This window comes from Lentibacillus juripiscarius, assembly GCF_042685205.1.
Lineage (GTDB): Bacteria > Bacillota > Bacilli > Bacillales > Amphibacillaceae > Lentibacillus > Lentibacillus juripiscarius.
In genome coordinates this window covers 171,248-228,004 of the sequence record NZ_JBHUNA010000005.1, presented here as the reverse complement: position 1 = coordinate 228,004, position 56,757 = coordinate 171,248, and the positions used below count along the sequence as shown (strand labels likewise).

Sequence of the window (56,757 nt, the reverse complement as noted above, 5' to 3'; positions counted from 1 at the left end):
CACAATGACACTAGATCCTGGGTCTAGCGCGTCTGCCAATTCCGCCACATCCGCATAGAATTGATGGAGCCATGGAGGATTCCGACGCTTTCAGCCATTCCTTGTTTCCTTTGATACTAAATAAGAAACAAGGAGAACCAAAAGGTAAGAATCCGACCACAACTTCTTTGATGAGCCATGGAGGATTCGAACCTCCGACCCTCTGATTAAAAGTCAGATGCTCTGCCAGCTGAGCTAATGGCTCCTATTTGAAATTCTAAAGTTGCAAACATTATCAAAAACATTGTTATAAAGGCAACTGGGCTACCAGGATTCGAACCTGGGAATCACGGGATCAAAACCCGATGCCTTACCGCTTGGCTATAGCCCAATAATGGCGGTCCGGACGGGACTCGAACCCGCGACCTCCTGCGTGACAGGCAGGCATTCTAACCAACTGAACTACCGGACCCAAACCAAGGATAAAATGAATATGACCCGTACGGGATTCGAACCCGTGTTACCGCCGTGAAAGGGCGGTGTCTTAACCACTTGACCAACGGGCCATATAATGGCGGAGAAGGAGGGATTCGAACCCTCGCGCCGTCTGAAACGGCCTACACCCTTAGCAGGGGCGCCTCTTCAGCCACTTGAGTACTTCTCCATATGGCTCCACAGGCAGGATTCGAACCTGCGACCGATCGGTTAACAGCCGATAGCTCTACCACTGAGCTACTGTGGAATGATTTAAATCAGTATTAAGGTAATATAAGCAACTGTTTTCACTCATCATGTTGCATATGTTTTTAATGATAGTCACACTCATTTACTTCAAATGAATCACCGTATCATCGTAGCCGCCATATTAACGCGACGAAGAATATAATACAATAATTATTCCGTCGTGTCAATAAGTTTTGCAGAAGAATTTTTAAAGTGTTTTTCCGAGCTAGCCTTCCATTTCGCAACGGCTTGTATAATTTAACATGGAAATAGAAATTCGTCAATATGCAATCTTCATCCACAAGGATAAACATTTTTCATGGACACGGCCGTGCGGTATTTCCTTCTATGCCAGGCACGGCAATGTAATTATTCTAAAAACCCTTTTCGTATACCAATTCCCCTTTACATCGGCCGCATCTATACTTTTTCAAGTTGATTCTGCGTACACGTTCATACACATGGCCGCATTGTTTGCACCGGTACGTGTGTTTTGGCCGCTTTTCCTCTGAGGGCAATGGCCTGCAGTGTCTGGGGGAGCCTGTCTTCTGTAATAGTTCCTTGAAATCCCTGTCCCCATGTTTATAACCCTTTCCTTCTATATGAAGGTGATAATGGCACAATTCATGTTTCAGAATGCCGTTCAGTTCAGCTTCATCAAATTCCACAGCATATCTAGGATTCACCTCAATGATCCTTTTAGCGGGAATATATCGGCCACCAGTTGTTCGGAGCCGGTGATTGAAAACCGCTTTATCACGGAAGGGTTTATGGAAAAATTGCAGTGATAAAGTGTTTATCCGTTCATTCAGTTCTTTTTCATCCAGTTTCTTCATATATATCACTCTTGGCTGTACATATACTCTCTTTATAGTACCACGTATGTCAATCAGGATACACCAGCAACCATCTATTTAAAATTATTATAATTAAATATTGATTTTAAATAGATTTGTATTATAATAGAAAGTGTACAAAACATATCATTCAAGGAGAGGTGTTTAGATAGTGGGTAACGAAAAGAAACGAATGACGACGGCGTCTGGCGCTCCTGTTGGAGATAACCAGAATTCAATGACGGCCGGCCAAAGAGGTCCTACTCTCATTCAAGATGTTCACTTTCTGGAAAAAATGGCTCACTTTGACAGAGAACGTATTCCTGAACGCGTTGTTCATGCTAAGGGCGCAGGCGCATTCGGGTATTTCGAAGTAACGAACGATGAGATTTCCAAATATACAAAAGCCGATTTCCTTAGTGAAAAAGGAAAACGCACAGAAATGTTCGCCCGCTTTTCAACGGTTGCCGGCGAACTGGGATCTGCTGATACAGAACGAGATCCACGTGGATTTGCTTTGAAATTCTACACTGATGAAGGAAACTATGACCTAGTTGGCAACAACACACCTGTTTTCTTTGTCCGTGATGCTATTAAGTTCCCTGATTTTATTCATACACAGAAACGTAATCCGCGCACAGGGTTAAAAGATAAAGATGCGGTCTGGGATTTCTGGTCATTATCACCAGAGTCACTTCATCAAATCACATATTTGCATGGCGACCGTGGGATTCCTGCAACTTTCCGTCACATGAATGGTTATGGAAGCCATACCTACAAATGGGTAAATGATCAAGGTGAAGCTTTCTGGATAACCTACAGCTTCATCAGTGACCAGGGTGTTAAAGGCCTGGATGTTGATGTGGCCGACGAGCTTGCCGGTAAACAGCCGGATTATCATCGGGAAGATTTGTACAATGCCATTGAAAATGGGGACTATCCTTCCTGGACACTATACGTTCAAATTATTCCTTACGAAGATTACAAAACGTATAAATGGGATATCTTTGATGTAACCAAAACAGTATCCAAAAAAGACTATCCTCGTATCGAAGTTGGGAAAATGGTATTGAACCGTAATCCTGAGAATCATTTTGCTGATGTTGAGCAGTCTGCGCTTTCACCAGCTAATCTGGTCCCGGGAATTGAAACATCACCGGATAAAATGCTGCAGGGCCGTCTATTCAGTTATTCTGATACCCAGCGTTACCGTTTAGGCGTCAACCACCAGCAAATTCCGGTTAATCGTCCAAAAGTAGAAGTAAACCATTATCAGCGTGATGGCTATATGGCTGTTAATGGCAACGGTGGCGGACGGCCAGTTTACGAACCAAACTCCATCGATGGGCCAGTTGAAGATCCGGCATCAAAAAGCACCTCATTTGAATTAGAAGGTGTTGCGGATAGTGTAGCCTATGACAGTGAAGATCATTATACACAGCCGGGTGACCTTTATCGCCTGATGAGCGAAGATGAGAAATCTCGTCTCGTCAAAAACTTTGCTGATCATATGCGGCAGGTTACACGTGATGACATTAAATTGCGTCAAATCGAGCATTTCTATAAAGCTGATCCTGAATGGGGAGAGCGGGTCGCTGAAGAATTAGGATTATCCGTTCCAGAAAGTATTAAAACCGTATAAAATTAATCATTTAAATGAAAAGCTGATGATCTAAAATGATCATCAGCTTTTTTATACCCAGCCATAGTTTGGCTTTCCTTATGCATAACAATGTTAGCCTTCGTTCCCAACCATCGTCAGTGCAATCCGCCCTTTTTCAGTATCAACGTTTTCCACCCAGACAGTCACAACATCACCAACGGACGTGATGTCCATCGGGTGCTTTACGAATTTATTGGCCATTTTGGAAATATGGACGAGTCCATCCTCTTTCACACCGATATCCACAAACACGCCAAAATCGACAACATTGCGCACCGTTCCCTGCATTTCCATCCCTGGTTTCAAATCATCCAGACTCATGACATTTTGCTTCAGCAATGGTTTTGGCAAGTCGTCACGCGGATCCCGCTCCGGTCTTCCAAGTGCGGCTGCTATATCGTCAAGTGTTGGTTTTCCAATGTCAAGTTCGTCCGCCATATCCCCTATGTCTACCGTTTTAAGCTGTTCACGCAATTTACTGCTTCCGATATCATCAGCCGAACAGTCTAGCCTTTTCAGGAGCTCCTCGGCATACGCATAGCTTTCCGGGTGAATGGGGGTCCGATCGAGCGGGTTTTCCCCTTCCAGTATACGCAGAAAGCCAATTGCCTGCTCATATGTTTTCGAACCTAAACGCGGAACGTCTTTTAACTGTTTACGGGTTGTGAATTTTCTCGTTTCATTGCGCTTGGTTACGACATTCGATGCAACAGTTTTACTGAGGCCTGCAACATACTGCAGCAGGGACGGGGATGCGGTATTAACATTCACCCCAACCTGGTTGACGGCAGTTTCAACAACAAAGGTCAAGGAATCATTGAGTGCCTTCTGGCTGACATCATGCTGATATTGTCCGACACCGATTGATTTCGGATCAATTTTCACCAGTTCTGCCAGCGGATCCTGTACTCTGCGTGCAATCGATGCCGCGCTCCGTTCTTCCACCTGCAAATCCGGAAATTCCTCTCGGGCCAGTTTAGACGCTGAGTAGACACTTGCACCTGCTTCGTTGACAATAATATAAGAGATAGCCAGTTTATTCCGGCCAATCACATCAGATATGAACTGCTCCGTTTCCCTTGATGCTGTTCCATTTCCAATCGCAATCAATTCAATACCAAACCGACTGATAAAGTCCAGTACTTTTTTCTCAGCCCCGGCCGTATCATGTTTCGGTGCGGTTGGATAGATGACACCAATATCTTTTACTTTTCCGGTTTCATCCACCGCGGCAAGCTTACACCCAGTCCGATACGCAGGGTCCACACCAAGCACCATTTTCCCTTTTAACGGTGGCTGCAAAAGCAAATTCCTCAGATTCTCGGAAAAAACTTCAATTGCCTGTTCTTCCGCTTTTTCTGTTAGACTATTACGGATTTCCCGGTCAATCGAAGGCTGGAGCAGCCGTTTATAGCTATCTTTCACTGCCTCCTGCAAAATGTTGGACGTATCCTGATTGGCACGATTATGGATGACTTTTTTCTCCAAATATTCCAGGATACGTTCAGCAGGCGGCTCCACTGTGACTTTCAGAACTCCTTCTTTTTCACCACGGTTGAGCGCTAAAATACGGTGTGAAACAATGGACCGTACAGTTTCATCATAATCATAGTACATCTCGTATACGCGTTTTTCATCTTTTTCAGCATTTTTTGCCTCTGAGTGCATCGTTCCACGTTTGAATGTTTCCTCACGTATGTATGTACGGAATTTCGGCTCATCCGAAACCCACTCTGCGATAATATCGTTCACGCCTGCAAGTGCATCGTCCACCGTGTCAACGCCCTGTTCCTCAGACAAGTATGCTTCAGCCTCAGCTGCAATGTTTGGCGTTTCCTGCTCCCAAACGAGGACGGCCAATGGCTCCAGTCCTTTTTCCTTCGCTTTGGTGGCCCTTGTACGTCGTTTTTGCTTATATGGACGGTATAGATCCTCCACCCGCTGCAATTGTGATGCCGCGTTAATTTCTTGTTTCAATTCATCGGTTAGTTTCCCCTGCTCGTCAATAAGACGGATTACTTCTTCTTTGCGTTCGGCAAGGTTGACAGCATACTGCCATTTATCCTGAATCAGTTTGAGCTGCACTTCGTCAAGCCCGCCTGTTTCTTCTTTTCGATAGCGGGCAATAAAAGGGACCGTATTGCCCCCATTCAATAATGTAATTACTTTATGTACGGCAGCCTGACGGACATCTGCTTCCTTCGCCACCCATTGTTCAAGTTCATGAGACACCATTGGTTCCTCCCTATATAGCGGTAATTTAAAAAGCTGCGAAAACGGATAATTTCTGCCATCCAACCGTAACCAGCTTTTCCACTTATCTTTATTTTACCAAAAAAGACATAGAATGAAAAAAGACCGGTGATCGGGTGCCGGTCTTCACTCCTGATAATGGATGGCAATCAGTGTGGTATCATCTTCTCTTTTCTGCCCATTCCTATATGCTTTATAGCATTCCACCACTTGCTCCACATCCCGTCCCAGCAAAAAATATTGGGAGAGATCCTTGTCACGGACGCCATCCGAAAAGAGAATGAAATTCATGACAGGATCGAGTTTATCGGAGACAATCTTGAACGGCCGATGGTAGCCCGCAAGGTAGCCGGGATTCGGTATGTTGCGCTTTTTCCTGCCATTTTCAGAGATGGCTAAAACGCCGATGTTACCAATAGAGGAAAAGGTATAGCGTCGCGCGGAAAAGTCGATCTTTAAAATTCCGATCACCGCACCACGTTTGCCGGAAAGCTGACGGTTACACTGCTCAATCAATTGTTCTACGGTTGTATGGATATTATCCCTAATAATATTTATCACAATTTCCGAGGATTCCTTTGCCTGCTCACCACTTCCAAGACCGTCTGCCAGTACGCAGATAAATTCGTTTTCTGTTTCAGTGTAAAAATAACTGTCCCCGCACTGATACTGCCCAGACTTTGGTTGTTGATAAACGGCCGCCTGCACCTTGTTTTGCCTGCTACTCAATCAAGAACCTCCGTACTCTCAGAATTCAGCGCCTCACGAAGTTTACGCAGTGAACGGCGCTGCAATCGTGACACATGCATCTGGGAAATGCCAAGGTGTTCACCGGTCTCCTTCTGGCTCATGCCTTCAAAATAGGTGCACCGCAAAATCCTCTGCTCCCGTTCCGATAATACCGGCAGAATTTTTTCTAGAAGCATGCGCTGGTCAGCATTTTCAAAGCCATTTTCGTTACTGCCTATTAAATCCAATATGGCAACAGTACTGCCGTCAGAGTCCGCTTCCAGCTTCCGATCCACAGACAGTGCTTTATAACTCTTGCCCATCTCCATTGTCTCCAGTATATCTTCTTCCGGCACATTCAAGTAGTTCGCTATTTCCGTAACGGTCGGTGAAACTTGGTTTTTCGACGTCAGATCATCAATAGCTTTTTTTATTTTCGGTCCCAGTTCCTTAATGCGTCTTGGAACGTGTACACTCCATGTTTTATCACGGATGTACCGTTTTATTTCTCCTACAACAGTGGGTATCGCAAATGATTCAAATGATTTCCCATATGATGGGTCGTATCTTCTTACCGCAGCAATCAGTCCAATCATACCGACTTGCTTCAGATCCTCATGTATGCTGCTGTTCTTGGAGTACTTTCTGGCAATGGATTCGACTAAATCCGTATAGGCCAACACAATTTTTTCCTGGACTTCTTCCTGTTCGGGGTTGCGCTGCAGCTGTTCAATCCATTCATATATTTCATCCTGATTGCTACTGTGTTGTTGAGATCTGGTCGTCATCAAGGCCCACCTCAGTTTCGTGAAGGTACTTCGTCATCAGAACAATAACGCCATGGTTGTTATTGATCTCTACCCGATCCATTAACGCATCAATCAGGAAAAGACCAAATCCGCCTTCGCGCAAATCCTCAACAGATTCCGAGCCCTGGTAGGGACCTATACCCCCTTTTACCTCGTTTAAGTCAAAACTGCCGCCATGATCAGCCACCATAACCTCCAGGCGATCTTCATACACACCAAAACCGACCGAAACCTCACCATCAATTTCCTGATAGGCGTGATCCACTGCATTGGTTATCGCCTCGGAAACAGCAACCTTTAAATCTTCAATATCCTCACATGTAAAGCCGATGCGGTTGGCAATCCCAGATATGCTCAAACGAACAATTCCTACATATTCTGCTCTAGCAGGAACCTTCATTTCAATAAAGTCAAAGTCTTCCATTACTCATTCCCACCTTGGATTACAGTATCAATAGTAAATACTTCATCAAGACCTGTAATGTTAAACACCCTTGAAACACGATCTTGCAAATTTACTAACCGTATACTGCTGTTATTCTCCTTCGTGGACTTTAAGGCACTGATGAAAATGCCCAATCCCGTACTGTCCATGTATCCTACATCTTTTAAATCAACAACCGTCTGATGTCCCTTGGTTTTCGTCAGCGGCAGTAACTTTTCTTTCAGCTGCGGGGCAGTATATGCATCAATTTCCCCTGACAGTCTCACAGTAGATTTTTTATTATCAGCGATCACATCAATCGTTAAATCCATTTAAGATTCCTCCCATGAAATCAGTTAAGGCGCGTGTTCAAAAAGGAGGATAAAAAGGACCGGCAGGCTAGGTTCACTCGCACGCAGGGAAAGTGTTCTTCTTTCCCAAGGAGCGGAGAAACAAGCCAACGAAGAAATTCGATGTGTCATTTTTACCGGACTTTTTGAACAACCTCTAAAGAACTCTTTCCATCTCGGTACAAGGCAAAAAACTATACCCCGGACAGCCTGCTGTTAAACCTATTTCTTCAGAACGATCAATGTAAAGTCATCACGCAGCTGGAAGTCTTGCAGTCGTTCAAAATGTTTATATACCTTGTTGACCATTTCCTGTGCCTCTAAGTGCGAAAACGTTGCAATGACATCTAGCACTTCTTTATTTTCAATAAAACGCTCGCCCTGTCTGCACTCCGTCACACCATCTGTCAGCAGGATAACCATATCTCCCTGATGAAGTATCCGTTCATACTGACGATATTCTGTATCCGGGTTCACCCCGAGCACCAGACCTTTTGCTTTTATTTCTTCAAATGTGTTTTCTTTCGCGTTATAGTAAAAACCGGGTTCATGGCCTGCAGAAGAATAAAGGATTTTACCGCTTTTCGGAAAATATTGTGCATAGAACATCGTAATGAACATACTTGCGTCCACATTTCGTTCAACCACACGATTTAGTTTTTTCAATATGCTTTGCGGGCGCATTGTTCCTTCCGGCAGACTGTCCATGGAATATTTAATCATCGACATGCACAACGCAGCTGGGATGCCCTTTCCAATCACATCTGCAACGGCGATTCCGAGGGAACCATCCTCTCCAGTTACAAAGTGGTGGTAATCGCCACTCATCTGATGAGCAGGTACACTGACCGCACCGATATCCAAGCCATCAATGACAGGTTTTGTCGTTGCCAGCAGCGTATCCTGCATATTGGCTGCCACCGCAATTTCCGACTTAATTTCCGATTGCTGTTCCCGCAGTGTATGATACTCCTGATGTGCAATACCATAGGAAATCATCGTTTCCAGGAGAAATTTCATGGAATGCTGGATATGCTCCGGCAGGTCCGGGTAGAGTGCCGACAGTGCCTGATTGTGCAGATTGACAATTTCTTCGGGCGGCACATTATTTTTAATAAAATGTTTACTGATTTGTTCAGCTCCATACAGTGAATGTTCGTCTTGTTTTGCTATATAATGCCTCAATAAACTTTGATAGTTGGCCGCGTCAGGCTTAAGGGTTCCCATACAGCTTACCTCCCCCTATTTTGAAACAGCAGAAGGGAGGTGTGCCTAACACATGTTCTCCCTCCTGCTGTATTATTTTCTTATCTGGCCCATTTTACAGCCCTGATTTCAGTGCCCTTGCCTTTTTCTGATTGGATATCAAATTGGTCCACGAGCCGCTTCACACCTGGAAGCCCGGCCCCGAGTCCGCCGGATGTGGAATAGCCATCCTCCATCACCTGACTGATGTCCTCTATTCCTGGGCCATCATCAATCGATAGCATGCTAATACCTTTTTGCTCAACATTATCAATGATTTCAAAGCATAATTTCCCACTGTTGGTATACAAATAAATATTGCGAGCAAGCTCGGATATCGCAGTAGCTATTCTCGCCTGGTCGACTGTCCCGAACCCCGCTTCCTGGGCGACTTCACGGCCAAGCTGGCGTGCCTTGACGATATCCCACTCTTTTTCGATTGTAACACAGGATTGGAGGTCCATCGTCATTCCCCCAATTCCTGGCGCAGCTTGAGCAGTCCTTGCTCTAAATCTAAAGCAGTTGGGAAATCCTGTAAATGGATACCCAGATCAATCAATGTCACAGCAACTGCCGGCTGGATTCCTGTCAATACTACCTTTGCCCCCATCAGATCTGACATCTTGACGACATCACCAAGAACCTTTGCAATAAAGGAATCAATGATTTCAACGGATGTTAAATCAATGACTACTCCGGATGCACCGGTTTGGTGAATTTTATCTAACAGATCTTCCTGAAACTGTATTGCTGTATTGTCATCCATCTCGGTTTGGATTGAAATCAACAAATAATTGTGCAGTTTTAAAATAGGTATCCGCATTCTATCACTCTCCACCAAGGGAATCTATCATCTCTTCAATCGCCTCATCTTTCTTCCCGGAGTCAACAATCCGGCGTCCGGTCATTTCAAGCGCTTTGATAAATCCTTTCCGAAGTGAGCTTTTGGTCGGAAATTTACCAAGGTCAATGCCAAGGTTTACAATCGTCTGTGCAATTTCCGGACGGATGCCCACAAGGATGCATGTCGCTCCAATTAGGCGGACCGCTTCAGCTGCCTGAATGATGTGGTGTGCAACCATCGTGTCCACAACAGGTACACCGGTGATATCAATCAGCACCACTTCAGAGTTATGCTTGATAACCCCGTCAAGCAAACCTTCCATAATCAGTTTGGCACGCTCCGTATCAATCGTCCCAATGAGCGGCATAACCGTAATGTTATCGATAACCGGAATCAGCGGGGCCGACAATTCCTGGAGGGCCACCCGCTGCAGTGACACAATATTTTCCCAGTTGCCGGAATACTCATTGACAAGCTGGCGAATAACCGGTTCCACCCAGCCATCAACGCTCTCCAGCAGCTGAGAAATATAGTTCGTGTCAATTTTCTCGGACTGACTGAGAATGAAGTCGATGGTCACACGTCTGAATACCTGCAGACCATCTGTTATGTAACTGACCTTCCAACCAAGATTAATCAGTTTCTCCGCAAACTCTTTTAAATTTTTGGTTTTGCCCTGATCTTTAATACTACTGAAAATAATATTGACAAATTCTCTATTCGTACTTTCAAACAGTTCATTCGATATACTTGCACTGTAGTTGCCACGCTTCTTGGCATCAATTTCATCCAGCCATTTCTGGACAATCGTATCACTGTTCTCCAGCACAATTTTCTTAAATTTTGTATCCATCGTCCGCCCCCCAAACGCCACCAGTTTATTTAATTGTATTTCCTATTATTGCTGCTATTTTATCATGAAATATACGAAGTTTCGATTGTTATCGTCAAAATCCGACTGCTCCACCGGGTGAGGACCCCACAAAAAAAAGCCTCCCTTAACCATGCTTGCCTGTCCGGCAAACACATTCTGAAAGAGGCCTTTCAAGGGGTTGTTCAAAAAGTCCAGTAAAACCCCTGCTTCCTGGAAGGGGGCATCACCTATTGATCATACATTTCTTTTAATCCTAGACTAATCTCCAGTGCTCTATCAATCTTTCCCATCATGTTACTGTCCAATTTGGTTATCTTATCGGTCAGCCGCTGCTTATCCAGTGTTCTGATTTGCTCCAGCAATATGACCGAATTGCGGTCGAAACCATACTTCTTCGCATTGATCTCCACATGTGTCGGGAGTTTGGCCTTCTGAATCTGAGCAGTTATCGCGGCTACAATCACCGTTGGGCTGAACCGGTTACCGATATCATTCTGCAGGATCAATACTGGGCGGATGCCTCCCTGTTCTGATCCCACTACAGGGGATAAGTCGGCGAAATATACTTCGCCTCGTTGAACGATCACGTGCCTTACACCCCGATCACTGAGCGCTGCAAAGTATTTTTTTCGGCTTCTTCTTCAGCCTGAAATGCCTCTGAGGCAATTGTAAGGTTGATATTGGCCATTTCCATATAGCCTTGCTGCATCGATTCACGGAACTGCCGGATATGCTCCTCTTTCTTATGCTCCAAGTAGTTTTTTGTAGCCTGGCATATGAAATCGCTCAAATCGCTATTTTCATACTTCATGAGTCCATCCACCTCGTTCAGCAGGTTTTTTGGTAAACGTACTGAAATTTCCTGTAAGCTCTCTGACAAAACCATGCACCTCCGACAACTTTTGACGGTCATTTTTACATTCTTTTTCATGATATCACTGTAGCAATTCGTTTGCAAAGGCTTATCAGATAAATTTCAGAAAAAGCATAGACTGACCTACCTGTTTAAATGCGTGTTCAAAAAGGAGGATAAAAAGGACCGAGAATTTCAAGGCGGCGTAGTTTCGAGCATAAGTAAAGCTACCCTGAGCTGCATCGCACGAAGGGAAAGTGTTCTTCTTTCCCAAGGAGCAGAATGTATGAATTAGATACATGAGCACAAGTAATGCTTCACCGAATCTGCATCACACGCAGGAAAAGCGGTTTTCTTTTCCAAGGAGCGGAGAAACAAGCCAACGAAGAAATTCGATGTCATTTTTACCGGACTTTTTGAACAACCTCTTTAAACAAAATTTTCCCCTGCCATTATATTTATGGAACAACTGCCATTATTATGCTGACTTAGCGGAAAAATTATAGACAAAGGAACAAGTTTCCCCTTTGTATCTTTCCCGCAAGTCACTTCCCTTTATAAATCCTCGGGACACGGCCGGCTATCATACACGGAATTTCATAATTGATTGTTTCCAGATGTGTGGCAATTTCATCTGTTTCCACCTCTTCATTGCCCTGTCTCCCAATCAATGTAACTTTTGTCCCAACAGAATATTCCTTGTCAAGCTGGATCATTGTCTGATCCATGCATATTCTTCCGACAATAGGCACTCTTTTGCCGTCAATAAGCACGTCCGCTCCCTGCAGTTTGCGAACCCACCCGTCGGCATATCCGATAGGGATGGTCCCAATCCATTCGCTATCTGCCGTCGTATATGTTGCACCATAACTGATGGACTCGCCGGGATCCAGCTTTTTGACATGAATAAGCCGGCTGTGCAGCGAAAAAGCAGGTTGCAAATCGATTTCGTGCTCTTCCTTTAAGACGTCCGACGGGTAAAGGCCATACATCGAAATTCCAAACCGGATGTAATCATATATTTTTTCGGGATAGCGGATGGATGTGGCACTATTTGCGATGTGAACGGCGACAGGTGCATCCCAGTGTAACCGGAATACTTCCAGCATGCTTTTAAATCTGTCCCATTGCTTCTCCAAATAAGCGAATTCTTCATCATCAGCCGTAGCAAAATGAGTATACACGCCCGTCATTATAATTGTCTCACTGCCGCGCAATTCATCCAGAAGCCCAGTAAGTTCATCAGTTGTGCGGATGCCGATACGGCCCATTCCGGTGTCCCATTTCATATGCACCTTCAGTGGGGATGGCAAAGAATATTTTTTCACTTCCTGCAGCCATTCTTTTTGAAAGAAAGTCAGTGTAATATCATTTTCGGCAGCAACCCAAACATCTTCCGGTGCAACCCGGCCAAACACCAATACCGGGGCTGTAATATTCGCCTCACGTAATGTCAGCGCTTCTTCCAGCAATGCTACAGCAAGCATTTCCACCCCGGATTCCAGTGCTTTATTGGCAACTTCCACTACCCCGTGCCCGTACGCATCAGCTTTCACCACTGCGATAACAGCACTGCTGTCCGGCAGTTTTCCCCTCATTTGCTTGATATTATGCCCAATAGCCGCTAAATCAACTTCAGCCCATGTGTCACGATACATGCTGCTCCCCATTGCAAAAACCCCTTCCCCTTATCCTTTGGACCCTATTTTATCTGAAAATGAGAAAAATAAAAAGCAGACCCCCTCTCATATGAGTCTGCTTGCAATACATCATTTACTTCACTTCTTTGCCTTGAACGGATTTTGCAACGTTAATCAGTTCTTCCTTGGTCAGCTCTTCACTTGCCAGCATGAAGTTCATGCCGTTATCAGTCCACTCAATCGTATTATCCGACAAAACGCCAACTGAATGGCCAAGGTTCACAATGTCTCCATCTACCATCTGTGGTGACGTAGTGGCAGGGATTTCATCGAGCTTCTCTTCAACTAGTGTGAATTCCTTCTCACCGGAAAACGACATAATCACACGCTTCCCGTTGTCCGTGTTAACTTCCTTTTCTTCTACCAGTTCAGAACCGACCATTTCAAGCGGATAAACAATCTTGAATGGATCTTCTTCTCCTTTGCCTGATAGGGTCTCTTGTGCAGCGTTACTCTTCATATTCTTTTCCATCGCAAAGTCATCGTCTTTAAAAGTGGGGTCTGTATTAAAATCTGAAAAGTTCACCTGCACCAGCGCATTCTGATCCTTATCAAGCACTTTCACTTTCACTGGTGTGTAGGTATCTTTATCAAAGTAAATTTCCTGGGTCGGCAAATTGTTGTTGCTTTGATAATTGGTTTCCGTTTCAAAAATATAATGCTTATCACTGACCGTGAACGTTGCCTCGTTGTCTTTCACAATGTCGTTCACCAGCGATTGATAGAGGTATGGCTGGCTGCCATTTTCCGGCCATTCTTTCTGGAATTTGAAACTTTTATTCAATGCCGGTGAAAGAACGAACACCCCTTCTTCATTCTTCAGGATGATCTGGCTCCCTTTTTCATCCTGTTCGTTTGTCAATTCAACGCGGTAAAAATCTTTCTTTTTATGCCAGACGTCTATATTATACTTCTGATCTTCCTGTCCCGTATTCATCGTCATAACGGCCTTTGCTTTATAGCCATCCATTGACTCCAGGTTCGACTCCAGCTTGCCGATCACATCTTCCTTGGACTGCTCTCCACAGGCAGCAAGCAAAGTGACAAAGCCTAAGACAATGACGACCCAGATGCTAAACATTTTTTTCATGGACATGTCTCCCCTGTCTCGTATCACACATATTGCGAGTGTTTCACCCAAGGGAAATAGGCTATTGTCACGAATGTTTCATACATGTACGAAAGACCTTTGGAATGCCATACAAAAGATCAGATGCCATTAAATCATAGACAGAATGCGTATTCGCCACAAGCATGTCGGCAGCTTGACCGTGGACAAAACTAGCATTGCTCAGTGCCTCCATAATGGACTGCTCCTGCATCATCATGGCCAGAATGACCCCTGACAGCACATCACCGCTTCCACCCTTTGCAAGTCCTTTATTCCCGGTTTGCGTTACCGTCTGCTGGCCATGCGGACTCGTAATGATGGTAAATGGCCCCTTCAGCACGACATAGACGCCATATTCTTCGGCAAACATTTTGGCGCATGCAAATGGCTTTTGCAGCAGTTCCGGCACGCTTATATCCAATAGCATGGCCATTTCGCCGGGATGAGGGGTCACAACAACAGGTGCTGTCCGCTTTTTCAGTAAAGCAGGCAGTGCTTTCAAATGATAGAGGCCATCCGCATCCACAATTAGCGGACATGCTGCGCTCTCCAACGCATTCCGGATGAGATGCTGGGCCGCATGATGGCGTCCCATGCCCATCCCCATCACCACTGCATCATAATCAGCAAACGAAATTGGCTGATCACTGCTGATAAAGCCATCTGTTTCCTCAAGTACCAGATACGTTGCTTCCATGCATTGGGAGGCGACCACCGGGATAGCACTTTTCGCGGTTGCAGCTGTAACCAGTCCAGCTCCCGTCCGCAATGCTGCACTGACAGTCATTGCTATCGACCCGGGCATCTCCAAGCTTCCGCCTATAGCAAGCCCTTTTCCATGGCTTCCTTTATGGGAATACCTCGACCTTTCCGGCATGCTCTTCTTGAACTCTTCTTCCGTCCACATTTGGCGTTTGGCACCATTTGCTGTCAGGACAGACGGCAGGCCGAAAGAAACGACTTGCCATTCGCCATAATAAGGCGCTGTGTGCTCCAGAAAAACGCTCTGCTTCGGAAAACCAGTAAACACGGTTTCATTTGCCCGTATGGCATAAAAATCATCTATACCTTCATTTGCCGGCAGTCCTGAAGGTATGTCAACAGAGATGACATAGGAAGCTTCCTTGTTTACTGCAGCAACAATGGAAGCTAGTGGCTCACGAAGCCTTCCTTTCAAACCAATGCCTGCGATTGCATCAACAACGGTATCCGCACCCCGCACCGTCAACCCGACTTCATCAGCTGATGACATCACTGGAACTTCCCCACCGCAGCGCACAAACAGCTGCTTATGGTACAGTGCGTCACCGGTGATCTTTTCATCAGGCACAACCTGTACAACTTTTGTATCGTAGCCGTCGTTTATCAATGTCCTGCCAATGACAAAGCCATCACCGCCATTGTTTCCGCCGCCTGCAAGAATCCGGATGCGGGCTGTTTTTCCCACGCGCTCCTTTATGACAGCGGCAATAGCCCGTCCTGCGTTTTCCATCAAAAGCTTTCCGTCCATTCCAACCTTGTTCATGGCACCATGATCCATATCGTACATTTCTTCTGCGGTGACAATATACACGCTATTTCCTCCTACCCGCACTAGAATATATGAGACAACCCTGTCGGATATGCAAAAACTGCTTGTCAGTTCCTCACTTCTATTACAACCTGTGCTGCTGCATAATCCCGGCTGTGTGTAATCGATACAAATAAGTTCGCATGTTCGTAGCCGTTCACGCGGAGCTCAGGCGCCCCGTTCTGGTTTCGTATGACTTCAATATCCTGAAAACTTATCGAACCGATGCCCTGACCGCATGCTTTAGCAAACGCCTCCTTGGCGGCAAACCTTCCAGCAAGAAACTCTGTCCGCCGATGGTCATTTCCCAGCGTCAAAAACTGTTCTTTTTCCCCGCTTGTCAGGATCCGGTCAGGAAAACGGCTGTTTCGTTTGATGCTGCCAGCAATCCGCTCCAATTCAATTATGTCCATCCCAATGCCTGTTATCATCTTTTCCCAAACCTTTCTGCAGGCCAATGCATATTGTTATCATTGTTGAAAGTATTTTTAGTAAGCTAATAGTAATCGCAAATCAAAAATAAAGCGTTTGACGATAGGATACCTGATTCTATATGTACTGGTAAAGGAGAAGTGCCCATGTTTGTGCGGAATGAACGAAGTATAAAGGAATTCATGCATCTTTATCCGGTTGTTTCCTGGCTGATTATTATCCATCTTGGACTCTGGCTATTGACTGGTTTTTTACAGACACCGTTAGGTAGTTTTATTGAAAACTGGGGAAAAGGGGTGAACTTCTACATTAGCCAGGGCGAGTATTGGCGCTTGCTGACATCTATTTTCTTGCATGCCGGCCTTATGCATGCCTTGTTCAATTCGTTTGCCCTTGTGCTATTCGGACCTGCTCTGGAACAGATGCTTGGTAAATGGAAATTCATCTTCGCCTATGTGGGCGCTGGACTCGTCGGCAATATCGCCACCTTTTTACTCGGGCCGGCTATTTATGCGCACGTTGGTGCATCAGGAGCCATTTACGGCTTATTCGGCATTTATGTTTTCATGGTCGCTTTCCGAAAACAGCTGATTGATCAGTCCAGCTCCCAGATTATTATGACCATTTTCATTATCGGCCTTGTCATGACCTTCCTCAGGCCTGGAATCAACATATATGCGCACGTTTTTGGCTTTCTTGGCGGCTTCCTGCTGGCACCTGCCGTACTGACCAACGCCCGTCCGTATATGCCATGGCTCCGGAGTCACCATCATGACAACCGTTCTATCCAGTTCGACCCCAACCGCTGGCAGAAAAAACAGCGGAACAAAAACATGTTTAAATACAGCCTTTGGATCATCCTCGGTATACTCGTGGTGCTTGGACTATTTGGTCGGATATTTTAAAGTAAAGAAGCTGGAAAAAATATTAGGCAACGAAAAATCCGAACGATGATTTCACATCTTTCCGTAAGATATGAAATCAGTTCGGATTTTTCTTGTTGGCCCTTTTCGTAAACTTTATTGCACAGTTGATATAAATTGCGACACTTCGGTAAGGGGATTTCCGCTCCGGGCAGTCGCTTTTACCCCAGGGCATAAGCGCGACATCTACTCAAGCTCTCTTCGTTCGCTTTCGTAGTGTCTTCTTTTCCGCGGACAACGCTTCAGCTTCCTCGGAAGCAAAAAACGCTTCCTGCGGGATCTTCAGCTGTTGCTTTTCCCGCAGGAGTCGACTGCTCTCCGCTCCAATCAACCAGTGCGTTAGCAGCAACAATGGTAAGAAGTCGAATAGCACAAAACCAGCGGAGGAAATACACGGAGACTCCTGCGGGAACAGTGGCCTATGTGAGACCCCGCAGAACGGAGTTCGAGGAGGCTCACGGGTCACCCGCGGAAAGCGGAGTGTATTTCCGGAGCGGTGTCATGGGAACTAAACCATTTCTTCAAGTTGTGTCGCAGTTTCTTTCTCTGAAGTGACGCAAAAGGCAGCTTTAAAAAAACAGCCTTTGTACTATAATTGGCTTTCACCTAAACCAACGAAATATTTTCCCGCAGCGGTATTTACGGCTTACCCAACATCATACGAAAATGTTCCAGTCATCATTCGGCTTCCATGTGGATGATTTTCGTTATATTTCAACCCTTTCCATCTTTAATCTCGGTACGAATACCAGTCTGCCAGTTCATCTGTATGCGATTCTTCCAAGTCCTTGATGGCAAAGTGTGTACCGGTTCCCATCCTCCCAATAATGGACAGTCGCATCGTTGCCAGCTGTTGTTGTACCTGCAGTTTGTGTTGTTTCTTCTCAAAGGCCTGGATTCGTTTATGATACATCATAATTGTATTCCGGCTGAACGAACGATGCCTTATCGTTAACTGTTCACCATTCCGGTAAAAACCACCATCTCGATGACGCATAATCCCAAGCACAATACTTCCCGCCAGTAATACGAGCGGTATCCAAATAAACTGAGGAATCAAGAACCCACTTGCAACTGTCAATGCCAGGAAAAGGATGGACGTCCGAAAGATATAAAACTTACGGGCCCGTTTTGGTAAGGGGGTCAATTCATGCTGGATCCCGGCATAATCCGGCAAAAATGTTTCCAAAAAAACCTCCACCTCATCCCGTTTCATAATCGGGAAAAGAATCGATGAAAAATCTTCCCCTTTATCCATGGACCCTCCTGCTATTTCCGCAAACACGGTCACATGACCAAGCGGCTGACGGATGATATTTTCCTGAATGCCAACTGCCTGGATCCTTTTTAACGGGATCGTTAATTGTTTTTTCTCCAGAAGGCCGCGGGTAATAAATAATTCATCATCGCTCTTTGTAATGGTGAAATTGCCGTATTTGATCATCGTACCGGCAATCCCGAGTAGCCAGAGCAATAAAAGCGCAACAATACCCATCACAATTAAAATAACGATTCCTAATCCGATAGCCCATTCCAGCGTATTATCATAAAAGGAATCCGGAATAAATTGCTCCAGTTCAGAAAAGCCAGCCGCTGCCAATGCAAAAATCACTCCAACACTGCCTGATGTGGTTCCTGCGATAAACAACCGCTTAAAACTTATAGTGGTGGATGGCTTTGTCTGTTCGGCCGGTTCATCCGTTGTGTTTTCATCGTACGTCTGCTTCGTTCCGCCCGTTTTCAATTCTTCTCTTAGTGCTTCCCCTTCTGCCAATGTGACTGCACTGAGCGATGCTTCCGCACTTGTCCCTGTCCCAGCTGTTTCAATCTGTACCTTCGTTAAACCAAAGATCCGGTGAATCACACCTGATGTTAAATCAATCGACTGAATGCGGTTCTTGGAAATATAGCGTTTTTTTCGAATAAACACGCCATATTCAATGCGCAGTTCGTCATCCTCAATCCGGTATGAATACCGATACCATGTCAAAATACTTGCTGCTATAAAAATAATCAGAAAACCTGACGTAATCAAGACAAAATAAAGCAGTGAATCATCCCGAAACGTAATGAAGCCAATGATAATGGCAAACAGGAATTCACGGACCGTTTTAATCAGATTAAAAAGAATCGCTGCCGGGTGTAAACGTTTCGCCTCAAACATCATCCTCATCCACCCTTGCCAGTGCTGAAATTCTGTCCCTGAGTTCCGACGCATCCTCTTCAAGCAATGCAGGAATTTCATGCGTTGTTGCTGCAGTAGAAATCTGAACACTCGCCAGCTTATAATTTTTTAAGATTGGTCCCTGTTTGGTATCCACATGCTGCACGCGGATCATCGGGACGAGTGTCCGGGATACAATTAATATCCCGTGCTGGATATAAATCTCCTGTTCAAATACTTCGTAGCGCCACCTTCTCCAGCGCAACTTCGGCAGCAAAAAAACAAACAAATAAGTGCATAACGCACTTATCAAGATCCCTGCTGCGCCAATCCAATAAGTAAAATCAAGCAAATATGCAAATACAAAGAGTGCGATGGTTATGAACCAGAGCACTCCGGCGGCAATCGCAGCCGTTATCTTCCATGCCTTAATGGCATCATCTGCAATTCGATTAACCGGTGGCTGTCGCACCATACTTCCCCCTTTTTAAGAAAACTTGGCTTATCGCTATGCCTTAGGCGTGAGCTTAGTTGCACTTATACAGTATGCTGTCTCCCCTCTCCCTTATACGAACTCATCATACCAAAGTTTCAGCAATGATTACATGTACTTAGGGAAACGACTTTTGAAGAAAACTAAAAAAGCTCCTTTCCACAAGGAGCCTTTTCTCAGCTGTTTGGTTTACGATTATTACGCCGTTTCTGATAGTTTCCTTTGCGGTTGCGTCCACCTTGGTTGCGGCCGCCTTGTTTCGGTCCACCTTGCCCGCGATTGCCATAAAACTTCTTGTTGCCTGAACGTCCTTTATTATCTCTGGAGCGCTGTGCTTTTTTCACACTGATCGGCTGTGCAGATGAAATATTCACAGGTGCATTGCGCCGCTCTTTGGTCAGCATTTTCAGTGCAGCAGCAACCGCTGTAACCGAATCATAATCCTGCAGCAGTTCACTTGCGGTTTCATGGTATTCCTGCAAGTCTTTTTTGTCGATCGTTTTACGCAGTTTATCGGCAGCTGCCTGCTGCTGTCCTCGTCTTGCTTCCTGATATGTCGGTGGCACCATGCGTTTCATCTTGCTTTTCGTCACTTTTTCAATCAAGTGCAAATGAGCCATCTCTCTTGGTGTAATGAACGAGATAGCTTCGCCGGCGCGCCCAGCTCTTCCTGTCCGGCCAATCCGGTGCACATAACTTTCCGGGTCCTGAGGGATATCAAAGTTATACACATGAGTCACACCGGAAATGTCCAGTCCGCGTGCAGCTACATCGGTCGCGACCAGCACATCGACACGGTTATTTTTGAATTTGTTCAATACAGACATACGCTTTCCTTGCGTTAAGTCCCCATGAATCCCTTCTGCACGGAAACCTCTCGTCTGCAGTCCGTCCGTTATTTCGTCCACGCGTTTTTTCGTTCGGGCGAACACGATAGCCAATGTCGGTGCATAAATATCGAGATGGTTTGTCAGTGTATCAAACTTATGCTTTTCCGGAATCTCAATAAAGTGCTGATCGATATTCTCGACCGTCATTTCCTTTGCTTTCACTTTAACTTCTTTCGGAGTGTTCATCAGGTTTGTTGCGATATCGCGGATTTCCTTTGGCATTGTGGCTGAAAACAAGAGTGTCTGCTTGTCCGCCGGAATGTTCTTCAGGATATCACGAATGTCGTCGATGAAGCCCATGTTCAGCATTTCATCAGCTTCATCCAGCACGGTTGTCTCGATATTCCCGGTATTTATCGTCTTTCTGCGCATGTGGTCGAGCAATCGCCCCGGCGTTGCCACCACGATTTGTGGGCCATCTTTCAGGGCTTTAATCTGCCGTTCCATATGCTGGCCGCCAAACACCGAAATCGTACGGATACCTTTGCCTTTCCCAAGACGGTTGATTTCTTCAGCAACCTGAATAGCCAGCTCCCTCGTCGGCGCAACGACCAATCCTTGAATTTTCTTTTGGCTGGCGTCGACTTTTTCCAGCATCGGAATGCCGAATGCAGCGGTCTTTCCAGTACCTGTCTGTGCCTGGCCGATGACATCGTTGCCTTCCATAGCGAGTGGTATTGTTTCCGCCTGGATTGGCGTCGCTTCCTCAAATCCCATATTCTCCAATGCCTTCATGATGGGTTGTGATATGTTCAGTTCATTAAATGTTGTCACCTTGTTACTCTACTCCTTCTTCAAAATCCTTTATTATTCGTGCCGTATTTATAAAAATGCCGTTTCCCTTGATCGGATGGCAGGTACCCGGTCATGTGGAATCAGCTGCCGGCTTCATCCAGCTTAGAAATTCCATCAAATTTTTCATTGTTTCTTTTTTAAAAAAAGGCTTCCCAAATGATTGGAAAAGGCCCCTTATCATGAAATCTCATCCATAAAATAACAGCTATTTTATCTTAACACATTCATTTGCGGAATATCCACTACTTCTCATATGATTTTTCAAATTAAGCATGATAGAATGAACAAGATTGCATAAAAACGTGGCAAAGGAGGATGTGTGATGCGAATCCCTCCGTTCAATCCATATCTGGCGGTTGTAACTGGTGTTATCGCTGTTTCGACATCAGCGGTTCTCGTCAAGCTTGCCGATCAGGCACCCGCAGCAATTATTGCAAATTACCGGCTGCTAATTGCCGTTATACTAATGGCACCGATTGTTCTGCTGAAACACCGGCATGAATTCCAATTCATCGAAAGAAAAGATTGGCTACTATCGGCATTGGCGGGTATTTTCCTTGCGTTCCATTTTATTGTCTGGTTCGAATCCCTGAATTATACATCTGTAGCAAGCTCTGTGGTGCTTGTTACCCTGCAGCCGATATTCGCCTTTTTAGGGACTTACTTGTTCTTTCAGGAACGATTCTCGTACGGGGCGATCATTAGTATGGTCATTGCACTCTTAGGCAGTGTCATTATCAGCTGGGGTGACTTTCAGGTTAGCGGAGTCGCGCTATTCGGTGATATGCTTGCACTTTTGGGAGCGGTCTTAGTCACTGGTTATTTTCTTATGGGACAGCAAGTAAGGAAACGCTTGTCTTTAATGACGTATACATTTGTTGTGTACGGCATAAGTTCGATAACACTTATTCTTTATAACCTGATTGGGCAAAATCCATTTTTCGGCTATCCTGCTGATCACTGGCTCGTCTTTCTTGGACTTGCTATTTTCCCGACGTTCTTTGGCCATACGTTGTTTAATTGGGCACTGAAGTGGCTGAGTACGGCAACCATTTCCATGGGGATCGTGTTTGAACCTGTTGGGGCATCCATCCTGGCATACTTTATACTGGGTGAAACCATTACATGGTCCCAGTGGCTCGGTGGTACCATTGTGCTCTTTGGCTTATTTTTGTTTATCATGAGTACAACAAAGAAACGGAATGTAACCTTATCGAAAAAGCGAGCCCGCAACGGAAAAACGTAAAAATTTATCGGAACTCATGTAAAGCTGTTATAATGAAACCAATAATAGTGCGTGTTCAAAAAGGCGGATAAACCGGACTTTTTGAACAACCTCTAATAAGGAATTGGGTGAGGCCATGCGAATTCAATTAATGACTGACGGGGGTGCGGACATTCCCAAGCGCCTCCGGAGTGCACTGGACGTGACCGTTGTTCCGCTATATTTGCATTTCCCAAATCAGCAGTACAAGACAGGAGTAACCATTGATGCGGAAACCTTTCATCAGAAATTGGCTGAAACAGAGGAACTCCCACGATCTTCTGCACCAAGTCCAAACGACTTTTATGAAGCCTATAAACAAGCTGATCCGGACATCCCGATCATTATGCTGAGCCTGACAAAAGGCCTTAGCAGCACATTTGAAAATGCTGTCGCTGCCAAGGAAATGCTACTCGAGGAAGAACCCGGACGAGAAATTGAGGTTATTAACACGAAAACAGCATCCTGTGGTATTGCCTTGCTTTTGGCGGAAACAAAGGCCAAACTGGATGAAGGCTACTCGTACCAGGAACTCGTCAGCCATTTGCACGAACGTGTCGAACAGACTGCCACACTATTTGTTCTGAAAACATTAGAGAACCTGATTCTCGGCGGACGTCTGGACAAAGTGAAAGGCACGATTGCTAAAACACTGAACATTAAGCTGCTGCTGCAAGCCAGTAATGAAGGAACGATTGAAGTAGCTGAAAAAGCGCGCGGTGATAGGAAAGCAATCCGGCGATTTGTGGAACAGATTGGGGAATGGACAACAAACACGAAAGACAAGATCATTGTTATGTCACACTGCAATGCTGAAGAGCGGGCAGAAAAGGTACTTGAATCCATTAAAGACAGATATGCCTTTAAAGAAGCATATCTTGCAGAGATGGGGCCGTTAATTTCCACTTATGCCGGGGAAGGCGGACTGGTCATTTCCTTTTTCAAGGATTAGAAGGATAGGTTCGTGTTCAAAAAGGAGGATAAAAAGGACCGAGAATTTCGAGGCGGCGTAGTTTCGAGCATAAGTAAAGCTACCCTGAACTGCATCGCACGCAGGGAAAGTGTTCTTCTTTCCCAAGGAGCGGAATGTATGTGTTTAGATACATGAGCACAAGGAATGCTTCCCTGAACCCGCATCGCACGCAGGAAAAGCGTATTTCTTTTCCAAGGAGCGGAGAAACAAGCCAACGAAGAAATTCGATGTGTCATTTTTACCGGACTTTTTGAACAACCTCGATAAGCAATAAAAGAAAGAGGAGCGTGTCAACAGTTGTGACACCTCCCCCTTTTTACTTGGTATCGCTCACCGTCAGGAACTGATAGACCATGTCATTCAGCGTATCTTTATCATCACCAAGACAAATCAGGTGTCTGGATTCATCAAACAGCACGACTTGCTTTTGTTCGGATGTAATTTCTTTGTCCAGATGGAGGGCCGTTTTATATGGCACCATCATGTCCTGCTGTCCTTGAGCTATTAATACAGGTGCCCGCACCTTGGGAAGGTGTCTGCGTGTAAAATTTACTAGCCTGAAAAACTCGAGGTTTGCTTTAAATGGAATAGACAGCCATTTGCTTTTATAATGCTGAAAGAAAGGATTTCTATCGATTTTTCCTTTGAACCCGTCCACTACTGCGCCCCTCACTTCCCTCGCCATTTGCCGAAATGACAGGTATTTCCTGGCCGGAGCGAGAAGCACCAATTTATCAATGTCATGCCTGGATGCCAGGTATGCAGCAATCATTCCACCCATGGAAAAACCAATCAGATACAGTTTATCAGCCTTTTCCTGCATGTTCTTCAATGCATCCTCAGCTGCGGCAAGCCAGGCTGTATGTGTCACATTATCCAGTTCAAGATTCACGCCATGGCCAGGAAGCGTTGGTACTTCCACATCCCAGTCCGTATGCTCCCGCAGGTATGCTGCCAGGGGTTCAACTTCATGTGGTCCACCAGTATATCCATGTATTAACAAACATCCTGTCATATCCATTCTCCTTAACTGATCGATATACATTGGTTTTCCCTTTCCACAGGTTCATTATGACAACCATAAAAGGTTGTTAAAAAGTCCGGTAAAAATAGACTATCGAAAACCTTATTGCCTGCCGCCGGGGTTCATATATTTCATAATGGATTGCACTTCCTTCACAACCGGTGCTAATTGCTGGGCCGTCTTGGCTGCCTGCCCTGCTGCTGCCATCATTTTTCCAACATCAAGTTCACCATTATCATCCTGAAAATAGTGGAGAAGATTGTTCGTTCCTGATGGCTGGCCTGGTATATGATGATTCTTAGCATATGGGTCTGGCATCGATGGCTGTTTAGGCTTGGCATACATTTCGAATGGCGTCGGTTGAGTTGCTGGATATCCAGCATTCATGGGAGTATATGGATAGGGGCTATGGTAATGTTCAGCGAAGTACGGATAAGGTGGCTGCTGGTAAGGAACATTTCTGTGGTGCATGTAACTTCCCCCTTTGCATGATGTATTCCTATTTTTTAGTTTATGTTAAATCAGCATAATCGTGCATGTAAAACACGGCATTCACCAGTGATTCGACGAGCTTCCATAAGAATGATGCTGCATCATGCCGAGTTCATATCTGATTTTATTGATTTGCGAGCCTAGAACCATCCTATCATTCACAACTGTAGCAGGTGTTCCGAAAATATCATTTTCCTGAAGTTCCTGCATGTATCTCCTGTTTTTAGTAACATTTCTCGTTTCATAATTAATCTGCCAATGATCCAACTGGCTAAGCAAATCTTTGCAATGCGGACTGTCTTCACTTATATATACAACAACACGCTGACTGACCATCCTGGGTCCTCCTTGGCTGTTTAGGTAATCTTTACTATCACCCTTCCCATTTACCCGTCCACATGACAATTTAAACATGTTTTTTACAAATCGATTACAAAACCCCCATGAAAACAATCTCTATGCAAAAAAACAGCAGCCCTTATCCCTGAAAAAAAGAGCTACTGTTCTTACTGCCGGCGCGTTATCCAGCCATGCCGGCAATCTGTACTATAAAAGAGCAGAGGCATCCCAACCCCTGCTTTTATTATAGAACCACCTGCAATACCAAGCTATGATCTGCATCACAGGTTCGATATTTTATTCTTCGTCATCATTATCCTCATCATCGTCTTCATCAATTTCCATAACGGCAATATCTCCGGTATATGCGTCAATTTCAATGGTTGCTTCCTGTTTTTTGGATTTCATTTCAATTTCATAACGCAGCTGTCCGTCATCTTCATCCAGTTCCAATTCCGTAATGGTCCCGGCAAATTGGTCTTTGGCAATGCTTTCTGCTTTAGCTGTACTGATAACAGTCGGACGGGAAGCGTCTTGTTTTTTGTTCGTTTTATCATTTTGTTTGCTTGCTTCATTATCATCTTTGTCACCGGTATTCTGGTTGAGTTCCATGCGGTCCCGGCTGTCTTTTTCATCGTCATCCTTGTCCTGACCGTCTTTGCTGCTGTCGTCATTGTTATCATCAGAGCGGGACTTTGCATCGCCATTCTGCTTATCGCTGTCTTTTTCTGTTTTTTCTTTTGTGTTAGATTCCTTGTCACCAGAGTCCTGTTCGACACTGCCTTTTGCGGCAAACTTTTTATCCAATTTCAAAATTTCGCCTGTATCGCCATCCAACTTCAGCTCATATTCTGTTCCATTATCATCTATCTCTGCTTCATACACTGCTCCGCTGCCATCCTTCTCCAGTTCCAATTCCGTTATTGTTCCGGGATACTGGGCCCCGATGACATCGCGAATCTCCTGTTCTTCCAGTTTGGGGCTCGCCTCGGTGGCACTTGAATGGAGGATGCCTACGCCCATGGCCGATAGACCAAGCAGAACAGACAGAACCATACCAACCTTTTTCTTCATCACAAGTTCCTCCTTATTTAATTTCTAATGCCATCATAACCGCTCACTCTGAAAAGACACTGTGCAAAAGATTAGAATTTGATGAGAAACTCTCGGGCACTGCAGTTTCCCTATTCTATAACGGCAATTTCAATGTGAACAAAGATCCTTGGCCGGGCTTGCTCGTGACGGTGATGGTACCGTGGTGAGCTTTAGCAATCATAGCTGCAATGGAAAGTCCCAGCCCGGTGCCGCCTGTTTCCCTGCTCCTTGACTTATCAAGCCGGTAAAACCGGTCAAATATGCTTTCCTGTTCACTGGCAGGAATTCCTCCCCCCTTATCTTCCACGTTTACGAGAACATAAGATGCATCCTGCCTGACAGCTACTGTGACTGTTTCCTCACTATATTTAAGCGCATTGTCCAGCAGAATATACACAACTTGCTGGATCTGGTCAGCATTTGCCCCGATTTGGATTGCCTCCGCCGGAGCGGAAAAATGAATTTTCCGGTCATAGGCTCCTTTGAACGTTTCCGTAACTGATCGGCATAAATCAACGATATCGATTGATTCAAACGCAGTACTTTCTTTATTTTTGGCAAGCAGCAGCATTTGTTCCACCAGTTTCTGCATCCGGTCTGCTTCAGAATTAATTGCCTCAGCCGACTCATTTAAGAGATTCTGATCAGCATGACCCCGGCGCTTCAATAACTGTGCATAGCTTTTGACAATGGAGATCGGTGTTTTTAATTCATGTGACGCATCTGAAACGAACATCTCTTGTTTCTCAAAATTCTCCTTCATGTGATCAATCATTCGATTAAATGTTCGTTCCATTTCACTCAGTTCATCTTTCGGGCGGCGTTCGATCGTAATTTTTTCCCATTTGCCGCCGGCAGAGTTTGCTTTCATCGTTTCCGTAAGGTCTTTCACCGGCCTTGTAATAAATCGGCTTAAAAACACCCCAGCCGCTACTGTCGGTACAAGCATAATGAAGGAGGCGATGGCGAGCACATAAAACAATGTTTCCATGGTCGATGTATGCCCTGTCAATTGTTTATAAACCCCTAATGTGACGACACTTCCATCATTCCAGATGATTGGCTTAGCGACCACTGCAAAATCGGGCTCATCTTTCATTGGAATGACATTGCGCTGTTCAGCCGTACCATAAGCAGCCGGAAGTTTCGTGTACGGATACTTTTTGGTCACTTGAACCAGATAATCCCCATTCTCCGCTATGACACGAATCATTCCTTCTGTGGGCAAAAATGCCTCCAGAAGCTCGCTTTCTGGTATGTTCGGGTTTTCTTTCAGTGTCTTGGCAATTTTAGTCGCTTCAGCCGCCAGTTCATCCTGCTCACTGTCCAGTGAGGTACGCTGAAATAAATAATAGATAGATGTATTAACGAGCAGAATCAGTAAGAGCATAAACAAACTTGAAAACAAAATAATCTTGACTGACAGTTTCATGCCTTATGTTCCTTTATCGTATACCCAACGCCACGCACCGTTTGAATGTAGGCCTGGTCAAATCCTTTGTCGACTTTTTGCCGCAAATAACGAACGTAAACATCAACGACATTCGTGTCACCAAAATAATCATAGCCCCAAACCTCTTCAATAAGCTGGTCTCTTGTCAGGACAATGTTTTTATTTTTCACAAGGTATACGAGGAGATCAAACTCCCTTGGTGTCAGTTCAATTTGTTTGGTACCGCGCTGGACTTCGCGTGAAGACATGTTCACTTGCAAATCACCAACTGACAGCTCTTCGCCATTACTGGCTGTTGTTGTTCTCTGACGCAAATGCACCCTGATCCGCGCAAGAAGCTCCTCAATTTGGAACGGCTTCGTCATATAATCGTTCGCACCCTGGTCAAGACCGCTTACTTTATCATGTACCTGATCCCGTGCTGTCAGCAGAATAATCGGTGTTGTCTCATCAAATCGTCTGACCCGGCGGAGCACTTCCAGCCCGCTTAATTCCGGCAGCATGATATCAAGCAGAACCAGATCCCAATCCCGGCTGGTTAAAAGCTCAAGCGCCGTTTTGCCATTATCCGCAACCGTCGTGCTGTAATTCTCATAATCCAGCTCAAGCTGTAATACTCTACTCAGTTTTTGTTCATCTTCTACAATCAATATATTTGGCTTTTCCATTTTAACTCAATCACCTGCTTTACTAGAGGTTGTTCAAATTCCGGTAAAAATGACACTTCGATAGCTCATGTATTCAAGGCAACAGATGATTCATCTTCAGCTGACATTAATTCGTTTAAAAGATACTTTAGAGAACGTTACCCTCTAACTATGTAGGCTTTGACCTTTTATTACCTAGGCTCGCCTACTATTACCGGAGTTTTTTAATGTTATTACCTAAGAAACTTAACTTGTACCGAGGTCTTTTGACATTCTTGTCCAAGGAAAAAATAATAAAAAGTAACTACCTTTATCTGGGCAGCTACTAATCATTCACATATTCTGTACAGCTTTATAAGCCTGACTTTTATGACTTGGAGTATTTGGATAGCGAGGCTCTAACTTATTCATCTCCACAAGCTTCTTTATGTGGTTTTTTCTCAAACCCCCGGGATCTCTTTTTAATAAGTAAGCTAATTCATTTACTGTCATAAACTGTTCAGAACACAATGATAGTATTAGATCTCTTAGTACTTCTGGTTTAAGTCTCGATTTTTCTCGAGCAGGTTTCGCGATTTCCAATAACCTTTTGTTCTCAGTAGGAACTTCTTCATTATTACCTAAGTTTCCCTCATTATTACCTAGGATTTTCTCTTTATTACCTAGGCCCTCCCCACTATTACCGGGGTTTTCTTCATTATTACCTAGGTTAAAGGTCTTTTCATTACTATGCTTATTTTCTTCGCTATCCAAAAAAACATCAGAAAGTATATATGTTCTTCCACGACCAGAGCCCTGTGGTAATAATAACCCCTCTTCAACTAAGTTGGATAATATTTTATTTATTTCTTTTGAATGTTTATTTGTCAATTCTTGCAAACGAACATTAGTCACATTTTTTTCTTGATAAGCAGTAACGAGTACTAAAAGTTCATCTGGTGAAAGGAGATGGGAACGGTCCATTAACGCCCCTTTTATATAAGACACAATTTCATTCGGCAACAAAGATGTAGGTAACAAGGTTAGTGTGGTTCTCTCCGGTTGAAACTCTTCTAGAAAAGCTGGCCTTTTCCAATGTTGTCGTTTCCAAGTAGTATGGATACTTTCCAATCCATACCCTGAGCGCTCGCCTAAACCAATTTGCGCAAACATCTTAAAAATCAGAGGGTTTCTCGGATCACTATTCCCCCCAACAATTGCCTTTTCATAAGGCATCCTTAAAATACCGGGATTAGAGAATCGAAAAAAGCTCTTTTTCTTTTCAATTACAATTCCCACTTCACCAAAATAATTTGCATGTATTATGGTATTCAGTACTGCCTCCCTAAGAGCCTTATGAACCCGTGATTCTGTCTGCCGTATAAGTTCATCTCCCTCTAACTGAAATGGAACGTCGATATCAGAAGTTATTTTGCCAATAACTTTGAAATAAAAGTCAAATAAATTTCCGGACCATGTTCCATCTTGAGAGGTTATCCTGTTTGACCATCGCTGTCCCGGATTATCAGAAAGTTTCTCCCTGTAATCTAAGAAATAATGAGGAAAGTAATCAGTTATAGATTTTTCCACACCAAACATCAGTAATCCGCCGATTGTCAAACCTTCTTTTTTTGTTACACGATTCTTATTCCAACCGCCTATTCTAACTAGGAATTCTATGTCGTCATGTTCATTCCACGTACTATCCGGTTTTAAGTTAGCAAACCTTTTACGGTAACTTCTTAGTGATTCCATATTAATGTCATTCATGTCAAAGTTCTCTAATATCAGACTATCTTGTGAAGATGAGGATTGTTCCGCAATCATTCGCTGAACCTCTTTTTCACTACATTTATAATCCCCTTCAAAGTTGCGACGATATGTACCCGCATAAGGATTTTGTCCAACATAAACAGGCTTTTGTTGGCGCATCGCCCTTGGCACGACAATCTTTAAAATATTATTACCATCAATTTCTAAAGGAATAACATCATCGTTTTGAAGAATATTTGCACTTATTTTTTGAGAATTATTGATATTATCCCAAAAATCCTTTTGAAGTTTGACTACATCAACGTTTTCAGGATAAAATTCACCTTTATCTTCTTTTATACCTAACAGTATAATGCCCCCATTTGTATTAGCAAATGCAGAATATGTGTACCACATTTCTTTTGGTACCTTACCCTTAGCCAGTTTACATTCAAGTTCAACGTCTTCACCACTGTCAATAAGATTCCAAAAATCTGAACTATTCACTGTTTCACCTCCAATATAAACATTTAAGTTTAAAGATCCAAGCATATGACTACTATCTCAATTTTAACCTAAAAATTATTTTATTAGAAATAAGTTCTCTATATCTAATGCATAATCCTTCTTTTTTATCAAACATACTCACATCTTCCAGGTTTTTAACTGGCGTTCACATAAAAGATGAGAACCTGAACACATGTGAACTTGAGCCAATTCCTCGCTAAAGTCCCATGCAAACAGTAAAATGATACCAAAAATAACTGTCAGGAGGCGTTTACATGCTTGCACTTGACCATATTATCATTGCTGCCAGCAGCCCGGAACAGGCCGCTCATAATTTTAGTGAGAGACATCGCATAAAAGTCGCACAAGGCGGACAGCACGCGAATTGGGGAACATACAATTATCTGGCATACTTCGAGAACGACTGTTATATCGAGTGGATTGGCATCACAGACTGGACAGTTGCGAAAGAATCAGATAATCCGTTGATCCAGCTTCTGGTCCGTAAGCTTTCCAATGGTGTGGAAGGCCCGGTCCAATATGCGCTCCGGACAGAACGGATGGATGATTGTATTGAAAACTTGAAGACACTAGATACCCCGTACACAGGCCCATTCCCCGGCAGCCGGAAACGTCCGGATGGGCGCCTTTTGGAATGGCGGATGCTGTTTCCTGCATCTGCTGAAGATGTGCTACCATTTCTGATTGAATGGGGCGAAGTAAAAAATAAGCCGTCGGACAGCAGCCTGATTAATAACCGGGAGATTCATTCGCTGACTGCTAATATAAGCGATTCTGCCACGTTTGCATCCTTTTAAAGCTGTCGTTTTCCCGCCAGACAACCCAGTTGGAAAACACGAGCTTAACCATGGCGGACCGGCTTGACTTTTCAATCAGCTAATTACTGGCTCGAATTGCTGCATTCCTTTTTAGCTAAAGAGGGGTGCCGGGTTTTTTATTGACATTCAAATATATATTAGAATATACTATGATCAAACATATATTTGAATGAGGTGAATCCCATGCCAAACGATATGTGCGACGTAACTTGTGTAAATGAGGAGAAAGTTAATCATGTGAAGAAGAAGATAAATATCGATGCCGTAAACGAAGCCATCCATTTATATAAACTGCTGGCTGACCGGAATCGACTGCAAATAGCTTATGCATTATTGGTCGAGCATGAACTATGTGTTTGTGATATTGCCAACATTATCAATGCAACCATTGCTACAACATCCCATCATTTGCGGAAACTGCATAAAGCTGGGATTACCACATACCGGAAAGAAGGCAAACTCGCTTTTTATTCGCTGGCGGACAGCCATATAAAACCATTCATCGCACAAGGTTTGCTTAACGAAAAGGATGGTGAAACCTATGCCGTCCAATGAGCAGACATACCGGCTTAATGGAATTTCCTGTGCCAACTGTGCAAAGACATTTGAGAACAATGTAAAAGATCTCGACGGTGTAGAAGATGCAACGGTCCACTTTGCTTCATCGAAAATTAATGTTGTCGGTGATACATCTATTGCTGATATTGAGAAGGCCGGATCCTTCGAAAATATTAAAGTGATCACCGAACATACCGATCCTGAAAAAGAGCCATTCTGGGTCCGTCATGACAATGTTCTGCTGGCGATTCTATTGCTTGCGTTTGGCCTGACAGCAGCCTTTACATTCGGCAGTGCCCATTATTTGCCGAAAGTGTTATATGGCTTTTCCGCGCTAATCGGAGGACTGTCCCTGTTTCAAACAGGTTTACGCAATCTGACAAAAGCCCGCTTTGATATGAAAACATTGATGACCATTGCCGTCATCGGAGCAGTGCTCATTGGGGAATGGCGGGAAGCAGCAGTTGTCGTGATTTTGTTCGCCATCAGTGAAGCGCTGGAATCCTATTCAATGGACAAAGCACGTTCCTCCATCCGCTCGCTTATGCAAGTTTCGCCGAATAATGCTCATATCAGACGTAATGGCCAGGAGCAGACGATGGCTGTAGAAGATATAGCAATCGGCGACGTGATGCTGGTCAAACCGGGCGAACGGATTGCGATGGATGGCACGATTATAAAGGGGGCCTCTTCCATCAATCAAGCTGCCGTTACAGGTGAATCCATCCCTGCCGAAAAAACAGCTGGTAACGAGGTTTTTGCCGGTACCATCAACCAGGACGGATTCCTTGAAATCGAAGTCACGAAAAAAACGGAAGATACCACCATTGCTAAAATCATTCACATGGTGGAAGACGCCCAGAGCGAGCGTGCGCCGGCACAGGCATTTGTGGACCGGTTCGCTGCCTATTACACACCAGCTATTATCGCCATTGCCATGCTGGTTGCAATTGTTCCGCCCCTTTTTGGCGGCGTTTGGAGCACGTGGATTTATCAGGGGCTCGCCGTACTCGTGGTCGGCTGCCCATGTGCACTGGTCATCTCCACTCCAGTTGCCATCGTGACTGCCATCGGTAACGCCGCCCGCAATGGTGTACTGATAAAAGGCGGCATCCATCTGGAACAAATCGGCACAATCGATACAATCGCATTTGATAAAACTGGCACCCTGACCAAAGGAACACCTAAAGTAACGGACATTCATTTTTTCACCAATGAACGCCATAGAACACTCCAGTATCTAAGTGGACTGGAAGCCAAATCAACCCACCCGCTAGCAAACGCGGTGTTGGACTATGTCAAAGAGGAAGAGCCGGACGTGGCAGCCGCAGACGTACAGTCCTTCACTACTGTTCACGGCAAAGGCATCCAGGGAGAAATCGACGGAAAAACTGTTTATGCCGGTTCACCGGACTTTTTCAAGAACGTGCCTGATCATCCGATTGTGAATTATCAGGAAGAGGGCAAAACGGTCATGCTTTGTGGTACAGACAAAGATCTGCTGCTGGCTGTTGCCCTGCGCGACGAACCACGGGAAGAAAGCAAAAACGTTATTAAAAAGCTGTATGACCTTGGCATCAAGAAAACAGTCATGCTCACCGGGGACCACAAGCAGACAGCGAAGGCATTGAAGAACGATCTGGCTTTGACGGACGTAAAAGCCGGCCTATTGCCTGAAGATAAACTGCATTTCGTCAAGGAGCATGAAAACGGCAATATTGCGATGATTGGGGACGGCATCAATGATACCCCCGCACTGGCTGCATCCAAAGTCGGTATGGCGATGGGCTCCGCCGGTACAGACAGTGCACTGGAAACAGCCGACGTTGCTTTCATGGGCGATGACGTGACCAAACTGCCATACACCGTGAAACTAAGCCGAAAAACACTGGCCATCATCAAGGAAAACATCAGCTTTGCCATTGGTATTAAGATTCTCGCACTTCTGCTCGTCATCCCAGGCTGGCTGACCCTATGGATTGCAATATTTGCTGATATGGGGGCGACACTGCTCGTCACATTGAACGCACTACGGCTGATGAGGATAAACTAAAATGTATACTGCCGGGATGCAAAATCGCCAAAACATCCCCGAAGGCCACTGATAAACCAAAACCCAGCACTACCGCCAACAGAAAAAAGTCACTCCCATAACGGTAACTTGTTCACTTACGGTGGAAAAAATATAAAATCACATTATATTTAGCGTACTAAATCACATAAAATTTAGTGCGCTATTTTTCTTGGCATAACAACGTTCAAATGAACAATTTATGATTTTATCATTCGAAATAACACGACAAATGACAATATTTATTGCATTGCTAAAATACCTTCTATTATAAGAGCGAAATTAACGTATATTGTGCAAAGGGAGAGATGCATTTTTAAAATTTTAACCTGGTATCCTGAATATTTATGTTAAAATAAATCTAAAGATTATAACGGAAATTGTCTTAAATTGAGCATTCTTGGTTTCAAACTTTATACAACAAACGGGTCATTTTATAGCATAAAAAGGGGAGGGAATTAAAATGACATCTTGGATTTCTTGGGTTGCAGTGGGGCTTATGGTGACTGTATTACTTTATGCCATTTTTAGTATCTTTTTAAAAAAACCATTAGGCTTATATATTGCAACAGCATTCCATATTGTTTTAGATATTTTATCACTTCCATCAATCGGATTATATGTATTAGGATTGGCTGTTATTGAATTAATCATAGGAATTATAATGACTGTAAAACTTCATCGTAAAACGGGTGATTTAGCTTAATAAAAATTAACACTTACAACAATAGGTCAGCCAGTACAATGACTAGCTGACCATATAATACGATCGGGCGCGATTGTGTATTAGTATTTTAATTTTGAATATATAGTGTATCGTAACATTAAGTGGTATAATAAAATAAAATATTCATGGAAGAGGTGATCATTACATGAATACAGCTAAGGATCGTTTACTTAAAATTATTGATGAAATACCTGAAAAAGAAGTGGATAAAATTCTGGATTTTGCAGAGTATTTAAAAGCTAAAAGTGATAAAAATGTGTCTGAGGATTTAACAAAAGCTAGTGAGAGTAGCCTGAGTTTTTGGGATAATGATATCGATGACGAGGTTTGGAACAATGTATAAACAAGGTGATATTGTTTTAATACCAGTTCCATTCAGTGATTTAAAACACCGAAAGCAACGTCCTGTACTTATTATGTCAAGCGATAGTTATAACGAAATGACTGAAGATATCGTAGTTTTAGCCATCACTTCAAAATTAAAGGACCTTGCGTATTCAGTAGCGATTGAATCAAAAGATTTAACAGAGGGCGAACTTAAAGTAACATCAGAAATTAGGGCAGACAAAGTATACACGCTTTCAAAAAATATCGTCAGAAAGAAATTTGGACAGGTGAACACTGAGATTTTGGAAGACGTTCGGGTAAAAATAAACGAACTGATAAAATAACTGTGATCAAGGGGGCTGTGTTACAGTCCCCTTGCTGTATGGAAGTTGTGGCTTTCCATTTTAAAACCAGGCATAATTTTTAATTAGAACCTTTCAGCCACTTTTGCGTAATGAGAGAAGAATATATTCGAGATGAATTGAACATAAAAATTTCAGGAGGTTATTTTAGTGTATGAACATAAATTTGTGAAAGTTGATTTATCCGCTTTTAAACGTACTCCTGAGGAAGATTATCATTCGGTTGTTTATGAACACGAAAAAGAAGGATGGGAGTTAATACAAATTTTCGCACCAGGAATAAAAAGTTACGGTATGCCTTCCTTCTATGAGTTAATATTTAAACGCAAGAAAGACTAAGAGCTTTCAATTTCGATTGATATAATGATGGTTGTTTCACTAGCTTCAATTTTTCCGGAAAAGGGCACTAATCCGGAATAAAAGAGTGTTCATTACTAATTCATAGGGATGTATTGGTGAAGGGAAGTGATTTAAATGCCAATTTGCCAGAATTGTAACAATAAGTGGAGTTGGAAACAAACTATCAAAAAAACCACTACATTAAATCCAGCAATGACTTGCCCTTATTGTGGGGAGAAGCAATACCAAACACAAAAATCAAGAATGAAAAACGGTGCTTTAAACATTGTCATCCTATTACCGCTTTTGCTTAACATTTTCTTTGATATTCCAGGGTTTATCTTGCTTAGTTTATTCCCTATTTTATTTATTGTAATTATGTCACTTTACCCATTTTTTATAAAGATAAGCAGCAAGGAAGAGTATATAAATTTTTTTAAAACATAAGCGTTCTAAAATTCCTCAACGGGCGCGCTTACGGAATAAACATTCAGCCCCCGTCTTGTGTATAAGAGCCATTTAATTGAATAAGTAAAACTGTGAAAATTGTTTAAGGTGAGGCGAGAAATCAATATGTTTTTAGCACGCCCAGCAATGGATTTAAAACAGGAGTATATTGATTTTTACCAGGAGTGGAAAGAAAGTGGAGAAGAAATGATACCTTTCGTGATTAAGAAGAATCCAGTGGACTTTCAATCAATGCTAAACTATTTATCTGATTGCGAAAAAGGGATAGAACCACCAGAAAGTTGGATACCAGAAAGCTCCACATACTGGTTAATAGATAATAACGAAATGCAACTAATGCAGCATCTTAAATAACGGCGGAATAAGTGATAAGGACTTTATTGACGAGCAGAATAATATCTTAAAAAGGTACTGGATTGAACTTAATTAAAGCTGTGTCCTTTGTCAAATAAATGGGAGCACTTGTTGAACAATCAAATTAAACAGCTCAGTTCACATTTAACTGAGCTGTTTTATTTTTAGTGACAAATACCACCACAAAGTAATCTTTTTAATCCGTCTAAATTAATTAACCCGTTAATAACGGTCTGGAAAAGGTACTGATATTTTGAGTCTTCTTCTCATTAAGTGAATTCTTGCCATAACGGGATTGACTTTTTTCGGGTTATGCCAGCTGTTGGTGCAGGAATTCACTTACCGAATCCGGTGTTTTGGTATCAGCGCTGTGCTGGTGAGCGAGTTTTTCACCATCTTTGAAAATCAGGATACTTGGAATACCCATCACATCATATTTTTGCGCGATGCCTTTCACTTCATCACTGTTGATCTCGTACCAGCCATAATTGCTGAATTCCTCCATAATATCTCCGATGAACATGTCCATGCGTTTGCAGTCGGGGCACCAGTCCGCGAAAAACTTCACAATCACCGGCTTATCTGACTGAATTATCTCGTTGAACTGTTCTTCTGTATCAATATGTTTCATAATCAACACCCCTTTCATACTTCTATTTTCATTGTACCGATTTTTCATTCACTTGTCTTATAGTTTGTTCAGGATTCATATTCAACCTTACCAAGCAAGTAGGCTGCTCCCAGCCCCATCGCAAAAGTGACAATACTTACAAGTACCAGTGACGATTCAACCGGCCATCCGGGGAACACGACAAAGATGGATCCAACAACAAGACCGATAACAAGGGCGAACGTAGCAGCGCGGTAATTGGCCAAAAAGAAATTAATGATTTTACTCATCACCGCAATACCTAATACAATGCCGATGCCCACTACCGCAACAACGTCCAGCTGCAGATTGCTGATCCCATTAATGATGGTTTGATAGACACCGATAATCATTAATATGAGCGATCCGCTGATTCCCGGCAAAATCATCGCTGAACTCGCAATGAAGCCTGAGGAAAGCAGCAAAATATACGTTGATAAGGTTTTATCCTCGATGGCGGTTCCTTCACCTGCACTTAAAAAAGCCATCGACCCGACGATCGCTGTCCCAATCAGTAAGAGCAGAACATGTTTAGTCTTAAATGAATTTTTCGCATCCGCCTGATGAAATAAATAGGGCAATATCCCCAGAATCAGCCCTAAAAAGAAAAACTGCAGTGGCTTCGGATAATGGTCAAATAACCATTGAATCAGATTGCTCAATGAGAAAATAGCTATAACAATGCCGGTACCAAGCGGAATCAGAAATCCCAGTTGTTTTTTCCAATCTTTGCTTAACAAGCCATTTATGGAAGCGATCAACCGGTCATAAATTCCAAGCAACACGGCAATCGTTCCCCCGCTCACGCCAGGGATGACATCACTTGTTCCCATCAGTATACCACGATAAATATTTTTCCATTCCATGTGTCCAAATCTCCCTCTATAACATCGCTCATTTTACAATCATACCGTCATCATATCAAATTATGATTGCAATTTACATCAAAGTTTTATATACTTTCATCATAGCTACTTTGTCATACAAGGTAGCGTCTTACGGTTAGTATCTTGTATTGCAAGGTAGGTTGAAAACATGTCGTTAAGAAGTCAACTACTAAAAGGTATTCTGGAAGGTTGCATTTTATCCATTATCAATCAGCAGCCGACATACGGCTATGAACTTTCCGTGAAACTGCAAGAGTTCGGGCTGGACGATGTCAGCGAAGGCTCCATCTACCCCATATTGCTGCGTCTTCAAAAAGAGGGGTTGATCCAGGGGGAAATGAAAAAATCGGAAACCGGGCCGAAGCGGAAATATTATTATTTAACTGACGAAGGCCACGAAGCACTAGAGCAATTTATCCATCATTGGACAACGATTAAACAGCCGGTGGATAATATTATCGAAAAAGGAGGCAAGGGTTAGTGAATACAAAGGATTTAATCCAGCTTAACAATGAAAAGCGGGAACAATTAACCGAGAAAAATAGCGAATACTATGGCGATATGCTTGTCTATATACGGACGAATTTTAATAAATCCGAACGTTATACGGAAGAAGTACTGCTGGAGTTACTGGAACACCTACTGCAAGCACAAGAAGAAGGCAGGACTGCCAAAGAAGTGTTTGGGGAAGACCCAAAAGCATACTGTAATGACATCATCGGCGAAATTCCTGCTGAGAAAAAAACCAATCGACTTACATTTGTTTTCTATATTGTTATGAATCTTATCGGCGTCGTCGGCATAACTGTCGGAGTCGTAGGGTTTGCCTTACATTATTTCTTCGATCTCGGAAGCGGCAATATTTCAATCCCGCTCGGGTCCGGAATACTGATAATAGTAACTGACTTATTGCTTTTGTGGTTGTTTATTACGATTATTTTAAAATGGATTCAAAGCTCTACATTCAAAGAAAAACAACCAAAAAAATGGGTGGAATTTTTACAGCTATGGATAATATGTGCACTGTTCATCGGCCTGACGCTGCTTGTACCAAGATTTATGCCGGATTACGGGTCTGTTTTTCACATGTCGTTTCCGACTGTTATCCTGATCGGTGCGGTTCTTTACATTATTTCATTTGCCATGAACAAAAGAATGCGAATAATAAAGTGAAAAATAATCATCCCCGCTCCATAGTAGGGCGGTTTTTGCCGTCGCGGAACACGGGACCAATCCCATGTCCCGGTTATTCCTCAATAAATTCCAGTTCCGGCACCCATTGTGACATGTGGTCTTTTATTTCTTGATAATGATCCTGGGCATTTGTCAATTCATCATTGGTGAGTTCATGCATTGGGGCAACTTCATAATTGGCCCAATCTTTGAATTTCACAAATGTCGGCATAAACCGAGGCGCTTTTACTTCAATGGTTTCCTTTTCACCCTTGATTGTCTTCTCAATAGCGAACTTAAAAATACCTCCAATCCGGCGGTAAAATTCATCCTGGCCGGACAGGAAATTGCCGAGTGAATAAACAGCCAGTGTCCGGTGCCCGTTCTTACCTTTAACCCAATCAACGGGCTGCAGGACATGTGGATGATGACCAAGCACAACATCGGCACCGTTATCAGCAGCAAATTGGACAAGATCCTTTTGTTCTTTACTTGGCATTCGTTCATACTGGTTACCATAATGCAGACTTAATACAACGGCATCCGCCTGCTGGTTTGCTTCTTTCATCCGTTTGCTCATTCGTTCTTTATCAATCAGATTGACGAGATAGTCTTTTCCCGCCGGAACCGGAATCCCGTTTGTTCCATACGTATACGCTAAAAATGCAACCGAAATACCTTCATCCGTTTCATACACACGCAGCTCGTTGCTGTCAGCTTTACTTTTATAAGCCCCTGTATACATCATATCTATTTTTTCCCAGTGTTCAATAGCGCTTTTGATTGCCTCTTCCCCACCGTCCAGCGTATGATTATTCGCCAGCGACACGACGTCAACACCGGCATTTTTTAAGGCACCGCCGACTGCATATGGGCTGTTGAATGTCGGGTAGGATGACAGCCCCAGCACTTCACCGCCAATCATCGTCTCCTGATTAGCAAATGTTATCGTTGTATCATTCAGATACGGCTTTACGCGCTTCAGCATTGGCTTAAAACTAAAATCACCATCATCTGTCCGGGCATCTTCATAGACAGTGTCATGGATAAGCATGTCACCAATGGCGGAGAGGGTAATCTTTTTCTTCGTAACCTCAGGCCCTTCCGATTCTTTAGATTTCTCCGCTTCCTGGTTTGGCTGTTCATTTGTTTCTGCAGGTTTCTCCGAATCGTCGTCTGAGCACGCCGCCAGAAACAGACAGACAACTGAAACAGCCAAAATCCACACTAATTGACCCCGTTTCATGTATTTTAGCTCCTTCGTCATTTTGCTCTCATCATAACATGACTGATGCCAAAAAACGACAACTTTTGCGCACATTCGCGAGTACAATCTACCATTTTTCTATCACGGTTGCATTGGCCATCCCCATGCCCTCACAAATAGCCAGTAACCCATACTGGCTATCGGAACGCTCCAATTCATTGACTAGCGAGACCAATAGCTTCGTTCCGGTTGCACCTAACGGGTGGCCTAGCGCAATTGCACCGCCATTTACGTTTAGCTTGTCACTATCTGCTCCTGTCTCCTGCAGCCAGGCAAGCGGGACAGGAGCAAATGCTTCATTGACTTCAAACCGATCGATTTGGTCAATTGTTAACTTCGCCTTTTTCAGCACCTGTCTTGTTGCTTCGATTGGCCCCGTCAGCATCAGTGTCGGATCAGAGCCAACAACCGTACGCGCAATGATTCTGGCTTTCGGCCGCAGCCCCAATTCCTCCGCTTTCTCCCGCGACATTAACAGCACCGCACTTGCCCCATCACTCATTTGACTCGCATTCCCAGCTGTGATCTTTCCACCCTCCTGAAATACCGGCTGCAGTTCCGCTAGTGCTTCTGGTGTTGTATCAGCACGCGGCCCTTCATCAATGTCTGCCATCTCAAGTCGTCCATTTTCATCGCTAGTTTCTACCAGAACGATCTCTTCTTCAAAGTGACCTTTCTCAATGGCTGTCAGTGCCCTCTGATGGCTATTATAGGAAAATGCATCCAGTTCTTCCCTAGTTAAATTCCACTCTGAAGCAATTTTTTCTGCTGAAATACCCTGATTGACAATGTCATAGGTTGCAGTCAGTTTTTCACTTGGCTCTGTCCCTTTCATGTTTGAAAACATTGGTGCACGCGTCATGTTCTCCACTCCGCCGGCAATGATAATGTCCATGTCACCCGCGGCAATCGCCTGTGCACCAAAATGAACGGCCTGCTGACTGGATCCGCATTGCCGGTCAATCGTGACACCCGGCACATGAGATGGAAATTCAGCAATCAGTGCCGCTGTCCGGGCGACATTACCGCCTTGTTCCTTGACTTGGGTCACACAGCCCAAAATAACATCATCAACGGCGGACTTCTCGACATTCGAGCGATTGACCAGTTCATCAAGCACAATTGCCGCTAGCTCATCCGACCGATAATCCGCAAACATTCCTTTTCGTCGTCCCACGGCTGTCCGGCACCCATCTACAATAACTACTTCTCGCATAACGCACCCCTTTCACGACATCCTCCCTATATTATATCTGACTCTTCTTAAAATGAGAACTTTCTATCTCTTATGATTATAATCGAACCCGACCACTTCAAAGTGTCATCAGGATTTTTAAAATTTACGACACCTTTTTCAGAATGGAGACGATAGTAGTTATAAGGGTAGAGGAAAGAACTTAACGAAAATGTTTAACATAATACACACAGGGAACAAGTTAATAGATTCTATTAGTAGAAAGGAAGTCTCACATGCGAAACACACAATATCAGCCAACGCAGAACAAACAGATGACAGATGCGCAGGAAGTCCACTTTGCTAGGGCCTTCAAACAGGCAGACATTGCCGGCGGGTTCCGCAGAGCAAACTCCAGTGAAACAAAATAGAAACTGCAGCTGTTAAGAGACATACGTATTCCCTTTCCTGTCCAGCATGTACGGACAGGAATTTTTTTGTTGGGGAATAGTCTTCGAAAAATGAAACTAAATTGCATCTCAATCGTAAGAACAGGAAGTCAGAGGATTGGAGGATGTTATTCATGTCAGAAACAGCTATGGAACTAGTGGATGTAAAGAAAACCATCGGCAAAAAAGAAATTATCACCGGCCTATCTTTCTCCATCCATAAAGGAGAAGTATTCGGATTCATCGGTCCAAACGGTGCCGGGAAGACAACGACGATACGCATGATGGTCGGGCTGATGCAAATCACCAGTGGCGATGTGCAAATACTGGGAAACAGCATTAAGTCGGAATATAAAGATGCTATCAAAGAAGTTGGTGCTATCGTCGAAAACCCCGAAATGCACTCATTCATGACCGGGTGGCAAAACTTAAAGCATTATGCCCGCATGATGCCCAATGTCACCAAAGAACGTATCTCAGAGGTCGTCAAACTTGTCGGGCTGGAAAAGCCTATCAACGAAAAAGTTGGAAAATACTCCTTAGGTATGCGGCAGCGTCTCGGCATCGCACAAGCATTGCTGCATAAGCCGTCCGTCCTTATTCTGGACGAACCTACCAATGGACTGGACCCAGCCGGCATCCGTGAAATCCGGCAATACATACGGGAACTGGCTGAACAGGAAAATGTCGCTATTATCATTTCCAGCCATTTATTGTCGGAAATCGAGCAAATGTGTGATCGTATTGGCCTGATTAAAAATGGCGAAATGATTGCCATACAGGATGTCCGCGCAGCGACTGAACAGACATCAGCAGCAGAGATCCAAATGGAAGTAACACCAATTGATCAGGCAGTGGAAACATTAAAAACGGAATATGACATCGACGCAGCATCATCCGACAATACCTTAACAATAAAGGGTGAGCGAGAGATGATACCAAAAATCATCCAAACATTTGTGAACCACGATATTCAGATATACCAAGTAACCATTACGAAATCAACATTGGAGGATAAATTCTTTGAACTGATTGGAGAGAATACCATTGAGTAATTTTTTTCAGCTATTAGTAAATGAACAAGTTAAGTTATACATACGCAAATCAACCTGGATTATGTACATACTTCTTGCAGTACTCGTTCTCGGACTAGCTTTTCTTGCAAACTTTGCGGCAGAACAGACCGAAAAGTACCAGGATGAAAACTGGAAGCAGACATTACAAGATGAGAACGCTGAAATGAAACAGCAAATGAAAGAGGACGACATGATGGGTGGATTCACCTCATCACAAATCGAAAAAAATAACTTTTACCTTGAGCACGATATTCAGCCGCGCAGCTATGATGCTTGGCAATTCGTGATGGAACACAAATTCTTGCTGTCACTGGTCAGCCTTTTTACAATCATCGTAGCCGCAGGAATCATTGCGAATGAATTTAAATGGGGAACGATTAAGCTCCTTCTTATCCGACCGATTTCACGCACAACGATTCTCGCATCCAAATATGTGTCGGTATTATTGTTTGCGTTGTTTACATTGCTGTTTGTACTTGTTTTTTCCTGGATTGTCGGTGCACTATTTTTTGGAGTAAATGGAGCAGATCCGCACATTGTGTTAAACCAGTCCGGCGAATATGCCCATGTTTCCATTATCAGCCAGATCACGGAAGGTTATGGCCTGCAGCTAATAACGCTGGTAATGATGGCAACACTTGCGTTTATGATTTCTGCTATTTTCCGACAAAGCTCGCTCGCCATTGGAATTGCTATTTTCCTGATGCTTTCCGGCAACGCGATTGTCAGCTTTTTTTCCGAATATAACTGGGCAAAATATATCCTGTTCGCCAACACCAACATGAATCAGTATATCAACGGTTCTCCCTTGTTTGAGGGTATGAGTTTGGGCTTTTCCATTGCCGTTCTGGCGGTATATTATGTCCTATTCATGGCCATTGCATGGGTGTTCTTTACGAAAAGAGATGTCGCGGGGACGTAAGCGGCTTCGCTTCCAAAACCGCGCCAAACATGTTATATATAATGTGAGGCGCGGCTTTCTGGTGGCCCCGGCTTACTATCGTATTATTCTTCCGCACGATCTAAATTTGTTCGGCATACCTGTATACTGAGGTGTTTTTCATGAGGCGGTATTTGACAACGATTTTCTTGATTTTGAGCGGGATTGTTTTAGTGATTGGCCTAAGCATTGATTTGTATTGGAGCGGAATTGCTTCATGGGGGCTGGCATTCATCTTTCTTATATTTGCGACCTATTTTACGAAGTACATACCAAATGAAAAAAAGAACAAAAAATGAGGGATGCCATGACCATGTTCATGCATCCCTTTTTAGAGGTTGTTCAAAAAGTCCGGCTAAAATGACACATCGTACAGAGGATCTTCGCTAAAACCGCTCACGTCAATAGCCAACTGCAGAAGTCACCACTGTTCAATTCAAATAAAGATCTTTGCTTTCAACGTCCGAAAGCCGCATTCTTTCGTTGAAAAAATGCGGCTAATTCAAAAAAAGTTGTTTACTTATGATTCTAAACCAAATAACACAATGAAAATTAGTGACAATAAAGTTGTTGCTTTTATTCAACAATCGCGCCCGTTTGCTTAACAAATTGATATTACTTATTCTTTAAGTTTGGTATGTCTTTTTCTAACCATTTACGAATATATTCTTTATCTTTAATAATCCATGTTGCTAAAATCACTCCAAAAACCGCAGATATACCACAAATCAGTATAAATAATATAGATTTGGAGCACCACAAAAAGGCGAAACAGCAGGAACATGACCTGTCTTTGTAAATAAAAAGGGTTGCTCCGGCAACCCCATTGTTTTAATTACTATCATCTTTGAAAAAAACATCTAGTGTTATTAAAATAATACACCCTATAAGAATAAATATTGAAATTAAAATTGTACTAAGGTCGTCATTCCAGCTTTTAATAATTGTATACACTTGAAAAATGGCTAAAATAACAACAGCTAATTTAAATGGCAATTTTAAGTGTTTAATAATGTTCACCTACTATACATCAAGTACATTGATTTATAACATTACTGATGTTAAAGAAATCAAGAAAAGCATTTAAAGTATCTTTCGGTAATCCTCTAGCCGACTCATTTACAGCTGCTTTCCACGCATCTTTTGTTCTGTAATTCCAGCTTTTATATTTTTTGTAACTTTTATTGATCCTTTTAACAGTTTTAGTCACACCACCAAGGAAATCAATAGCTTTTTTCAATTTTAGTATTTTGGAAAAAGGAAAACCAACTGTTCCTATCATCAACCCTACGGCGGTTATACACCCCCATACTCCAAAAGTTGTTATTGATGATTCATTAAAGGATTGATCAGTTTCTAAATTTACTTCAGCCAAAGATGGAATAAATAAATTTTCACCATCTGTAGTAACTTCCACCCCTGTTTTCTTAGATAACCACTTCGCAACTTTTTCAGGTCCCTGTTTTTCTATACCAGGTGGGAGCTGTTCAATACCATTCAAAAATTTAACAAAATCGCTGTTAGGAGAAAGTAGTTCATTATCTAACTCAGGTTGTGTAACATTTTTATTTGCACTAACAGAAGGTGCCGATATTGAAAATAATAATACAACTGCACAAAATGCTGAAATTACAGCTTTCCAATTACCATTAATTATTTTTTTCATTTACTTTTCCCCCTATAATTTTTAGTCGTTTCATAAGACTATTTCTGTGTATTGGAGGAAAATCCTTCCTATAACCATATGTTCGCAAAATTCAATATGTTTATGCAACATAATGGCCCGTTTGAGGAATATCTTTATTGTCACTGATCAACCACATCCTGTGGAAGCTCGTTGGCTTGTTTCTCCGCTCCTTGGAAAAGAAAACCGCTTTTCCTGCGTGCGAAGCGGTTCAGGGTAGCTTTACTTCTGCTCGAAACTACGCCGCCTTGAAATTCTCGGTCCTTTTTACCCTCCTTTTGAACGTGCAGTTTTAGTTAGTCCTCTTCTTTAAAACGGATAATCCGTTGTTCGATTTCATCCCGTACACGCTGAAAAACCGCCCAGCGTTCTTCGTCATCACCTTCAGCTTTTGCCGGATCATCGAAACCCCAATGGACTTTCTGCACATGCGGTGGAGTCATCGGGCAATTATCACGTGCATCCCCGCACAATGTAACAACGAGATCAGCGCTTTTGAGCACTTCCGGATCAATGGTACTTGATTTCTGATCTGAAATATCAACACCCGCTTCGGCCATTGCTTTGACGGCAAGCGGATTCAATCCATGTGCTTCGATGCCCGCACTTCTAACATCCCATTTGTCACCGAGATGTTTTTTGCCGAATCCTTCTGCCATCTGGCTACGGCATGAATTTCCAGTACACAGAAAATATAAAATTGGTTTTGCAGTCATGGTCATTCTCCTTTGTGAGTAAGAATATTATCTAATAAGTCGCTACTTTTTACGTCTTTTTGAGAGGAGTTAGTCCCTGACTAAGCAGTTGCCATACACGTAGACTCCTGCGGGAAAGCGAAGTATATGGCAAATGCGGTGGTGAGAAAACAACAAAATGTGCAAAAAGAGTCATGGGTAATGATAGGCAAATAGCCTACAACAATAGTGTCAGATATAATCCGATTAGTGTAATAAACAGTGTCGGCACGGTCAGAACGATACCGACTTTGAAGTAATAACCCCACGAGATGTTGACGCCTTTTGTCCGCAAAACGTGCAGCCAGAGCAGTGTAGCCAGCGAGCCTATTGGTGTGATTTTCGGACCAAGGTCACTACCGATAACATTGGCGTAAATGAGTCCTTCCTTCAGTACACCGGTTGCATTCGTATCTGCAATAGCTAACGCATCAATCATCACGGTCGGCATATTATTCATGACGGATGACAGGATAGCGGCCACAAAGCCCATTGTCATTGTTGCAATAAACAATCCTTGGTCAGCCGCTGCGTTAAGAACACCAGCAAGCATATCAGTCAGCCCGACGTTTCGCAGTCCATAGACAACAACGTACATGCCAAGTGAGAAAAACACAATATCCCAAGGAGCACCCTTGATCACTTTCCCAATTTCCACCGCACTGCTCCCGCGACCCAGCAGTAAAAAGACAACGGCAATACTCCCGGCAACGATGGAAACCGGAATGCCTGCAAACTCACTCAAGAAGTAGCCGATCAATAATATTGCAAGTACCAGCCACGACAGCCGGAACATTTTTTCATCTTTGATTGCATCACGCGGTACCTTCAACTGTGTGACGTCATAGCTACGAGGGATATCTTTTCTGAAAAAGAGGTACAGCACCAGAATGCTTGCTGTCAGTGAAAATAAATTTGGAATAATCATACGTGCAGCATACTCCAGAAAACCAATTCCAAAAAAGTCCGCCGAAACGATATTCACGAGGTTGCTGACAACAAACGGCAATGATGTCGTATCAGCGATGAAGCCACTGGCCATAATAAACGGCAAAATAAACGCATCCCGAAAATGGAGAGCCCGAACCATCGCCAAGACAATTGGTGTCAAAATTAGCGCTGCACCGTCGTTGGCAAACAATGCCGCCACAATTGCCCCCAGCACAGAAATATACAAAAACATTTTCAAGCCATTGCCGTCTGCCACCCGTGCCATGTGAAGCGCTGCCCATTCAAAGAAACCAATTTCATCCAGCACGAGCGATATAATGATAATCGCTACAAACGCAAGCGTTGCATTCCAGACGATGTCGGCAACCGCGATAACATCATCAAATGAAACAACGCCAACAGCCAGCGCAATGAGGGCGGCAAAACAGGCAGTATAGCCAATCCCCAAATTTTTTGGCTGCCAGATAATCAGAACAAGTGTCGCCAGAAAAATAATGATTGCTGATATGGTTTGTAAGTCCAATTATGTTCCCCCCATGCTGTTTTAACAGAGATTGCTCAAAAAGTACCTTCCTTTTGAACACGCACTAACAGTGATTTTTACTTTTTGCGTCATCCATTTTTTCGATAAGGGCATCCCGCTCCTGAATGCAATCCAGTATCCGTTCGACGAGTGGGAAAACGTCTGCTTCCCTGTTCAATGTATAGTAAATCCATTGCCCCTGCCTGTCTTCCAGTACCACCCCGGCATCGCGCAATTTCCGCAAGTGCTGACTGATTGATGGCTGCGACATTTCCATAGCTTCTACAAGCTCACATACACAGCATTGCTTATGCTGAAGAAGCAGCACCATTGACAAACGAGTACGATCACCGAGCAACTTCAAAACGGGCACAGCCGCTCTTACATCCACTCCAGCCTTTTCCATATAACCCCTCATTTCAGCATATAATTACATGCTTATATGATTATATATAAAGAATAATTTGCACGCAATCATTTAAATTGATATTTTTCCTTCAATTCGTCCGGCGCCGCTTGGACCATCCGCTGCAGTAGAAAGGCAGCGACGGTTATGTCATCAAAAATCCCCAGCACGTAGAAAAAGTCCGGAATAAGATCAAACGGGAACAGGCCATACCCAATAATCAGGAACACATAAATAAATTTCTTCGTCCCTTTCACTTTCCTCGAAAGAAAAAAGTCCTTCAAAAAAGGAATGGATTTATGAAACTTCAACAAAAACCGGATCCGTTTTAACATTTTTCGCATATACCGACACCTTCCACCGTAAATTCCACTTTAACAACGACAATAGAAGCATAACATATACGCAACTTGTTTTCGTTCGTGAACTCCCTAAAAACACCAAAAGGCTTCTCACCAATTCTATAGTGAGAAGCCTTCTCCTAACCAGCCGCCCTTCCAATCAATCCAGCAGTTCTCAATTTTTCAGCCGGCGAGCAAAATCGGTAAATCGGAATTTGTCCGGGCGATGCCGTGATTCGGTATACTGAAACAGCCTTGCGTCGTCCAAATAAACATAACTTTTAATTACAACGATCGTTGAATGACCTTCCAGATCCAATAACGTCTGGTCTTCGTCAGTTGGGCTCTCCACCATTATTTCTTTTCTCGCAAAACTAATCCGCAGCATCAATTCATTTTCAAGGTAATGATAAATGGAATCTTCACATATTTCCTTTGTTAATGCCGGAACGATATCCTGATTCAAATAGTCTTTATCCAGAATAATTCGTTCACCGGAGATCTCTCGGACGCGAACCACTTTCCAAATCGGGTCACGGAGCTCTACCTGCAATTTCGATTGAAGCTCATCATCCGCCTCCATAATCGCCAATTCATTCACGACTGTTTTAGCGGATATATTTAGCTTTTGCTCCATTTCCTTGAAACTGGCAATACCGGACACGGGAAAGTCAAATTTATCCACATCGATGATAACGGATCCCTTGCCGCGAATTTTCTGGATATACCCTTCCTGCGCCAGCAAGTTTAATGCTTTTCGGATTGTCTCACGGGATGTCGTATACATTTGTGTAAGTTCATGCTCTGATGGCAGCATGGATGATTCCGGCCATTGTTTTGTTTCTATCTTGTTCACAAGATCGTAATAAATGGTTAAATATTTTTGCATAGACAAACCCCATTATTTCACATAGTACACAACCGCTTCGTAAGGTCTTAACACGAGCTGATCAACCGCTTTATCGGAATCAGGATAGTTCGACAGCAGTTTCATTAACCATCGCGGCATACACTTTATCAACGGTACCTTGGCCGATAACGACCTGGAACTGGCCATTTGCCATAAAGGAACCCTTCACAATATCGAGGTTTTCCAATTTTGAATTGTTAATTTTACCTTCATCGTTTAAAGCAAAGCGAAGTCTTGTCACACAATGGGTCGCGACGCTAATATTATCTTCACCACCAAGTGCAGCAACGATCGCCCCCGCTTCTTCACTATATTCACCGGCGGATGCGGCAGGTGTTTCACTCTCAACCTCAGCCTTCACATTTGTTTTTAGAAGCGCAGATTTACCGGCTTCTACCTCCCCATCATCCGTTTTCTCCAATGCATCCAAGTCATCACCATTTGTAATGATCACCGGTGTAATGACTCCTTTTGCCTTCTTGCGGACGAGATCCACATCAAATGTTATTAGCGGATCCCCAGCTTTGACGTAATCACCTTGTCCCACATAGGCTTCAAACCCTTCGCCATCCATGTTCACCGTGTCCAAGCCAATGTGTATTAAAACTTCAATTCCTGCATCCCCACGAATACCGACTGCATGTTTCGTCGGGAAAATTTGCACTACTTCCCCGTTTAACGGAGCAACAACATTTCCTTCGCTTGGTTCTATCGCCAGACCATCCCCCATCATTTTTTGCGAGAATGTGGGATCCGGTACATCTTCAAGTTTTTTCACCTGACCGCTGACCGGTGCAAGTATTGTTTCTTGTTTATTTGCCACAGGATAACCTCCTATTTTCACTGTTAAATCCACTTGTATAGACAAGAACCACAGAAAAGTATAACTTGTATGTACAGGCCCTTGCAAGGGTTTTCATGCTGGAAAAATTAGTTTTCGAATCCAAACATATAAAAAACTGCTTTGTCTTAATTTGTGCAAAGCAATTTTTTTCATTAATTAAATTGATTGTGCTGTTGATAGTTGCTGTCGGTGGGATGATGTTTCCTCTTTCGGGATGACTTGTGCCGCCAAGCGTTGATTGTCGCTGTCCTCCGGTTGATTCTTGCCCCATAACGGTTGATATTTCCCTACTCCGGTTGATTCTTGCTCCATAACGGTCGATATTTCCCTACTCCGGTTGATTCTTGCCGCATTCCGGTTGATATTTCCCTACCCCGGTTGATTCTTGCCGCATTCCGGTTGATAACGTGCCCGCTCAGGTTGATATTCCACACGAACCGGTTGATATCCTCGCTTCACCGGTCGATCTGCCTCTCCCCATAAATAAAAAAACCCCGGCAGAAGTTCACATAAAACTTCTGCCGGGTACCTCAAATCATTTTATCCTAATTTCGATTTTTTCGCTGCTTTTTCACGTCCGCTTTTATCCAAAATTTTCTTGCGGAGACGGATGGATTCCGGTGTTACTTCGCAATACTCGTCTTCGTTCAGATATTCCAGTGCTTCCTCCAGTGACAGTTCTCGTGTCTTCCGGATGGTTGCCGTCTGATCCTTCGTTGCCGAGCGAACGTTTGTCAGATGCTTTTCTTTTGTGACGTTGACGGTCAAATCATTTTCACGGTTGTGCTCTCCAACAATCATGCCGGCATAAATATCTGTTCCTGGTTCGACAAATATAACGCCGCGATCCTCAAGCTGCATAATGCCATAGGTAGTTGCTTTGCCGTCTTCAAGACTGACAAGCACACCTTCTCGGCGGCCGCCAACCTGGCCTTTAGCAATCGGCTCGTAACCATCAAACGAGTGGTTTAATATGCCATAGCCGCGTGTCTGGGACATGAATTCAGTCGCATAACCGATCAGGCCGCGTGATGGCACTCGGAATTCCAGACGAACCTGGCCATTGCCCTGGTTGACCATATCAAGCATTTCACCTTTGCGTGCACCGAGGGCCTCCATCACTGGACCTGTATAATCTTCCGGTACATCCACTTGCACGTGTTCAACCGGTTCGCATTTCTGTCCGTCGATTTCTTTGATAATGACCTGAGGTTTTGATAATTGCAGTTCAAAACCTTCACGACGCATGTTTTCAATCAAAATAGACAGGTGCAATTCACCGCGTCCGGAAACCGTCCAGGCATCAGGTGATTCCGTCTGCTCTACCCGCAGACTGACGTCAGTTTCCAATTGCTTCATTAACCGTTCTTCAATTTGACGTGACGTAATATAGCTGCCTTCCCGGCCGGCAAATGGGCTGTTATTCGTAACAAACGTCATTTGCAGTGTCGGTTCGTCAATACGCAGCCACGGCAGTCCTTCCGGGTGATCTTGCGGGCAAATGGTTTCCCCGACATTAATATCATCCATCCCTGAGATGGCAACAATATCCCCGGCCGCTGCTTCTTTAATCTCCGTTCGTTTCAAGCCGATAAATCCGAATAATTTGCTGATACGGAATGACTTTTGTGTTCCATCTTTCTTCAGGACCACTACTTGCTGGCCGACACTGATTTTTCCGCGGACGACCCGCCCGATGCCAATCCGGCCTACATAATCATTGTAGTCCAGCAATGTAACCTGAAATTGCAGCGGTTCATCGGAGGTATCAGCCGGTGCTGGTATATGATCCATAATCTCTGTGAAAACAGGATCCATCGTTTCTTCTTGCTCTTCCGGTTCATCACCGGATGTTCCGTTCAATGCCGAGGCATATTTCACTGGAAATTCCAGTTGCTCATCATCCGCTCCGAGTTCAATAAATAAATCCAGCACTTCATCAATGACCTCGTTCGGACGGGCATTTGGACGATCTATTTTATTAAGCACCACAATTGGTGTCAGTTTCTGATCGAGTGCTTTTTTCAAAACAAAACGGGTCTGCGGCATACAGCCTTCGTAAGCGTCAACCACCAGCAGTACACCATCGACCATTTTCATGATGCGTTCCACTTCTCCGCCAAAGTCAGCGTGGCCCGGTGTATCAAGGATATTGATGGTTGTATCATTATAGCGGATTGCCGTATTTTTGGACAAAATCGTAATGCCCCGCTCCCGTTCAATATCGTCCGAGTCCATAGCACGTTCATCCACTTGTTCATGTTCATGAAATGTCCCCGAATATTTCAGCATCTGATCAACAAGTGTTGTCTTGCCATGGTCAACGTGGGCGATAATAGCGATGTTGCGGATATCTTCTCTTAATTGCATAACGTACGCTCCTCTATTCGTTAAGGATTACTCAAAACTATCCTATTGTATCATAATTATTCACTTAGGCAAAATGACAATAAACTTGGCTCCGCCGAGATCCGAGTCACGCACCATTATTTTCCCGCCGGACTGCTCAATAATGGCCCGGGCAATGGCTAATCCTAGGCCAGTCTCTCCAGTTTTACCTTTCACAAACCGGTGAAAAATATGCGGAACCAGCTCCTTAGAAATCCCTTCCCCATCATCCTCAATAGTAATCTTATCCTCTGTTACGGTTATATCCACCCGGGAATGGGCGTGCCGGATGGCATTGAACGTCAGATTGAGCAGTGCCTGCAAAAACTTCTCTGCATCAGCCGTAAATTGCACTTGGTTATCCACTTCCGGTTGCAATTTCACCCCATTGTCGTTTACGATCGGCAAAGCCCTATCCAACACTTGATCAATCAGCTCAGAGGCCTGTATTTTCTCCGGATGATAGGTTGATCGGTCACTATCCAGTTTCGCCAAAAGAATCATTTCATTAATAATTTTTTTGAGCCGTTCTACTTCTGTTACCATCATTTCCAGCCCTTTTTCCTGATCGGCCTCATCAAAGACTTTGTCCCGGATCCCTTCCGCATAGCCCTGAATCGTCATCAGCGGTGTTTTCAGCTCATGACTGGCATTCTGAAAAAAGGCCTGCTGTGATTGCATGTACCGTTCAAGTTCAGCGGCCATATCGTATACGCTCTGCTCCACTTCCTTAATTTCCCCTGTTGCCTTAATTGGCTCCAGTTCATTAAACTTGCGCTTTTCAATTTTCTTTAGCTGTTTTTTCAATTTTGTCAGCGGGGTGACTAGCTTTTTGGTTAAAAAGTAGCTGAGCAGCACTGCCGCAATGGTACCGATAAGAAACACGATGACCAGCCGTCTGAAAAAATCTTGCTGAATGGCTTGCAAATCGTTGAGTGGCGTCAATAAAATCAGTTCAAGGCCTGTACTTTCCGGGTAAAACAAAATCCGTGATGTCACAAATTTGCTGCTGCCTGCTTCCCATAAATTTCCCTGATTATCCGCAAAATACTGATTCGAGGAGAACCCTTGCACGTAATGGTCCGGCATGGTTGAAAAGAGCACCCTGTCCTGCCTGCGGTCATAAAGGAAAAGCTGCAGATCCTGCTGCTGCAGAAAATCACGAAACCCCTGAATACTCTCCTGTGACCTGTACTGTTCATTCAGCACTTCAACAAGCAGTTCACCCTTTTGTTTTAATTCGGCACGTTCATCCTCTATCAGCATGTCGAGAATCATGGAATAAATGACAAACCCAGCAGCTGTAAGGATAACCAGTAAAAGGGTCGTAAATGCCAGATTCAGCTGTGATTGCAGTTTCATTGCTCAACCTCGTCACTGCGCATCCGGTACCCATAGCCCCAGACAGTCTCAAGGGGAACAGCCGTCAATTTTTTGCGGATTCGTTTGACAAGATCATCAACGGCACGGTCACTGCCAAAGTAATCTTCGCCCCAGACCTTTACCAAAAGTTCCTCCCGGGAGAAAGCCCTATTTGTGTTCGCTGCCAGCAAATATAATAAATCAAATTCCTTTGTCGTGACATCCTGCTCCACACCATGCCAGAAGATTCGACGTTCGCCCTGATGGATCAGGAGATTACCGGCTTTCAGTTTATCACCTGCATCTGTAGTTTCACCGTCTTTCACATTCGCACGCTTAAACACACGTTTAACCCGGGCAACCAATTCCCTTGGGCTGAATGGCTTGGTCAAGTAGTCATCACCGCCCAGCTCCAGTCCAAGAATTTTATCAAATTCTTCATCTTTCGCCGAAATGATAATAATTGGAACGTCATCCGTTTCCTGGCGTATTTTTTTACAAAATTCATAGCCATCCATGCCAGGAAGCATAATATCAAGTATCCACATGTCAGGCGGCTGGGTCTCCCAAAGCTCCCATGCTTGTTCAGCGGATTCCATTACGGTTATCTCAAAACCTTCTTTCTTCAAATAGGCGGAAACAATGTTCTGGATATTTGTATCGTCTTCCACAACACCAATATGATTCGTCATAGACAGGCCCTCCATCTATTGCGTTCTTATGATTATTTTTACATAATATTGGGTAGGTGAACAGTGAAACGTGCATGTTCAAAAAGGAGGATGGACAACCACTAAAAAGCAATTTACACATTTCTGCCATTATAATGCCAAATTCATACCAAATGTACACCCTATCATTGCTATTGCAATAATCTTTAACATGCGAGGTGATGAATTCATGGAACGGAACGATAATCAGAATGAATTCAATGAACATAACCATGACGGACAGTCTGAAAACAATTCAACTAACCGGGAAACAGAAGGAGGCATTGCCCAAACAGCGAGACAGAAAACATCTCAGCATTCTGAAGCTCCGAGGAAGAAAAATAGCAAGGGAAAATTCGCCAGTGCACTGGTTGGGGCAGTGGTATCAGCAGTGGTTGTTACAATGCTGTTTACAACGAATATCCTTCCAGTTAACGGTGACGACGGCAGCAGCTCTTCATCCGCTTCAGCGGAAAACGGCGATTCAGGAACACCAGATATCGCTGAGACGATAACATCCGGTGACGCAGATGTTGCAGGCAACATGCAGGAAGCCACCAAAGCAGTCGTTGGTGTCGTACGAATGCAGCAGCGGAGCATCTGGGAACAGAGTGAAAAATCCGGCGCTGGTTCCGGCATCATTTATAAAAAAGAAGACGGCAATGCCTATGTCGTAACGAACCACCATGTTGTTAAAGGTGCAAAAGAAGTAGAAATTGTTATGAATAATGATGAGCGCCTGAAAGCGGAAGTGCTCGGCTCCGACCGGTTAACCGATTTGGCAGTACTTCGGGTTGACGGCAGTAAAGTCGATACCGTTGCAAAACTTGGCTCTTCAGATGATCTGCAGGTTGGTGATACGGCCATTGCAATCGGCAACCCGCTGGGGATGAATTTTGCCAACTCGGTAACGAAGGGCATTATCAGTGGCTTGGAACGTTCCATAAGTGTGGATACCAATGGTGACAGACGACCGGATTGGATAACCGAAGTAATTCAGACAGATGCAGCCATAAACCCTGGAAACAGCGGTGGTGCACTCATTAACGCCGACGGGGA

Annotated in this window: 62 protein-coding genes and 7 tRNA genes (2 of these 69 only partly in view); 20 read left to right on the top strand and 49 right to left on the bottom strand. The window is 43.7% G+C overall.

Annotated features, from left to right (window positions below):
- From ACFSUO_RS04040 to ACFSUO_RS04005, 8 genes are all read right to left on the bottom strand, one after another.
- A tRNA-Leu gene (locus ACFSUO_RS04040) sits at positions 1-54 on the bottom strand (it extends 29 nt beyond the left edge of the window).
- 117 nt (positions 55-171) lie between these two features.
- Positions 172-244: transfer RNA gene (locus ACFSUO_RS04035), tRNA-Lys, on the bottom strand.
- Between the two features lie 54 nt (positions 245-298).
- Positions 299-370 (bottom strand) — tRNA-Gln (locus tag ACFSUO_RS04030).
- Positions 371-374: 4 nt separating this feature from the next.
- A tRNA-Asp gene (locus tag ACFSUO_RS04025) sits at positions 375-451 on the bottom strand.
- Positions 452-473: 22 nt separating this feature from the next.
- A tRNA-Glu gene (locus tag ACFSUO_RS04020) sits at positions 474-545 on the bottom strand.
- A 6-nt stretch (positions 546-551) separates the two neighbouring features.
- Positions 552-643: transfer RNA gene (locus tag ACFSUO_RS04015), tRNA-Ser, on the bottom strand.
- A 3-nt stretch (positions 644-646) separates the two neighbouring features.
- A tRNA-Asn gene (locus ACFSUO_RS04010) sits at positions 647-721 on the bottom strand.
- Positions 722-1,076: 355 nt separating this feature from the next.
- Positions 1,077-1,538, bottom strand: a complete 462-nt coding sequence (locus ACFSUO_RS04005; protein WP_382391325.1) for a SprT family protein — start codon at positions 1,536-1,538, stop codon at positions 1,077-1,079.
- 193 nt (positions 1,539-1,731) lie between these two features.
- Here ACFSUO_RS04005 and ACFSUO_RS04000 point away from each other — a divergent pair, with 193 nt between their 5' ends.
- A complete protein-coding gene (locus ACFSUO_RS04000) occupies positions 1,732-3,180 on the top strand; it encodes a catalase (protein WP_382391339.1) in 1,449 nt (482 codons plus the stop codon).
- A 93-nt stretch (positions 3,181-3,273) separates the two neighbouring features.
- Here the strand turns inward: ACFSUO_RS04000 and ACFSUO_RS03995 are convergent, their stop codons facing one another.
- From ACFSUO_RS03995 to acpS, 15 genes are all read right to left on the bottom strand, one after another.
- Positions 3,274-5,436 carry a Tex family protein gene (locus ACFSUO_RS03995; RefSeq protein ID WP_382391323.1) on the bottom strand — a complete coding sequence of 721 codons (2,163 nt, stop codon included), beginning with the start codon at positions 5,434-5,436 and terminating at the stop codon, positions 3,274-3,276.
- Positions 5,437-5,580: 144 nt separating this feature from the next.
- A complete protein-coding gene (locus ACFSUO_RS03990) occupies positions 5,581-6,183 on the bottom strand; it encodes a SpoIIE family protein phosphatase (protein WP_382391321.1) in 603 nt (200 codons plus the stop codon).
- On the bottom strand, positions 6,180-6,971 hold the full coding sequence (sigB, locus tag ACFSUO_RS03985) for an RNA polymerase sigma factor SigB (RefSeq protein ID WP_382391319.1): 792 nt from the start codon (positions 6,969-6,971) through the stop codon (positions 6,180-6,182). Before sigB ends, ACFSUO_RS03990 begins: the two co-directional genes overlap by 4 nt.
- Complete coding sequence (gene rsbW, locus ACFSUO_RS03980) at positions 6,943-7,416, bottom strand: anti-sigma B factor RsbW (RefSeq protein ID WP_382391317.1); 474 nt, start codon at positions 7,414-7,416, stop codon at positions 6,943-6,945. Before rsbW ends, sigB begins: the two co-directional genes overlap by 29 nt.
- Entirely contained in the window at positions 7,416-7,748 is a 333-nt protein-coding gene (locus ACFSUO_RS03975; RefSeq protein ID WP_382391315.1) for an STAS domain-containing protein, read from the bottom strand. The genes rsbW and ACFSUO_RS03975 overlap by 1 nt, the downstream gene beginning before the upstream one ends.
- Before the next feature lie 240 nt (positions 7,749-7,988).
- On the bottom strand, positions 7,989-8,993 hold the full coding sequence (locus ACFSUO_RS03970) for a PP2C family protein-serine/threonine phosphatase (protein ID WP_382391313.1): 1,005 nt from the start codon (positions 8,991-8,993) through the stop codon (positions 7,989-7,991).
- Positions 8,994-9,073: 80 nt separating this feature from the next.
- Positions 9,074-9,475 (bottom strand): anti-sigma regulatory factor, encoded by a 402-nt coding sequence (locus ACFSUO_RS03965; RefSeq protein ID WP_382391311.1) that lies wholly within the window; start codon positions 9,473-9,475, stop codon positions 9,074-9,076.
- Positions 9,476-9,477: 2 nt separating this feature from the next.
- On the bottom strand, positions 9,478-9,834 hold the full coding sequence (locus tag ACFSUO_RS03960) for an STAS domain-containing protein (protein ID WP_382391309.1): 357 nt from the start codon (positions 9,832-9,834) through the stop codon (positions 9,478-9,480).
- Between the two features lie 4 nt (positions 9,835-9,838).
- Positions 9,839-10,708 (bottom strand): RsbT co-antagonist protein RsbRA, encoded by an 870-nt coding sequence (locus tag ACFSUO_RS03955; protein WP_382391307.1) that lies wholly within the window; start codon positions 10,706-10,708, stop codon positions 9,839-9,841.
- Positions 10,709-10,956: 248 nt separating this feature from the next.
- Positions 10,957-11,316: a type II toxin-antitoxin system PemK/MazF family toxin gene (locus tag ACFSUO_RS03950; RefSeq protein WP_382391305.1), complete on the bottom strand. Its 360-nt coding sequence runs from the start codon at positions 11,314-11,316 to the stop codon at positions 10,957-10,959.
- Positions 11,317-11,321: 5 nt separating this feature from the next.
- Positions 11,322-11,609 carry a CopG family ribbon-helix-helix protein gene (locus tag ACFSUO_RS03945; protein ID WP_129677518.1) on the bottom strand — a complete coding sequence of 96 codons (288 nt, stop codon included), beginning with the start codon at positions 11,607-11,609 and terminating at the stop codon, positions 11,322-11,324.
- A gap of 518 nt (positions 11,610-12,127) precedes the next feature.
- Entirely contained in the window at positions 12,128-13,252 is a 1,125-nt protein-coding gene (alr, locus tag ACFSUO_RS03940) for an alanine racemase (RefSeq protein ID WP_382391303.1), read from the bottom strand.
- A gap of 103 nt (positions 13,253-13,355) precedes the next feature.
- A complete protein-coding gene (locus tag ACFSUO_RS03935) occupies positions 13,356-14,372 on the bottom strand; it encodes a LolA family protein (RefSeq protein ID WP_382391301.1) in 1,017 nt (338 codons plus the stop codon).
- A gap of 67 nt (positions 14,373-14,439) precedes the next feature.
- On the bottom strand, positions 14,440-15,966 hold the full coding sequence (locus ACFSUO_RS03930; RefSeq protein WP_382391299.1) for an NAD(P)H-hydrate dehydratase: 1,527 nt from the start codon (positions 15,964-15,966) through the stop codon (positions 14,440-14,442).
- Between the two features lie 65 nt (positions 15,967-16,031).
- Entirely contained in the window at positions 16,032-16,394 is a 363-nt protein-coding gene (gene acpS, locus ACFSUO_RS03925; protein WP_382391297.1) for a holo-ACP synthase, read from the bottom strand.
- A 147-nt stretch (positions 16,395-16,541) separates the two neighbouring features.
- On the opposite strand from acpS, the gene ACFSUO_RS03920 reads away from it, so the two are divergent.
- The gene (locus tag ACFSUO_RS03920) at positions 16,542-17,300 is read left to right on the top strand and encodes a rhomboid family intramembrane serine protease (protein ID WP_382391295.1); all 759 of its coding nucleotides are present in this window, start codon (positions 16,542-16,544) and stop codon (positions 17,298-17,300) included.
- A gap of 748 nt (positions 17,301-18,048) precedes the next feature.
- Here the strand turns inward: ACFSUO_RS03920 and ACFSUO_RS03915 are convergent.
- The 3 genes from ACFSUO_RS03915 to ACFSUO_RS03905 all read right to left on the bottom strand — a co-directional run bounded on the left by ACFSUO_RS03915 (position 18,049) and on the right by ACFSUO_RS03905 (position 21,639).
- On the bottom strand, positions 18,049-19,482 hold the full coding sequence (locus ACFSUO_RS03915; protein ID WP_382391293.1) for a PH domain-containing protein: 1,434 nt from the start codon (positions 19,480-19,482) through the stop codon (positions 18,049-18,051).
- Positions 19,475-19,954, bottom strand: a complete 480-nt coding sequence (locus tag ACFSUO_RS03910) for a PH domain-containing protein (protein WP_382391291.1) — start codon at positions 19,952-19,954, stop codon at positions 19,475-19,477. The genes ACFSUO_RS03915 and ACFSUO_RS03910 overlap by 8 nt, the downstream gene beginning before the upstream one ends.
- A gap of 197 nt (positions 19,955-20,151) precedes the next feature.
- Positions 20,152-21,639 carry a DEAD/DEAH box helicase gene (locus ACFSUO_RS03905; RefSeq protein ID WP_382391289.1) on the bottom strand — a complete coding sequence of 496 codons (1,488 nt, stop codon included), beginning with the start codon at positions 21,637-21,639 and terminating at the stop codon, positions 20,152-20,154.
- Positions 21,640-21,982: 343 nt separating this feature from the next.
- On the opposite strand from ACFSUO_RS03905, the gene ACFSUO_RS03900 reads away from it, so the two are divergent.
- Positions 21,983-22,906, top strand: coding sequence for a DMT family transporter (locus ACFSUO_RS03900; RefSeq protein ID WP_382391287.1), 924 nt, complete (start codon positions 21,983-21,985; stop codon positions 22,904-22,906).
- Positions 22,907-23,021: 115 nt separating this feature from the next.
- Positions 23,022-23,876 (top strand): DegV family protein, encoded by an 855-nt coding sequence (locus tag ACFSUO_RS03895; protein ID WP_382391337.1) that lies wholly within the window; start codon positions 23,022-23,024, stop codon positions 23,874-23,876.
- A 337-nt stretch (positions 23,877-24,213) separates the two neighbouring features.
- On the opposite strand, the gene ACFSUO_RS03890 is transcribed toward ACFSUO_RS03895, so the two are convergent.
- From ACFSUO_RS03890 to ACFSUO_RS03860, 7 genes are all read right to left on the bottom strand, one after another.
- Entirely contained in the window at positions 24,214-24,912 is a 699-nt protein-coding gene (locus tag ACFSUO_RS03890) for an alpha/beta hydrolase (RefSeq protein WP_382391285.1), read from the bottom strand.
- 111 nt (positions 24,913-25,023) lie between these two features.
- Positions 25,024-25,392 (bottom strand): YppG family protein, encoded by a 369-nt coding sequence (locus ACFSUO_RS03885; protein WP_382391283.1) that lies wholly within the window; start codon positions 25,390-25,392, stop codon positions 25,024-25,026.
- Positions 25,393-25,473: 81 nt separating this feature from the next.
- The gene (locus ACFSUO_RS03880) at positions 25,474-25,749 is read right to left on the bottom strand and encodes a glutaredoxin family protein (RefSeq protein WP_382391281.1); all 276 of its coding nucleotides are present in this window, start codon (positions 25,747-25,749) and stop codon (positions 25,474-25,476) included.
- A 300-nt stretch (positions 25,750-26,049) separates the two neighbouring features.
- Positions 26,050-26,826, bottom strand: coding sequence for a PepSY domain-containing protein (locus ACFSUO_RS03875; RefSeq protein WP_382391279.1), 777 nt, complete (start codon positions 26,824-26,826; stop codon positions 26,050-26,052).
- Positions 26,827-26,941: 115 nt separating this feature from the next.
- Positions 26,942-28,279: a sensor histidine kinase gene (locus tag ACFSUO_RS03870; RefSeq protein ID WP_382391277.1), complete on the bottom strand. Its 1,338-nt coding sequence runs from the start codon at positions 28,277-28,279 to the stop codon at positions 26,942-26,944.
- A complete protein-coding gene (locus ACFSUO_RS03865) occupies positions 28,276-28,968 on the bottom strand; it encodes a response regulator transcription factor (RefSeq protein ID WP_382391275.1) in 693 nt (230 codons plus the stop codon). The genes ACFSUO_RS03870 and ACFSUO_RS03865 overlap by 4 nt, the downstream gene beginning before the upstream one ends.
- Positions 28,969-29,280: 312 nt before the next feature.
- Positions 29,281-31,185, bottom strand: a complete 1,905-nt coding sequence (locus ACFSUO_RS03860; RefSeq protein WP_382391273.1) for an RNA-binding domain-containing protein — start codon at positions 31,183-31,185, stop codon at positions 29,281-29,283.
- Positions 31,186-31,460: 275 nt separating this feature from the next.
- Between ACFSUO_RS03860 and ACFSUO_RS03855 the strand changes: the two genes are divergently transcribed.
- The 9 genes from ACFSUO_RS03855 (at position 31,461) to ACFSUO_RS03815 (ending at position 37,230) form a co-directional block, all read left to right on the top strand.
- Positions 31,461-32,003 (top strand): VOC family protein, encoded by a 543-nt coding sequence (locus ACFSUO_RS03855; RefSeq protein WP_382391271.1) that lies wholly within the window; start codon positions 31,461-31,463, stop codon positions 32,001-32,003.
- Positions 32,004-32,207: 204 nt separating this feature from the next.
- Positions 32,208-32,579 carry an ArsR/SmtB family transcription factor gene (locus tag ACFSUO_RS03850; RefSeq protein WP_382391269.1) on the top strand — a complete coding sequence of 124 codons (372 nt, stop codon included), beginning with the start codon at positions 32,208-32,210 and terminating at the stop codon, positions 32,577-32,579.
- Positions 32,554-34,635, top strand: coding sequence for a heavy metal translocating P-type ATPase (locus ACFSUO_RS03845; protein WP_382391267.1), 2,082 nt, complete (start codon positions 32,554-32,556; stop codon positions 34,633-34,635). The genes ACFSUO_RS03850 and ACFSUO_RS03845 overlap by 26 nt, the downstream gene beginning before the upstream one ends.
- Positions 34,636-35,116: 481 nt before the next feature.
- Positions 35,117-35,359, top strand: coding sequence for a hypothetical protein (locus ACFSUO_RS03840; RefSeq protein WP_382391265.1), 243 nt, complete (start codon positions 35,117-35,119; stop codon positions 35,357-35,359).
- A gap of 166 nt (positions 35,360-35,525) precedes the next feature.
- Positions 35,526-35,723: a DUF2281 domain-containing protein gene (locus tag ACFSUO_RS03835; protein ID WP_382391263.1), complete on the top strand. Its 198-nt coding sequence runs from the start codon at positions 35,526-35,528 to the stop codon at positions 35,721-35,723.
- Positions 35,698-36,051 (top strand): type II toxin-antitoxin system PemK/MazF family toxin, encoded by a 354-nt coding sequence (locus tag ACFSUO_RS03830; protein WP_382391261.1) that lies wholly within the window; start codon positions 35,698-35,700, stop codon positions 36,049-36,051. The genes ACFSUO_RS03835 and ACFSUO_RS03830 overlap by 26 nt, the downstream gene beginning before the upstream one ends.
- A 168-nt stretch (positions 36,052-36,219) precedes the next feature.
- A complete protein-coding gene (locus ACFSUO_RS03825) occupies positions 36,220-36,408 on the top strand; it encodes a DUF4177 domain-containing protein (RefSeq protein WP_382391259.1) in 189 nt (62 codons plus the stop codon).
- A 135-nt stretch (positions 36,409-36,543) separates the two neighbouring features.
- On the top strand, positions 36,544-36,855 hold the full coding sequence (locus ACFSUO_RS03820) for a TIGR04104 family putative zinc finger protein (protein ID WP_382391257.1): 312 nt from the start codon (positions 36,544-36,546) through the stop codon (positions 36,853-36,855).
- A gap of 147 nt (positions 36,856-37,002) precedes the next feature.
- Positions 37,003-37,230: a hypothetical protein gene (locus ACFSUO_RS03815; protein ID WP_382391255.1), complete on the top strand. Its 228-nt coding sequence runs from the start codon at positions 37,003-37,005 to the stop codon at positions 37,228-37,230.
- A gap of 310 nt (positions 37,231-37,540) precedes the next feature.
- Here the strand turns inward: ACFSUO_RS03815 and ACFSUO_RS03810 are convergent, their stop codons facing one another.
- A complete protein-coding gene (locus tag ACFSUO_RS03810; RefSeq protein WP_382391253.1) occupies positions 37,541-37,861 on the bottom strand; it encodes a thioredoxin family protein in 321 nt (106 codons plus the stop codon).
- 68 nt (positions 37,862-37,929) lie between these two features.
- Positions 37,930-38,745 carry a DUF368 domain-containing protein gene (locus tag ACFSUO_RS03805; protein WP_382391251.1) on the bottom strand — a complete coding sequence of 272 codons (816 nt, stop codon included), beginning with the start codon at positions 38,743-38,745 and terminating at the stop codon, positions 37,930-37,932.
- A 169-nt stretch (positions 38,746-38,914) separates the two neighbouring features.
- On the opposite strand from ACFSUO_RS03805, the gene ACFSUO_RS03800 reads away from it, so the two are divergent.
- Positions 38,915-39,247: a PadR family transcriptional regulator gene (locus ACFSUO_RS03800; protein WP_382391249.1), complete on the top strand. Its 333-nt coding sequence runs from the start codon at positions 38,915-38,917 to the stop codon at positions 39,245-39,247.
- Positions 39,247-39,939, top strand: coding sequence for a DUF1129 family protein (locus tag ACFSUO_RS03795; protein WP_382391247.1), 693 nt, complete (start codon positions 39,247-39,249; stop codon positions 39,937-39,939). The genes ACFSUO_RS03800 and ACFSUO_RS03795 overlap by 1 nt, the downstream gene beginning before the upstream one ends.
- A gap of 73 nt (positions 39,940-40,012) precedes the next feature.
- On the opposite strand, the gene ACFSUO_RS03790 is transcribed toward ACFSUO_RS03795, so the two are convergent.
- Together ACFSUO_RS03790 and ACFSUO_RS03785 are read right to left on the bottom strand one after the other, a co-directional pair.
- Positions 40,013-41,185 (bottom strand): CapA family protein, encoded by a 1,173-nt coding sequence (locus tag ACFSUO_RS03790; RefSeq protein ID WP_382391245.1) that lies wholly within the window; start codon positions 41,183-41,185, stop codon positions 40,013-40,015.
- Between the two features lie 88 nt (positions 41,186-41,273).
- The gene (locus ACFSUO_RS03785; protein WP_382391243.1) at positions 41,274-42,422 is read right to left on the bottom strand and encodes a thiolase family protein; all 1,149 of its coding nucleotides are present in this window, start codon (positions 42,420-42,422) and stop codon (positions 41,274-41,276) included.
- Between the two features lie 254 nt (positions 42,423-42,676).
- Between ACFSUO_RS03785 and ACFSUO_RS03780 the strand changes: the two genes are divergently transcribed.
- The 4 genes from ACFSUO_RS03780 (at position 42,677) to ACFSUO_RS03765 (ending at position 45,144) form a co-directional block, all read left to right on the top strand.
- On the top strand, positions 42,677-42,811 hold the full coding sequence (locus tag ACFSUO_RS03780) for a YfhE family protein (RefSeq protein WP_382391241.1): 135 nt from the start codon (positions 42,677-42,679) through the stop codon (positions 42,809-42,811).
- 152 nt (positions 42,812-42,963) lie between these two features.
- Positions 42,964-43,884 (top strand): ABC transporter ATP-binding protein, encoded by a 921-nt coding sequence (locus ACFSUO_RS03775; protein ID WP_382391239.1) that lies wholly within the window; start codon positions 42,964-42,966, stop codon positions 43,882-43,884.
- Positions 43,877-44,827: an ABC transporter permease gene (locus ACFSUO_RS03770; RefSeq protein ID WP_382391237.1), complete on the top strand. Its 951-nt coding sequence runs from the start codon at positions 43,877-43,879 to the stop codon at positions 44,825-44,827. Before ACFSUO_RS03775 ends, ACFSUO_RS03770 begins: the two co-directional genes overlap by 8 nt.
- 140 nt (positions 44,828-44,967) lie before the next feature.
- Entirely contained in the window at positions 44,968-45,144 is a 177-nt protein-coding gene (locus ACFSUO_RS03765; protein WP_382391235.1) for a hypothetical protein, read from the top strand.
- Positions 45,145-45,875: 731 nt separating this feature from the next.
- Here the strand turns inward: ACFSUO_RS03765 and ACFSUO_RS03760 are convergent.
- The 12 genes from ACFSUO_RS03760 to ACFSUO_RS03705 form a co-directional block, all read right to left on the bottom strand.
- Positions 45,876-46,511 (bottom strand): hypothetical protein, encoded by a 636-nt coding sequence (locus ACFSUO_RS03760; RefSeq protein ID WP_382391233.1) that lies wholly within the window; start codon positions 46,509-46,511, stop codon positions 45,876-45,878.
- 314 nt (positions 46,512-46,825) lie between these two features.
- On the bottom strand, positions 46,826-47,245 hold the full coding sequence (arsC, locus tag ACFSUO_RS03755; RefSeq protein WP_382391231.1) for an arsenate reductase (thioredoxin): 420 nt from the start codon (positions 47,243-47,245) through the stop codon (positions 46,826-46,828).
- Between the two features lie 196 nt (positions 47,246-47,441).
- Positions 47,442-48,737 carry an arsenic transporter gene (locus ACFSUO_RS03750; RefSeq protein WP_382391229.1) on the bottom strand — a complete coding sequence of 432 codons (1,296 nt, stop codon included), beginning with the start codon at positions 48,735-48,737 and terminating at the stop codon, positions 47,442-47,444.
- Positions 48,738-48,801: 64 nt separating this feature from the next.
- Positions 48,802-49,143, bottom strand: coding sequence for an ArsR/SmtB family transcription factor (locus ACFSUO_RS03745; protein ID WP_382391227.1), 342 nt, complete (start codon positions 49,141-49,143; stop codon positions 48,802-48,804).
- 68 nt (positions 49,144-49,211) lie between these two features.
- Positions 49,212-49,487, bottom strand: coding sequence for a YkvA family protein (locus ACFSUO_RS03740; RefSeq protein ID WP_382391225.1), 276 nt, complete (start codon positions 49,485-49,487; stop codon positions 49,212-49,214).
- Positions 49,488-49,659: 172 nt separating this feature from the next.
- A complete protein-coding gene (gene treR, locus ACFSUO_RS03735) occupies positions 49,660-50,373 on the bottom strand; it encodes a trehalose operon repressor (RefSeq protein ID WP_382391223.1) in 714 nt (237 codons plus the stop codon).
- A 79-nt stretch (positions 50,374-50,452) separates the two neighbouring features.
- Entirely contained in the window at positions 50,453-51,217 is a 765-nt protein-coding gene (locus tag ACFSUO_RS03730; RefSeq protein ID WP_382391221.1) for a PTS sugar transporter subunit IIA, read from the bottom strand.
- A 177-nt stretch (positions 51,218-51,394) separates the two neighbouring features.
- The gene (locus ACFSUO_RS03725) at positions 51,395-51,550 is read right to left on the bottom strand and encodes a hypothetical protein (RefSeq protein WP_382391219.1); all 156 of its coding nucleotides are present in this window, start codon (positions 51,548-51,550) and stop codon (positions 51,395-51,397) included.
- On the bottom strand, positions 51,526-51,672 hold the full coding sequence (locus ACFSUO_RS03720) for a hypothetical protein (RefSeq protein WP_382391217.1): 147 nt from the start codon (positions 51,670-51,672) through the stop codon (positions 51,526-51,528). The genes ACFSUO_RS03725 and ACFSUO_RS03720 overlap by 25 nt, the downstream gene beginning before the upstream one ends.
- A gap of 106 nt (positions 51,673-51,778) precedes the next feature.
- A complete protein-coding gene (gene typA, locus ACFSUO_RS03715) occupies positions 51,779-53,608 on the bottom strand; it encodes a translational GTPase TypA (RefSeq protein ID WP_382391215.1) in 1,830 nt (609 codons plus the stop codon).
- A gap of 60 nt (positions 53,609-53,668) precedes the next feature.
- Complete coding sequence (locus ACFSUO_RS03710) at positions 53,669-54,988, bottom strand: sensor histidine kinase (protein WP_382391213.1); 1,320 nt, start codon at positions 54,986-54,988, stop codon at positions 53,669-53,671.
- Positions 54,985-55,680: a response regulator transcription factor gene (locus tag ACFSUO_RS03705; protein ID WP_382391211.1), complete on the bottom strand. Its 696-nt coding sequence runs from the start codon at positions 55,678-55,680 to the stop codon at positions 54,985-54,987. The genes ACFSUO_RS03710 and ACFSUO_RS03705 overlap by 4 nt, the downstream gene beginning before the upstream one ends.
- Before the next feature lie 208 nt (positions 55,681-55,888).
- Between ACFSUO_RS03705 and ACFSUO_RS03700 the strand changes: the two genes are divergently transcribed.
- Positions 55,889-56,757, top strand: the 5' portion of a protein-coding gene (locus ACFSUO_RS03700; RefSeq protein ID WP_382391209.1) for a S1C family serine protease. It continues 439 nt past the right edge of the window; 869 of the gene's 1,308 nt are visible here — the first part of the coding sequence; its start codon is at positions 55,889-55,891; the stop codon falls past the right edge of the window.

Excerpts from the sequence above, each read along its gene's own strand:
- ACFSUO_RS03915 (WP_382391293.1), bottom strand. The coding sequence starts at position 19,482 with ATGTTTGAGGCGAAACGTTTACACCCGGCAGCGATTCTTTTTAATCTG.
- ACFSUO_RS03965 (WP_382391311.1), bottom strand. The coding sequence starts at position 9,475 with ATGGACCTCCAATCCTGTGTTACAATCGAAAAAGAGTGGGATATCGTC.
- ACFSUO_RS03870 (WP_382391277.1), bottom strand. The coding sequence starts at position 28,279 with ATGAAACTGTCAGTCAAGATTATTTTGTTTTCAAGTTTGTTTATGCTC.
- ACFSUO_RS03845 (WP_382391267.1), top strand. The coding sequence starts at position 32,554 with ATGGTGAAACCTATGCCGTCCAATGAGCAGACATACCGGCTTAATGGA.
- rsbW (WP_382391317.1), bottom strand. The coding sequence starts at position 7,416 with ATGGAAGACTTTGACTTTATTGAAATGAAGGTTCCTGCTAGAGCAGAA.
- ACFSUO_RS03975 (WP_382391315.1), bottom strand. The coding sequence starts at position 7,748 with ATGGATTTAACGATTGATGTGATCGCTGATAATAAAAAATCTACTGTG.
- ACFSUO_RS03895 (WP_382391337.1), top strand. The coding sequence starts at position 23,022 with ATGCGAATTCAATTAATGACTGACGGGGGTGCGGACATTCCCAAGCGC.
- ACFSUO_RS03960 (WP_382391309.1), bottom strand. The coding sequence starts at position 9,834 with ATGCGGATACCTATTTTAAAACTGCACAATTATTTGTTGATTTCAATC.
- ACFSUO_RS03725 (WP_382391219.1), bottom strand. The coding sequence starts at position 51,550 with ATGGAGCAAGAATCAACCGGAGTAGGGAAATATCAACCGTTATGGGGC.
- ACFSUO_RS03835 (WP_382391263.1), top strand. The coding sequence starts at position 35,526 with ATGAATACAGCTAAGGATCGTTTACTTAAAATTATTGATGAAATACCT.
- ACFSUO_RS03880 (WP_382391281.1), bottom strand. The coding sequence starts at position 25,749 with ATGGTCAGTCAGCGTGTTGTTGTATATATAAGTGAAGACAGTCCGCAT.
- ACFSUO_RS04000 (WP_382391339.1), top strand. The coding sequence starts at position 1,732 with ATGACGACGGCGTCTGGCGCTCCTGTTGGAGATAACCAGAATTCAATG.
- ACFSUO_RS03995 (WP_382391323.1), bottom strand. The coding sequence starts at position 5,436 with ATGGTGTCTCATGAACTTGAACAATGGGTGGCGAAGGAAGCAGATGTC.
- alr (WP_382391303.1), bottom strand. The coding sequence starts at position 13,252 with ATGGGGAGCAGCATGTATCGTGACACATGGGCTGAAGTTGATTTAGCG.
- treR (WP_382391223.1), bottom strand. The coding sequence starts at position 50,373 with ATGCAAAAATATTTAACCATTTATTACGATCTTGTGAACAAGATAGAA.
- ACFSUO_RS03800 (WP_382391249.1), top strand. The coding sequence starts at position 38,915 with ATGTCGTTAAGAAGTCAACTACTAAAAGGTATTCTGGAAGGTTGCATT.
- ACFSUO_RS03740 (WP_382391225.1), bottom strand. The coding sequence starts at position 49,487 with ATGCGAAAAATGTTAAAACGGATCCGGTTTTTGTTGAAGTTTCATAAA.
- ACFSUO_RS03775 (WP_382391239.1), top strand. The coding sequence starts at position 42,964 with ATGTCAGAAACAGCTATGGAACTAGTGGATGTAAAGAAAACCATCGGC.
- ACFSUO_RS03820 (WP_382391257.1), top strand. The coding sequence starts at position 36,544 with ATGCCAATTTGCCAGAATTGTAACAATAAGTGGAGTTGGAAACAAACT.
- ACFSUO_RS03760 (WP_382391233.1), bottom strand. The coding sequence starts at position 46,511 with ATGAAAAAAATAATTAATGGTAATTGGAAAGCTGTAATTTCAGCATTT.
- arsC (WP_382391231.1), bottom strand. The coding sequence starts at position 47,245 with ATGACTGCAAAACCAATTTTATATTTTCTGTGTACTGGAAATTCATGC.
- ACFSUO_RS03710 (WP_382391213.1), bottom strand. The coding sequence starts at position 54,988 with ATGAAACTGCAATCACAGCTGAATCTGGCATTTACGACCCTTTTACTG.
- ACFSUO_RS03935 (WP_382391301.1), bottom strand. The coding sequence starts at position 14,372 with ATGAAAAAAATGTTTAGCATCTGGGTCGTCATTGTCTTAGGCTTTGTC.
- ACFSUO_RS03780 (WP_382391241.1), top strand. The coding sequence starts at position 42,677 with ATGCGAAACACACAATATCAGCCAACGCAGAACAAACAGATGACAGAT.
- ACFSUO_RS03805 (WP_382391251.1), bottom strand. The coding sequence starts at position 38,745 with ATGGAATGGAAAAATATTTATCGTGGTATACTGATGGGAACAAGTGAT.
- ACFSUO_RS03955 (WP_382391307.1), bottom strand. The coding sequence starts at position 10,708 with ATGGATACAAAATTTAAGAAAATTGTGCTGGAGAACAGTGATACGATT.
- ACFSUO_RS04005 (WP_382391325.1), bottom strand. The coding sequence starts at position 1,538 with ATGAAGAAACTGGATGAAAAAGAACTGAATGAACGGATAAACACTTTA.
- ACFSUO_RS03890 (WP_382391285.1), bottom strand. The coding sequence starts at position 24,912 with ATGACAGGATGTTTGTTAATACATGGATATACTGGTGGACCACATGAA.
- ACFSUO_RS03920 (WP_382391295.1), top strand. The coding sequence starts at position 16,542 with ATGTTTGTGCGGAATGAACGAAGTATAAAGGAATTCATGCATCTTTAT.
- ACFSUO_RS03855 (WP_382391271.1), top strand. The coding sequence starts at position 31,461 with ATGCTTGCACTTGACCATATTATCATTGCTGCCAGCAGCCCGGAACAG.
- ACFSUO_RS03745 (WP_382391227.1), bottom strand. The coding sequence starts at position 49,143 with ATGGAAAAGGCTGGAGTGGATGTAAGAGCGGCTGTGCCCGTTTTGAAG.
- ACFSUO_RS03865 (WP_382391275.1), bottom strand. The coding sequence starts at position 28,968 with ATGGAAAAGCCAAATATATTGATTGTAGAAGATGAACAAAAACTGAGT.
- ACFSUO_RS03785 (WP_382391243.1), bottom strand. The coding sequence starts at position 42,422 with ATGCGAGAAGTAGTTATTGTAGATGGGTGCCGGACAGCCGTGGGACGA.
- sigB (WP_382391319.1), bottom strand. The coding sequence starts at position 6,971 with ATGACGACCAGATCTCAACAACACAGTAGCAATCAGGATGAAATATAT.
- ACFSUO_RS03840 (WP_382391265.1), top strand. The coding sequence starts at position 35,117 with ATGACATCTTGGATTTCTTGGGTTGCAGTGGGGCTTATGGTGACTGTA.
- ACFSUO_RS03765 (WP_382391235.1), top strand. The coding sequence starts at position 44,968 with ATGAGGCGGTATTTGACAACGATTTTCTTGATTTTGAGCGGGATTGTT.
- ACFSUO_RS03875 (WP_382391279.1), bottom strand. The coding sequence starts at position 26,826 with ATGAAGAAAAAGGTTGGTATGGTTCTGTCTGTTCTGCTTGGTCTATCG.
- ACFSUO_RS03790 (WP_382391245.1), bottom strand. The coding sequence starts at position 41,185 with ATGAAACGGGGTCAATTAGTGTGGATTTTGGCTGTTTCAGTTGTCTGT.
- ACFSUO_RS03830 (WP_382391261.1), top strand. The coding sequence starts at position 35,698 with ATGACGAGGTTTGGAACAATGTATAAACAAGGTGATATTGTTTTAATA.
- ACFSUO_RS03900 (WP_382391287.1), top strand. The coding sequence starts at position 21,983 with ATGCGAATCCCTCCGTTCAATCCATATCTGGCGGTTGTAACTGGTGTT.
- acpS (WP_382391297.1), bottom strand. The coding sequence starts at position 16,394 with ATGATAACAGGCATTGGGATGGACATAATTGAATTGGAGCGGATTGCT.
- typA (WP_382391215.1), bottom strand. The coding sequence starts at position 53,608 with ATGCAATTAAGAGAAGATATCCGCAACATCGCTATTATCGCCCACGTT.
- ACFSUO_RS03885 (WP_382391283.1), bottom strand. The coding sequence starts at position 25,392 with ATGCACCACAGAAATGTTCCTTACCAGCAGCCACCTTATCCGTACTTC.
- ACFSUO_RS03970 (WP_382391313.1), bottom strand. The coding sequence starts at position 8,993 with ATGGGAACCCTTAAGCCTGACGCGGCCAACTATCAAAGTTTATTGAGG.
- ACFSUO_RS03815 (WP_382391255.1), top strand. The coding sequence starts at position 37,003 with ATGGATTTAAAACAGGAGTATATTGATTTTTACCAGGAGTGGAAAGAA.
- ACFSUO_RS03705 (WP_382391211.1), bottom strand. The coding sequence starts at position 55,680 with ATGACGAATCATATTGGTGTTGTGGAAGACGATACAAATATCCAGAAC.
- ACFSUO_RS03810 (WP_382391253.1), bottom strand. The coding sequence starts at position 37,861 with ATGAAACATATTGATACAGAAGAACAGTTCAACGAGATAATTCAGTCA.
- ACFSUO_RS03850 (WP_382391269.1), top strand. The coding sequence starts at position 32,208 with ATGCCAAACGATATGTGCGACGTAACTTGTGTAAATGAGGAGAAAGTT.